44 protein-coding genes (2 of these 44 only partly in view) are annotated in these 57,671 nt (G+C 70.4%); 32 read left to right on the plus strand and 12 right to left on the minus strand.

Features of this window, described 5'->3' with window-relative positions; translation table 11 throughout:
- The 6 genes from ABZT14_RS07935 to ABZT14_RS07960 all read left to right on the plus strand — a co-directional run.
- A protein-coding gene (locus ABZT14_RS07935; protein ID WP_356298409.1) for a cytochrome P450 crosses the window boundary here: on the plus strand, nucleotides 1-152 show its 3' end. It extends 1,321 nt beyond the left edge of the window; only the last 152 of its 1,473 coding nucleotides appear in the window; its start codon lies off the left edge, out of view; its stop codon occupies nucleotides 150-152.
- Nucleotides 137-1,273: a cytochrome P450 gene (locus ABZT14_RS07940; RefSeq protein WP_356298411.1), complete on the plus strand. Its 1,137-nt coding sequence runs from the start codon at nucleotides 137-139 to the stop codon at nucleotides 1,271-1,273. Before ABZT14_RS07935 ends, ABZT14_RS07940 begins: the two co-directional genes overlap by 16 nt.
- 133 nt (nucleotides 1,274-1,406) lie before the next feature.
- Nucleotides 1,407-1,880: a DNA starvation/stationary phase protection protein gene (locus ABZT14_RS07945; protein ID WP_356298412.1), complete on the plus strand. Its 474-nt coding sequence runs from the start codon at nucleotides 1,407-1,409 to the stop codon at nucleotides 1,878-1,880.
- Nucleotides 1,881-2,002: 122 nt separating this feature from the next.
- Nucleotides 2,003-2,632 (plus strand): XRE family transcriptional regulator, encoded by a 630-nt coding sequence (locus tag ABZT14_RS07950; RefSeq protein WP_356298414.1) that lies wholly within the window; start codon nucleotides 2,003-2,005, stop codon nucleotides 2,630-2,632.
- Between the two features lie 3 nt (nucleotides 2,633-2,635).
- Entirely contained in the window at nucleotides 2,636-2,785 is a 150-nt protein-coding gene (locus ABZT14_RS07955) for a DUF6126 family protein (protein WP_356298416.1), read from the plus strand.
- Between the two features lie 97 nt (nucleotides 2,786-2,882).
- Nucleotides 2,883-4,052: a cysteine desulfurase family protein gene (locus tag ABZT14_RS07960; protein WP_356298418.1), complete on the plus strand. Its 1,170-nt coding sequence runs from the start codon at nucleotides 2,883-2,885 to the stop codon at nucleotides 4,050-4,052.
- A gap of 10 nt (nucleotides 4,053-4,062) precedes the next feature.
- Here ABZT14_RS07960 and ABZT14_RS07965 read toward each other — a convergent pair whose 3' ends face one another.
- The gene (locus tag ABZT14_RS07965) at nucleotides 4,063-4,695 is read right to left on the minus strand and encodes an N-acetylmuramoyl-L-alanine amidase (protein ID WP_356298576.1); all 633 of its coding nucleotides are present in this window, start codon (nucleotides 4,693-4,695) and stop codon (nucleotides 4,063-4,065) included.
- A 217-nt stretch (nucleotides 4,696-4,912) separates the two neighbouring features.
- Between ABZT14_RS07965 and mnmA the strand changes: the two genes are divergently transcribed.
- A complete protein-coding gene (mnmA, locus tag ABZT14_RS07970) occupies nucleotides 4,913-6,055 on the plus strand; it encodes a tRNA 2-thiouridine(34) synthase MnmA (protein ID WP_356298420.1) in 1,143 nt (380 codons plus the stop codon).
- Nucleotides 6,056-6,115: 60 nt separating this feature from the next.
- Nucleotides 6,116-7,867, plus strand: coding sequence for a methyltransferase domain-containing protein (locus ABZT14_RS07975; protein WP_356298421.1), 1,752 nt, complete (start codon nucleotides 6,116-6,118; stop codon nucleotides 7,865-7,867).
- A 106-nt stretch (nucleotides 7,868-7,973) separates the two neighbouring features.
- Here the strand turns inward: ABZT14_RS07975 and ABZT14_RS07980 are convergent, their stop codons facing one another.
- Nucleotides 7,974-9,827, minus strand: a complete 1,854-nt coding sequence (locus ABZT14_RS07980; protein WP_356298578.1) for an NAD-binding protein — start codon at nucleotides 9,825-9,827, stop codon at nucleotides 7,974-7,976.
- 301 nt (nucleotides 9,828-10,128) lie between these two features.
- On the opposite strand from ABZT14_RS07980, the gene ABZT14_RS07985 reads away from it, so the two are divergent.
- The 13 genes from ABZT14_RS07985 (at nucleotide 10,129) to ABZT14_RS08045 (ending at nucleotide 27,954) form a co-directional block, all read left to right on the plus strand.
- Entirely contained in the window at nucleotides 10,129-10,665 is a 537-nt protein-coding gene (locus tag ABZT14_RS07985; RefSeq protein ID WP_356298580.1) for a TIGR00730 family Rossman fold protein, read from the plus strand.
- The gene (locus tag ABZT14_RS07990; protein ID WP_356298422.1) at nucleotides 10,662-11,354 is read left to right on the plus strand and encodes an SDR family oxidoreductase; all 693 of its coding nucleotides are present in this window, start codon (nucleotides 10,662-10,664) and stop codon (nucleotides 11,352-11,354) included. The genes ABZT14_RS07985 and ABZT14_RS07990 overlap by 4 nt, the downstream gene beginning before the upstream one ends.
- Before the next feature lie 81 nt (nucleotides 11,355-11,435).
- A complete protein-coding gene (locus tag ABZT14_RS07995) occupies nucleotides 11,436-12,455 on the plus strand; it encodes a methionine synthase (RefSeq protein ID WP_356298423.1) in 1,020 nt (339 codons plus the stop codon).
- A 27-nt stretch (nucleotides 12,456-12,482) separates the two neighbouring features.
- Nucleotides 12,483-14,663, plus strand: a complete 2,181-nt coding sequence (gene ligA / locus ABZT14_RS08000; RefSeq protein ID WP_356298425.1) for an NAD-dependent DNA ligase LigA — start codon at nucleotides 12,483-12,485, stop codon at nucleotides 14,661-14,663.
- Nucleotides 14,664-14,837: 174 nt separating this feature from the next.
- On the plus strand, nucleotides 14,838-17,105 hold the full coding sequence (locus tag ABZT14_RS08005; RefSeq protein WP_356298427.1) for an EAL domain-containing protein: 2,268 nt from the start codon (nucleotides 14,838-14,840) through the stop codon (nucleotides 17,103-17,105).
- A 643-nt stretch (nucleotides 17,106-17,748) separates the two neighbouring features.
- Complete coding sequence (gene gatC, locus ABZT14_RS08010; RefSeq protein ID WP_356298429.1) at nucleotides 17,749-18,045, plus strand: Asp-tRNA(Asn)/Glu-tRNA(Gln) amidotransferase subunit GatC; 297 nt, start codon at nucleotides 17,749-17,751, stop codon at nucleotides 18,043-18,045.
- A 5-nt stretch (nucleotides 18,046-18,050) separates the two neighbouring features.
- The gene (gene gatA, locus ABZT14_RS08015; protein ID WP_356298431.1) at nucleotides 18,051-19,544 is read left to right on the plus strand and encodes an Asp-tRNA(Asn)/Glu-tRNA(Gln) amidotransferase subunit GatA; all 1,494 of its coding nucleotides are present in this window, start codon (nucleotides 18,051-18,053) and stop codon (nucleotides 19,542-19,544) included.
- A complete protein-coding gene (locus ABZT14_RS08020; protein WP_356298433.1) occupies nucleotides 19,541-19,792 on the plus strand; it encodes a hypothetical protein in 252 nt (83 codons plus the stop codon). Before gatA ends, ABZT14_RS08020 begins: the two co-directional genes overlap by 4 nt.
- A 19-nt stretch (nucleotides 19,793-19,811) precedes the next feature.
- Nucleotides 19,812-21,320 (plus strand): Asp-tRNA(Asn)/Glu-tRNA(Gln) amidotransferase subunit GatB, encoded by a 1,509-nt coding sequence (gatB, locus tag ABZT14_RS08025; RefSeq protein ID WP_356298435.1) that lies wholly within the window; start codon nucleotides 19,812-19,814, stop codon nucleotides 21,318-21,320.
- Between the two features lie 1,673 nt (nucleotides 21,321-22,993).
- A complete protein-coding gene (locus tag ABZT14_RS08030; protein ID WP_356298437.1) occupies nucleotides 22,994-23,614 on the plus strand; it encodes a TetR/AcrR family transcriptional regulator in 621 nt (206 codons plus the stop codon).
- A 44-nt stretch (nucleotides 23,615-23,658) separates the two neighbouring features.
- Nucleotides 23,659-24,330, plus strand: coding sequence for an enoyl-CoA hydratase-related protein (locus ABZT14_RS08035; RefSeq protein ID WP_356298440.1), 672 nt, complete (start codon nucleotides 23,659-23,661; stop codon nucleotides 24,328-24,330).
- Nucleotides 24,331-24,652: 322 nt separating this feature from the next.
- The gene (locus tag ABZT14_RS08040) at nucleotides 24,653-24,820 is read left to right on the plus strand and encodes a hypothetical protein (protein ID WP_356298442.1); all 168 of its coding nucleotides are present in this window, start codon (nucleotides 24,653-24,655) and stop codon (nucleotides 24,818-24,820) included.
- 89 nt (nucleotides 24,821-24,909) lie between these two features.
- Nucleotides 24,910-27,954: an AAA family ATPase gene (locus tag ABZT14_RS08045; RefSeq protein WP_356298445.1), complete on the plus strand. Its 3,045-nt coding sequence runs from the start codon at nucleotides 24,910-24,912 to the stop codon at nucleotides 27,952-27,954.
- Nucleotides 27,955-27,971: 17 nt separating this feature from the next.
- On the opposite strand, the gene ABZT14_RS08050 is transcribed toward ABZT14_RS08045, so the two are convergent.
- The 3 genes from ABZT14_RS08050 to ABZT14_RS08060 all read right to left on the minus strand — a co-directional run bounded on the left by ABZT14_RS08050 (nucleotide 27,972) and on the right by ABZT14_RS08060 (nucleotide 30,588).
- A complete protein-coding gene (locus tag ABZT14_RS08050) occupies nucleotides 27,972-28,154 on the minus strand; it encodes a DUF6191 domain-containing protein (protein WP_356298447.1) in 183 nt (60 codons plus the stop codon).
- A gap of 72 nt (nucleotides 28,155-28,226) precedes the next feature.
- Nucleotides 28,227-29,366 carry a PQQ-dependent sugar dehydrogenase gene (locus tag ABZT14_RS08055; RefSeq protein ID WP_356298449.1) on the minus strand — a complete coding sequence of 380 codons (1,140 nt, stop codon included), beginning with the start codon at nucleotides 29,364-29,366 and terminating at the stop codon, nucleotides 28,227-28,229.
- 154 nt (nucleotides 29,367-29,520) lie between these two features.
- Nucleotides 29,521-30,588, minus strand: a complete 1,068-nt coding sequence (locus tag ABZT14_RS08060; protein WP_356298451.1) for an aldo/keto reductase — start codon at nucleotides 30,586-30,588, stop codon at nucleotides 29,521-29,523.
- 74 nt (nucleotides 30,589-30,662) lie between these two features.
- On the opposite strand from ABZT14_RS08060, the gene ABZT14_RS08065 reads away from it, so the two are divergent.
- From ABZT14_RS08065 to ABZT14_RS08100, 8 genes are all read left to right on the plus strand, one after another.
- Entirely contained in the window at nucleotides 30,663-31,652 is a 990-nt protein-coding gene (locus ABZT14_RS08065; RefSeq protein ID WP_356298453.1) for a 2-hydroxyacid dehydrogenase, read from the plus strand.
- Between the two features lie 291 nt (nucleotides 31,653-31,943).
- Nucleotides 31,944-34,853 (plus strand): EAL domain-containing protein, encoded by a 2,910-nt coding sequence (locus ABZT14_RS08070; protein WP_356298455.1) that lies wholly within the window; start codon nucleotides 31,944-31,946, stop codon nucleotides 34,851-34,853.
- Nucleotides 34,854-35,115: 262 nt separating this feature from the next.
- Nucleotides 35,116-36,996 carry an acetolactate synthase large subunit gene (locus ABZT14_RS08075; protein ID WP_356298457.1) on the plus strand — a complete coding sequence of 627 codons (1,881 nt, stop codon included), beginning with the start codon at nucleotides 35,116-35,118 and terminating at the stop codon, nucleotides 36,994-36,996.
- Nucleotides 36,997-37,016: 20 nt separating this feature from the next.
- Nucleotides 37,017-37,541, plus strand: a complete 525-nt coding sequence (ilvN, locus tag ABZT14_RS08080; RefSeq protein WP_356298459.1) for an acetolactate synthase small subunit — start codon at nucleotides 37,017-37,019, stop codon at nucleotides 37,539-37,541.
- A 92-nt stretch (nucleotides 37,542-37,633) separates the two neighbouring features.
- Nucleotides 37,634-38,635 carry a ketol-acid reductoisomerase gene (gene ilvC / locus ABZT14_RS08085; RefSeq protein WP_356298461.1) on the plus strand — a complete coding sequence of 334 codons (1,002 nt, stop codon included), beginning with the start codon at nucleotides 37,634-37,636 and terminating at the stop codon, nucleotides 38,633-38,635.
- A 310-nt stretch (nucleotides 38,636-38,945) separates the two neighbouring features.
- Entirely contained in the window at nucleotides 38,946-40,538 is a 1,593-nt protein-coding gene (gene serA / locus ABZT14_RS08090) for a phosphoglycerate dehydrogenase (protein WP_356298463.1), read from the plus strand.
- A gap of 925 nt (nucleotides 40,539-41,463) precedes the next feature.
- Nucleotides 41,464-42,138, plus strand: coding sequence for a hypothetical protein (locus tag ABZT14_RS08095; protein ID WP_356298464.1), 675 nt, complete (start codon nucleotides 41,464-41,466; stop codon nucleotides 42,136-42,138).
- Entirely contained in the window at nucleotides 42,135-44,222 is a 2,088-nt protein-coding gene (locus ABZT14_RS08100; RefSeq protein WP_356298466.1) for a hypothetical protein, read from the plus strand. The genes ABZT14_RS08095 and ABZT14_RS08100 overlap by 4 nt, the downstream gene beginning before the upstream one ends.
- Nucleotides 44,223-44,327: 105 nt before the next feature.
- Here ABZT14_RS08100 and ABZT14_RS08105 read toward each other — a convergent pair whose 3' ends face one another.
- Nucleotides 44,328-44,942 (minus strand): hypothetical protein, encoded by a 615-nt coding sequence (locus ABZT14_RS08105; RefSeq protein ID WP_356298469.1) that lies wholly within the window; start codon nucleotides 44,940-44,942, stop codon nucleotides 44,328-44,330.
- Between the two features lie 15 nt (nucleotides 44,943-44,957).
- On the opposite strand from ABZT14_RS08105, the gene ABZT14_RS08110 reads away from it, so the two are divergent.
- Entirely contained in the window at nucleotides 44,958-46,322 is a 1,365-nt protein-coding gene (locus ABZT14_RS08110) for a hypothetical protein (protein WP_356298471.1), read from the plus strand.
- 137 nt (nucleotides 46,323-46,459) lie between these two features.
- Complete coding sequence (locus ABZT14_RS08115; RefSeq protein WP_356298473.1) at nucleotides 46,460-47,041, plus strand: DUF4240 domain-containing protein; 582 nt, start codon at nucleotides 46,460-46,462, stop codon at nucleotides 47,039-47,041.
- A 26-nt stretch (nucleotides 47,042-47,067) separates the two neighbouring features.
- Here ABZT14_RS08115 and ABZT14_RS08120 read toward each other — a convergent pair whose 3' ends face one another.
- The 6 genes from ABZT14_RS08120 to ABZT14_RS08145 form a co-directional block, all read right to left on the minus strand.
- Entirely contained in the window at nucleotides 47,068-48,468 is a 1,401-nt protein-coding gene (locus ABZT14_RS08120; protein ID WP_356298475.1) for a CBS domain-containing protein, read from the minus strand.
- Nucleotides 48,469-48,508: 40 nt separating this feature from the next.
- Entirely contained in the window at nucleotides 48,509-51,202 is a 2,694-nt protein-coding gene (locus ABZT14_RS08125) for a TniQ family protein (RefSeq protein ID WP_356298477.1), read from the minus strand.
- The gene (locus tag ABZT14_RS08130) at nucleotides 51,199-52,335 is read right to left on the minus strand and encodes an AAA family ATPase (RefSeq protein WP_356298479.1); all 1,137 of its coding nucleotides are present in this window, start codon (nucleotides 52,333-52,335) and stop codon (nucleotides 51,199-51,201) included. The genes ABZT14_RS08125 and ABZT14_RS08130 overlap by 4 nt, the downstream gene beginning before the upstream one ends.
- Nucleotides 52,332-54,521, minus strand: coding sequence for an integrase (locus tag ABZT14_RS08135; RefSeq protein WP_356298481.1), 2,190 nt, complete (start codon nucleotides 54,519-54,521; stop codon nucleotides 52,332-52,334). Before ABZT14_RS08135 ends, ABZT14_RS08130 begins: the two co-directional genes overlap by 4 nt.
- A complete protein-coding gene (locus tag ABZT14_RS08140) occupies nucleotides 54,518-55,270 on the minus strand; it encodes a TnsA-like heteromeric transposase endonuclease subunit (RefSeq protein WP_356298483.1) in 753 nt (250 codons plus the stop codon). Before ABZT14_RS08140 ends, ABZT14_RS08135 begins: the two co-directional genes overlap by 4 nt.
- 167 nt (nucleotides 55,271-55,437) lie before the next feature.
- The gene (locus ABZT14_RS08145; protein WP_356298485.1) at nucleotides 55,438-56,793 is read right to left on the minus strand and encodes a helix-turn-helix domain-containing protein; all 1,356 of its coding nucleotides are present in this window, start codon (nucleotides 56,791-56,793) and stop codon (nucleotides 55,438-55,440) included.
- Between the two features lie 233 nt (nucleotides 56,794-57,026).
- On the opposite strand from ABZT14_RS08145, the gene ABZT14_RS08150 reads away from it, so the two are divergent.
- Nucleotides 57,027-57,671, plus strand: partial view of a proline dehydrogenase family protein gene (locus tag ABZT14_RS08150; RefSeq protein WP_356298486.1) — the 5' portion only. Its footprint extends 282 nt past the window's final position; 645 of the gene's 927 nt are visible here — the first part of the coding sequence; it begins with the start codon at nucleotides 57,027-57,029; the stop codon falls past the right edge of the window.

A 57,671-nucleotide genomic window follows, 5' to 3' on the forward strand; every position in this document is an offset into this window, starting at 1 on the left:
AAACCAGAGGAGATTCGCGATGGAATCCCGACAGTGCCCCGTACGGCTCGACCCCTCAGGACGTGACATCCACGGTGAGGCCGCCCGACTCCGCGAGCAGGGGCCGGCGACGCTGGTGGAGCTCCCTGGTGGCGTGGTGGCATGGTCAGTGACCCGCTTCGACGAGATCAAGCACCTGCTGAAGTCCCCGCAGGTCTCCCGGGACGCCCGCCGGCACTGGCCCGCCTACCAGCGCGGTGAGATAGGCCCCGACTGGCCGCTGATCAGCTGGGTAGCCGTCAAGAGCGCGTTCACCACCTACGGCGAGGAGCGGGTACGGCTGCGCAACCTGATAGCCAAGGCCTTCACCCCACGTCGTACCGAACGACTGCGCCCGCGCATCGAGGAGATAACCGAGGGGTTACTGGCCGAACTGGAGGCCCGTGACCCCTCCCAACCCGTCGACCTGCGGGCCGACTTCGCCTACCGCATCCCCACCCAGGTGATCTGCGACCTGTTCGGAGTGCCGGACGAGATGCGCGAGCAGACCCTGCGGGTCATCGACGCCGCGCTGGACACCGGGGCCACCCCGGAGCAGGCGCAGGCGCACTTCCAGCAGATGTGGGGCCAGATGGCCACCATCATCGCCTACCGCCGGGAACACCCCGGCGACGACATGACCTCCGAGCTGATCGCCGCCCGCGACGACGAGAGCGGCTCCCGGCTGGACGAGGACGAACTGGTCTCCACCCTGATCCTGATGATCGGCGCCGGGGCCGAGACGGCCGTCAACCTGATCGCCAAGGCCACCGTGGAACTCCTCACCCACCCCGAGCAGCGGGAGCTGATCGACCGGGGCGAGGTCGGCTGGGCCGAGGTGGTCGAGGAGACCCTGCGGCTGGAGGCCCCGATCATGCACATGCCCCTGCGGTACGCCGTGGAGGACATCGAACTCGACGGGGTGCTGATCAAGGCCGGGGACGCCATCCTCCCCGGGTTCGGGGCCGCCGGCCGGGACCGCTGCCGGCACGGGGCGGACGCCGACGTGTTCGACGCCACCCGTTCCGACAAGGAGCACCTCGCCTTCGGGTACGGGGTCCACTTCTGTATCGGTGCCCCCCTGGCCCGGCTGGAGGGCACCATCGCCCTCTCCCGGCTCTTCGACCGCTTCCCCGACCTGCGGCTGGCGGTTCCCGCCGAACGGTTGGAGCCCCAGGCCTCCTTCATCGCCAACGGTCACAGCGCGCTGCCGATCCGGCTCAACGGGGCGCGACCCCAGGCGGAGGCCGCCTGACCGCCGCCTCCCCTCCGACACTGTCGGCACCGCCGAGGGCCGCGAGACGGCCGTTCGGCGGTGCCGCCCGTCCTTGCGTACGCTGGAGGACGCAAGGGCAGAACACAGTGAAACGGAAGAAAGTGGACGGTTGATGTACGCGGTCAAGAGCACTCATCCCGAAGCCGATCTCAAGGTCGTCGCCGAGGCCCTCCAGGGCACCCTCGCCGACCTGTTGGACCTGTCCCTGGTCGCCAAGCAGATCCACTGGAACGTGGTGGGTCCCCGCTTCCGTTCCATCCACCTCCAGCTGGACGAGGTGGTGGACACCGCGCGCAGTTACGCCGACACCGTCGCCGAGCGTTCCTCCGCCCTCGGCCGTTCCCCCGACGGTCGGGTCGCCACCGTGGCCTCGGCCAGTGGCATCGGCCCGGTCAAGGAGGGCTGGCAGCAGGACTCCGACGCCGTACGCACCATGGTGGACGCCTTGGCCGTGGTGATCTCGCGGGCGCGTGAGAACATGAAGGCCGTCGGCCCGGTGGACGCGGTCTCCGAGGACATCTTCATCCAGATCGTCGGTGACCTGGAGAAGCACCACTGGATGTTCCAGGCGGAGGACGCCAGGTAAGGCCTTGATCTCCCTTCGCCCCGGGCCGGGTAGCCCGGGGCGAAGCCCTGTGTACGCCTTGCGGCCTTGCCCCTGAGGCAAGGGATTTGCCTCAGGGGCATCGCGTCTTGCTTCATGGACACATGGTGAAATCCGAGGGCGATAACGAGGACCTGCCCACCGTGGCGCCCCAACTCCGCGCCCGACGGCACGCGATGGGCCTCAGCCTGGAGGTGGCGGCGGCCCGGGCCGACCTGTCGCCGGCCCACCTGTCCCGGCTGGAGACCGGTCAGCGCCAGCCCTCCCTCCCGGTCCTGCTCACCCTCTCCCGCTGCTACGGCACCACCGTCTCCGAGCTGCTGGGCGAGGCGCCGCCCGAGAGCAGCCCGGTGATCCGGGGTGCCGAGGCACCCGCGACCCACGCCAACGGCTGGACGTACCGACCGGCCGGCCAACCCGGTCGGGCCATCCAGGCGCTCCGGGTGGAGGTGCCCCCCGACGCCCAGCGTGACCTGGTGCGCGTCCACCCCGGAGAGGAGTGGATCCACGTGCTCTCGGGAAGTCTTGAGCTGTCCCTCGGGCCGGCCCGGTACGTCCTGGAGCCCGGTGACTCCGCCCACTTCGACTCCCTCACCCCGCACCAGCTCCGCACCCGCGACCCGCACCCGGTCGAACTCCTCTTCCTGCACACCCTGTTGCGCAGTACCGCGGCGGAGATGTGTCTGGGCCCGCCGCGGCCCGAGGGTCACCGCCCCGACGAGGAGGGGAGGTGAACCATGGCTGAGCGCACCCCGGGCTCCTCGGGCCCCGAGGAGCCCAAGGCGCCCCTCGGTCTGATCGTCCGGCTGGTGATCTACCTGGTGGTGGGCCACCTCGTCGCGGGCTTCCTCTGGCTGCTGTTCGAGGCCGGGGCCCGCAGTTCCTGACCCCCTTCCGCCACCGCTCCGCCCGGCGAACCCCCTCGTCGTCCCTCTTCCGGGCGGCGAGGGCGACGGCGGGGCGGGTTTCGTAGAATCGGCCCCCATGGCCTACTTCGATCACGCCGCCACCACTCCGATGTTCCCGGAGGCGGTCCAGTCGATGACCGCCCAGCTCGCCGTCACCGGCAACGCCTCCTCCCTGCACCGGGCCGGACGGCAGGCCCGCCGCACGGTGGAGGAGGCCCGCGAGGCGTTGGCCCAGGCGCTGGGCGCCCGCCCCAGCGAGGTGGTGTTCACCGCCGGCGGCACCGAGGCCGACAACCTGGCCGTCAAGGGCCTGTACTGGTCCCGGCGGGACGAGGACCCCGCCCGCACCCGGATCGTGGCCAGCCCGGTGGAGCACCACGCGGTGCTGGACGCCCTGCACTGGCTGGCCGACCACGAGGGCGCCACCATCGACTGGCTGCCCGTGGACCCGCTGGGCCGGGTCCACCCCGAGCGGCTGCGCAAGATGCTGGCCGAACACCCCGAACAGGTCGCGCTGACCACCGTGATGTGGGCCAACAACGAGACCGGCACCGTGCAGCCGGTACGTGAACTGGCCCAGGTGGCCGCCGAGTTCGAGGTGCCCCTGCACTCGGACGCGGTCCAGGCCGTCGGCCAGGTCCCGGTGCGCTTCGGTGACAGCGGGCTGGACGCCCTGGCGCTGACCGGGCACAAGCTGGGCGGCCCCTACGGTGTGGGCGCCCTGCTGCTGAGCCGTTCCCGTTCCCCGGTACCGCTTTTGCACGGCGGCGGCCAGGAGCGCGAGGTGCGCTCCGGCACCCTGGACGTGCCGGCCATCGCCGCCCTGGGCACCGCCGCCGAACTGGCGGTACGGCACCAGGAGGAGTTCGCCCAGCGGGCCGGCGCCCTGCGCGACCAGTTGGTGGCCGCCGTACTCGACGCCGTCCCCGACGCGGTCCTCAACGGGGACCCGGACGCCTCGGGACGGCTGCCGGCCAACGCCCACTTCTCCTTCCCCGGCTGCGAGGGCGACTCGCTGCTGCTGCTGTTGGACGCCCAGGGCATCCAGTGCTCCACCGGCTCGGCCTGCACTGCCGGGGTGGCCCAGCCCAGCCACGTGCTGCTGGCCTCCGGCGTCGACCCCGAACTGGCACGGGGCACACTGCGGTTCTCCCTCGGCCACACCACCACCCCGGCCGAGGTCGAGGAGGTGGCGAGGGCCATCGGCCCGGCGGTGGAGCGGGCCCGGGCGGCCGGGCTGTCCTGACCGGCGCCGGTCAACTCCTGGGCAGCTTGCGGTACTCCTCGTTCACCATGCGCAGGTACCCCTTCCAGTCCCAGTCCTTCCCGGGGTCCACGTGGTCCTGGTCGGGCACCTCCACGTGGCCGATGATGTGCTCCCGGTCCACCGGTATCCCGTACCGCCGGCACACCCGCGCGGTCAGCCGGGCGGAGGAGCGGTACATCACCTCGGTGAAGCCCTCCGGCCGCTCGATCCACCCCTCGTGCTCGATGCCGACGCTGCGCTGGTTGAAGTCCCGGTGCCCCGCGTGGAAGGCCACGTCCATCTCCCGTACCAGCTGTGTGACCTGGCCGTCCCGCGCCCGCACCAGGTAGTGGGTGGCGGCCTGGTGGGCGGGGTCGCGGAAGACCTTGAGCGTGGTGGCGTGACTGCCCTGGGTGACGTGCAGGATGACCCGGTCGATGGTGAAGTCGTGCGGCCGGTCCGCCATCCGCCAGTTGGCGTCCGCCGCCGGCACCCAGACCGCGCCCCTGTAGTCCACCTCGCCCTCGACCCGGCGACGGCGACGCGGGGAGAAGGGCGAGCCGCCCTCCTCGCGGCCGAAGTACGCCAACGCGCCACCGGCCGCCACCACCCCGCCGGTGACCAGCAGGGTCCGCCGGCTCATCCCGGGTCGCCGAGGCGACCCGGTGCCCCAGGTGTCCTGGGCGCCGGGTTCCCGCTCGCTCGGCGAGGCGCTCGCCGTCTTCTCGTCCTGTGCCACACCCGTCCCGTTGTCTGCTTGGCCGGCTTTGGAAGGATCCTCCGAATCCAACGTGGACACCAGTCGAGGCGTTCCCCCGAGGGAACCAACGGCTCCCCGTGGCCCTTACCCTGAAGGGGCTATGACTGACTCACCGGGAACCTCCCAGCCGGCCCAGCGGCCCCTGCGTGTACTGGCCGCGATGTCCGGCGGGGTCGACTCCGCCGTCGCCGCCGCCCGAGCCGTCGAGGCCGGGCACGACGTCACCGGCGTACACCTCGCCCTCTCCGCCAACCCCCAGTCCTTCCGCACCGGTGCCCGAGGCTGCTGCACCCTGGAGGACTCGCGGGACGCCCGCCGTGCGGCGGACGTGATCGGCATCCCCTTCTACGTCTGGGACCTCGCCGAACGCTTCCGGCAGGACGTGGTGGAAGACTTCGTCGCCGAGTACGAGGCGGGGCGCACCCCCAACCCCTGCCTGCGCTGCAACGAGAAGATCAAGTTCGCGGCGCTGCTGGACAAGGCCCTCGCCCTCGGCTTCGACGCGGTCTGCACCGGCCACTACGCCACCGTGGTGACCCGGCCGGACGGCTCCCGCGAACTGCACCGCGCCTCGGACGCCGCCAAGGACCAGTCCTACGTCCTCGGCGTACTCGACGAGCGCCAGCTCGCCCACGCCCTGTTCCCGCTCGGCGACACCCTCACCACCAAGGACGAGATCCGCGCCGAGGCCGAACGCCGGGGCCTGGCCGTCGCCAAGAAGCCCGACAGCCACGACATCTGCTTCATCGCGGACGGCGACACCCAGGGCTTCCTGGCTCAGCGACTCGGCAGCTCCCCGGGCGACATCGTGGACGAGGAAGGCCAGCGGCTGGGCACCCACGAGGGCGCCCACGGCTTCACCGTCGGCCAGCGCAAGGGTCTGCGCATCGGCCACCCGGCCCCCGACGGCAAGCCCCGCTACGTACTCGACATCTCCCCGGTGACCAACACCGTCACCGTGGGGCCGGCCGAGTCCCTGGACGTCACGGCCCTGGTGGCCCTCTCCCCGCGCTGGTGCGGCACCCCGCCGACCGGACCGGGCCGTTACACCGCGCAACTGCGCGCCCACGGAGGGGAGACGGAGGTGACCGCCGAGATGCGTGACGGACAGCTGGAGGTCCGTTTCGCCGAGCCGGTCCGTGGAGTGGCCCCCGGCCAGGCTGTTGTCCTCTACGACGGCACCCGGGTCGTCGGTTCGGCCACCATCTCCCGCACCGAGAGGCGGCTCGCCCCGGCCGGCTGAGGCGGTCCTCCGCTGCCGTGACCGTGGGTGATAGTGCAGCGTACGGGGGATAACAGGCGTGTGAGCAGGGGTAAGGATGCGCGCAAGTACCTGCGTGGTCCGCCCCGTGGTGCGTCAGTCGGGCCGCGCACACCGACCCGTCTCACGCCCCGGGAGGCCGTCATTCGCGCACGACCTGAGCAGGAGTTCGGAGAAAACCCCGTAGCCGTCAGGGAGACCGGCCACTACACCGAGGAGTACATACCGAGTTTCGTCGAGAAGTGGGACTCCCTGATCGACTGGGAGAAACGTTCACAGAGTGAGGGCAACTTCTTCATCGACCTGCTCCGCAGGCGGGGAGTCAGAAGCGTCCTCGACGTCGCCACCGGCACCGGTTTCCACTCGGTACGGCTGCTGGAGGCCGGGTTCGAGACCGTCAGCGCCGACGGCAGCGCCGACATGCTGGCCCAGGCCTTCGACAACGGCATCCGCTACGGCGACCACATCCTGCGCGTGGTCCAGGCCGACTGGCGCTGGCTCAACCGCGACGTCCACGGCGAGTACGACGCCATCGTCTGCCTCGGAAACTCCTTCACCCACCTGTTCGAGGAACGGGACCGCCGCAAGGCGCTCGCCGAGTTCTACGCGATGCTCAAGCACGACGGCATCCTCATCCTCGACCACCGCAACTACGACGCGATCCTCGACCGAGGCTTCTCCAGCAAGCACATCTACTACTACTGCGGCGAGGACGTCGCGGTGGAGCCGGAGTACGTCGACGAGGGCCTAGTGCGGATGCGCTACAACTTCCCCGACGACTCCGTCTACCACCTCAACATGTTTCCGCTGCGCAAGGACTACACGCGACGGCTGATGTCCGACGTCGGCTTCCAACAGATCGAGACCTACGGCGACTTCCAGCACACCTACCGCGAGGAGACGCCCGACTTCTTCGTCCACGTCGCGGAGAAGGAGTACCGCGTGAACGAGGAAGAGAACGGCCCGTACTCGGCCACCGTCAACACCGCGCGCAGCTACTACAACTCCTCGGACGCGGACGCCTTCTACCACTCCGTCTGGGGCGGCGAGGACATCCACATCGGCGTCTACCACGGCCCGGACGAACCCATCGCCGACGCCAGCCAGCGCACCGTCGCCACCATGGCCGACGCGCTGGAACTCGGCCCCCACAGTCACGTGTTGGACCTGGGAGCCGGATACGGCGGCTCCGCCCGCCACCTGGCCACCCGCCACCGGTGCCGGGTCACCGCCCTCAACCTCAGCGAGGTGGAGAACGCCCGCCACCGCGCCGTGAACGAGGAACGCGACCTCACCGACCTGATCGACGTGGTCGACGGGTCCTTCGAGAACATCCCGCTGGACGACGACAGCGTCGACGTCGTCTGGTCCCAGGACGCGTTCCTGCACAGCGGCAACCGGCGGAGGGTCCTGGAGGAGGCCGCCCGGGTGCTCCGCCCCGGAGGCCACCTGATCTTCACCGACCCCATGGCGGCCGACGACTGCCCACGGACCGCGCTCCAGCCCATCCTGGACCGCATCCACCTGGACGACATGGGCTCGCCCGGCTTCTACCGCCGTGAACTCGCCCGGCTGGGCCTCACCCCCGTCGACGGGGGCTACCACGAACTGCGCGAGCACCTCGCCACCCACTACCAGCGGGTGCTGGAGGAGACCGAGCGACAGGAGGAGCAGGGCCTCGCCGACAAGGTCAGCCGCGCCTACCTGGACCGGATGAAACGCGGCCTCACCGACTGGGTCAGGGGAGGCCGAGAGGGCAACCTCACCTGGGGCATCGTCCACTACATCCGCTGACCGACGGCCTGGGCAGGGGCGGGGCCGACCACCCTGTCCAGGCCCGCACTCGGCTCGTTGACCGGATGCCGGCTCTCGGCCAGCCCGGCCGGCTCAGCCACCTCGGCTAGCTTGTCCGAGGAGACAGCCCCGGCAACCCGGGTTGGCCCCCCGCCGACAGCAGTTCGCCCAGGCCACGCCGGGTCGCGGCCACCACCACCCGGTCCTCGGGGCGCAGCACGTACCGGGGGTGCAGGTGCCACTCCAACTCGCTGTTGCTTACCGAGGACACCGAGGACAGGTCACCCCGTTCGCCTTGGCCGCCCCGGCCGCCCAGGTCGAGGGCTATCACCCGCCAGGCCTCGCGCCGGGCCACCTCGTCCACCGTCTGCCCCTCCAACAGGGGGTTGCCGCCCACCTCCACCACCGAGATGACCAGCACCCGTCGTCCCACCGGGATCGCGCCCAGCACCTGACGGCCCATCATCGCCCCCGCGAAGGCCGGGGCGGCCAGCGCGGAAACCGAACGGCTACGGGTCTGGGCGCCCTGGTAGGTGTCCCGCAGGGTGCGGTACACCGTGGAGGCGAACTCGTCGTCGAACAGCCGCATCGCCACCCGTAGCCCGGGCTTCAACTGCCGGGCGTACAGGGCCGTCTCCAGGTTGGTGCCGTCGTCACTGGTGGCCGCCAACAGGGCCCGGGCGCGACCCAGCTTGGCCTCCTCCAGCACCCCCTCCTCGGTGACGTCGGCGAACAGGGTCGGCACCCGCTGGGCCCGGGCCAGGGCCACCCCACGTGCCTCCGGGTCCCGTTCGATGCACACCACCGGTACGTGCAGTTCCAGCAGCCGGCTCAACACCCGGGTCCCCACCTTGCCCAGCCCCAGCAGCACCACGTGGTTGGACAGTCCCCGGGGCGGCCCGGGCAGGGCGGCTGCCCTGCGGAAGGCCCCGTAGCTCTCCAGGACCACGGCGATCAGCAGGGGCAGGATCATCATCCCCGCCAGCGCGGCCAGCAGTTGTAGCACCTGCTGGCTCTCGCCCTCCTCCAGGTTGGGTTCGTTGATGGCGAAGACGTCCAGCAGGGTCACGTAGGCCGCGTGCAGGGGGGACCCCCCGTTCAGCCACCAGTTCACCGTGGCCAGGGCGACCACCAGGGCCGTGACCCCCAGCAGCCCCAACCGCAGCCGGCGGGAGAACAGCTCCTTGAACGGGGTCAGCCGGGGCAGCCGGCCCGGTCCCGCGCCACGGGGGGCGCCGCGCCGGGAGATCGCCTCCAGCACCACCGCCTCCCGGTCCGGGGGCAGCCCGCGCAGGTCGTCCTCCCCGGGCAGGAGGACCGGGCCGCTGGCGGTGTCCGGCTCCCGCTCCTCGTCACCCTCGTCCTCCTCCGAGGACGAGGGCAGCAGCGCCAGGGTGCACAGGGGGTCCTGCCGTTCCGCCTCCGCGAGGGGCCGCTCCTTGGCCCGCAGCAGCAGCCCGTCCGCCTGCACCACCTTGTCCGAGCCCACCACCGCCGCCGCCACCAGGGCCGGGGCGGCGGTGTCCGCGTCCGACAGCACGGTGGTCGTGGCGTCCAGGGCCGCCGCGTCCAGCTCCGGGTGCCGTACCAGCACGGCGCGGTCCAGCAGGTCCTCCAGGTAGCCGCCCAGGGTGTGGTTGAACATGCGGATGACCAGCCGCAGTTCGGGGTTGAGCCGGCGCGCGCGCAGCGCGGTGTGGATGTTCATCTGGTCGTCGCCCCAGGTGAGCGCCAGGGCCGTGGCCCGTTCGACGCCGGCCTCCCGTAGGGCCGCGTCGTCCGGGGCGTCCGCCTCCACCGCCCTCACCCGCGAACCGGGGGCCCTGACCAGCGAGGCGATACGGGGGCCGTGGTCGCCTCCCCGCAGGGACGGCAGCACCACCGTCACCCACTGCCGGTAGACCGTGGACAGCTCCTTGGCCAGACGCATCGCCAGCGCGTTGTCCCCGCACACCACCATGTGGTCGACCGGCTCGTCGGGAGGCAGGAGGGCGTCGTCGGGGGCCGTACGCGGTGCGGAGGGGCCCCTCGGTAAGTCCCCGTCGGGGGAGCCCACGGGGTCCGACGGGTCCAGGGAGCCATCGGTCGGGGACGGGCGGGGCGCGGAACCCCGTCGTGAACCGGGCGCAGGGAAGGGAGTCGCGGCAGGCACGTCAGTAAAGGCGACTGGGAAGCGCGGATGGTTCCCGCTTAGGCTGCCCCACATGGATCACCACCTGGCCAGCACCCCTCCCGGGGAGCAGCCCGCGCCCGGCTCGACCCTGAGGGTGTGCGTCTTCTGCTCCCATGTCGACCTCGGCGACCAGTACACCGTTCCCGCCCGCGAGTTCGCCCAGCTCCTGGGCAAACGGGGTCACACCCTGGTGTGGGGAGGGTCCGACGTCGGCCTGATGAAGGTCATGGCCGACGGCGTCCGGGAGGGCGGCGGGCGGCTCGTCGGGGTCTCCGTGGAGTTCCTGCGCCACTCGGCCCGCGCCGACGCCGACGAGATGGTGGTCACCGCGGACCTCGCCGAACGTAAGGCCCAACTGCTGCTGCGGGCGGACGCCGTGGTGGTGATGGCCGGAGGGATGGGCACTCTCGACGAGGCCACCGAGATCCTCGAACTCAAGAAGCACCGGATGCACACCAAGCCCGTGGTGATCCTCAACACCGCCGGTTTCTACGACGGTCTGCGGGACCAGCTGACCCGGATGGAGGCCGAGGGCTTCCTGCCGCTGCCCCTGACCGAACTGGTCAGCTTCGCCGACACCGGGGCCCAGGCCCTGCGACAACTGGAGGGCAGCCCCCAACCATGAGCACCCACGTGATCACCGGCGCCGGCTCCGGCATCGGCGCCGCCGTCACCCGCGAACTCCTGGCGCGCGGCGACGAGTTGTGGCTGGTCGCCCGGGACGCCGGACGCGCCAGGCAACTGGCCGAGGAGTACCCCGGCGCCCACACCCTGGTCGGGGACCTCGCCGAACCCGCCCGGCTCTCCTGGGCGTTCAGCCACCAGAGCCTGCCCGAGCGGGTCGACTCGCTGCTCCATGTCGCCGGGGTCGTCGACCTGGGTACCGTCGCCGAGCTGACCCCCAAGGTGTGGGACCAGACCCTCGCCGCCAACCTGGTCGCCCCGGCCGAACTGACCCGCCTGCTGCTGCCCCAACTCCGCCTGGCCCGGGGGCACGTGGTGTTCGTCAACTCGGGGGCCGGCCTGCGGGCCAACCCCCAGTGGGCCGCCTACGCCGCCAGCAAGCACGGCCTCAAGGCGCTGGCTGACGCCCTCCGGGCCGAGGAGGGCGAGCACGGGCTGCGTGTCACCTCCGTCTACCCGGGCCGTACCGCCACCCCCATGCAGGCCAAGGTGCACCAGCAGGAGGGCCGGGAGTACGACGCCTCCCGCTGGGTCACCCCCGAGTCCGTCGCCCGGACCGTGCTGACCGCCCTGGACCTGCCGGTGGGCACCGAGATCACCGACCTGTCGGTACGCCCCAGCCCGCGGTGAGCCCCTCCCGCCCCCGGCCCCGTACCGGCCCCGGCAGGGGCTTGTCGGGGTCGTGGGCCGGGCTGGCCGTACCCTGCCCGGGTGAGTGAGAAGAACAGTGAACCGTGGGGCACCGCCGCCGCCACCGGGGTGGGCTCCATGCCGGGCACCGACGCCCGTGAGGCCGCCCGGACCGTACTAGGGACCCTTGACGCCCTGCCCGCCCTGCCGGAACTGCCCGCCCGGGGGCCCGGAGCGGACATGATCGGCCGCACCGTGGGGCTGCTGGCCGAGCTGTACGCGGCCGTGGAACCCAGCGGCTGGCGGGTGACCGACCGTGCCGGCCGGGACACCAGGAGGGCCCGGGCGTGGATGCGGGAGGACCTGGACGCCCTGGAGGAGTTCTCCCAGGACCGTACGGGCGCCCTCAAGGTCTCCGTGGTCGGCCCCTGGACCCTGGCCGCGGCCCTGGAACGGCGCGGTGGCGAGGCGATGCTCGGGGACCCCGGCGCCTGCCGCTACCTGGCCGAGTCGCTCGCCGAGGGGCTCGGGGCACACCTGGCGGAGCTGCGGCGCCGCTTCCCCCGGGCACGACTGGTGGTGCAACTGGACGAGCCCTCCCTGCCCTCGGTGCTGGCCGGCCGGGTGCGGACGGCCAGCAAACTGCGGACCCACGCCCCGGTGGACCGCGCGGTGGTGGAGTCGACGCTGCGGCGACTGCGGGAGGGTTTCCCCGAACCCCTGGTGGTGCACTGCTGCGCGCCCGGAGTGCCGGTCGGGTCGCTGCGGGCCGGTGGGGCGGACGCCGTGTCGCTGGACCTGTCGCTGCTCACTGAGCGTGAGTACGAGGCGGTCGCCGAGGCGATCGACGCGGGCGTCTCGCTGTTCGCCGGTGTGGTGCCGGCGTCCGGCTCGGATCCGGCGGCATTGTCAGACCCGGCGAGTAACGTCGGGGGTGTTCGGTCGCTGTGGCGCAGGTTGGGCTTCTCACCGGGACTCCTCGCGGAGTCGGTGGTGATCACCCCCACCTGCGGCCTGGCGGGTGCCTCCCCGGCCTACGCACGGGCGGCGCTGGCCCACTGCCTCCGGGCGGCGGAATCGCTCGCGGACAACCCTGAGTGACGGTTTACGGGAACGGGAGGACCGACGGTGGCAGGCGAAGAGGAGATGACGGTGCCCTCCGAGGCGCGTGAGGCGCACGCGAGGCTCTCCGAGGAGGTCGAGGAGCACCGCTTCCGCTACTACGTCAAGGACGCCCCCGTGGTCAGCGACGCCGAGTTCGACCGGCTGCTGCGGGAGTTGGAGGCACTGGAGGAGCGCCACCCCGAGCTGCGCACCCCGGACTCGCCGACCCAGAAGGTCGCCGTGGCCTACGAGACCGAGTTCACCGAGGTCGCCCACGCGCAGCGGATGCTCTCCCTGGACAACGCCTTCGACGCCGAGGAGCTGTCCGCCTGGGGCGACCGGATCGCCCGTGAGCTGGAGGGCATCGAGCACCACTTCCTGTGCGAGCTGAAGGTCGACGGCCTCGCGGTCAACCTCACCTACGAGCACGGCCGGCTGGTCCGCGCCGCCACCCGTGGTGACGGGCGTACCGGCGAGGACATCACCCCCAACGTGCGCACCCTGGCGGACGTCCCCGAGCGGCTGCACGGCGAGGAGCTGCCCGGCCTGGTCGAGGTGCGGGGCGAGGTGTTCTTCGCCAGGGAGCGGTTCGAGGAGCTGAACGCCGGACTGGTCGCGGAGGGCAAGCCGCCGTTCGCCAACCCGAGGAACGCGGCGGCCGGTTCGCTGCGCCAGAAGGACCCCCGGGTGACCGCGCGGCGCCCGCTGGGCATGGTGGTGCACGGCATCGGGGCCCTGGAGGGGCTGGAGTTGGAGCGCCTGTCCCAGGCGTACGAGCTGCTGCGCCGGTGGGGCCTGCCCACCTCGCGGCACTACCGGGTGGTCGACTCCCTGGAGGAGGTGCGCGGTTTCATCGAGGAGTTCGGCGACAACCGGCACTCCGTGGAGCACGAGATCGACGGGGTGGTGGTGAAGCTCGACGAGATCCCCCTCCAGGGGCGGCTGGGCTCCACCTCGCGTGCCCCGCGCTGGGCGATCGCCTGGAAGTACCCGCCCGAGGAGGTCAACAGCAAGCTGCTGGACATCCGGGTCGGGGTGGGACGCACCGGCCGGGTCACCCCGTACGCGGTGGTGGAGCCGGTGACGGTGGCCGGTTCCGAGGTCGAGTTCGCCACCCTGCACAACCAGGAGGTGGTCAGGACCAAGGGCGTGCTGATCGGCGACACCGTGGTGCTCCGCAAGGCCGGTGACGTCATCCCGGAGATCATGGGCCCGGTGGTGGACCTGCGGGACGGCTCCGAGCGGGAGTTCGAGATGCCCACGCACTGCCCGGACTGCGGTACCGCCCTGCGGCCGATGAAGGAGGGCGACATCGATGTGCGGTGCCCCAACGCCCGTTCCTGTCCCGCCCAGTTGAGGGAGCGGCTGTACTACCTCGCCGGGCGGAAGGCGCTGGACATCGAGCACTTCGGCTACGTGGCCGCGACCGCCCTCACCCAGCCCCTGGAGCCGGCCCGGCCGCCGCTGTCCGACGAGTCCGGCCTCTTCGACCTGACGATCGAGGAACTGCTGCCCATCAGGTCGTACGTGCTGGACCCCGACTCCGGTCTGCCCAAGCGGGACCCACAGACCGGTGAGCCCAAGGTCGTCTCCTTCTTCGCCAACCAGAAGGGCGAGCCGAAGAAGAACGCGGTGGCCATGCTGGAGCGGATCGAGGAGGCCAAGAAGCGTCCGCTGGCCCGGGTGTTGACCGGACTGTCCATTCGCCACGTGGGGCCGGTCGCGGCCGAGGCGCTGGCCCGGGAGTTCGGTTCCCTGGACCGTATCGCCGAGGCGGCCGAGGAGGAGTTGGCGGCGACCGAGGGGGTCGGTCCGACCATCGCCGCCTCGGTGAAGGACTGGTTCGCCCAGGAATGGCACCAGCGGATCATCGAGCGGTGGCGCGCGGCCGGAGTGCGGATGGTCGACGACCGCGCCGAGGAGTCCGGGCCCAGGCCGTTGGAGGGGCTGACGGTGGTGGTGACCGGCACTCTCGCCTCGTACACCCGGGACGCCGCCAAGGAGGCCCTGCAGAACCTCGGAGCAAAGGTCACCGGATCGGTGTCAAAGAAGACCGGCTTTGTGGTCGCCGGAGAAAACCCCGGATCGAAGTACGACAAAGCCGTTCAGCACAAAGTGCCGATTCTTGACGACGAAGGGCTGTCCATTCTTCTCGCGGAAGGCCCGGACGCGGCTCGGGAGGCAGCGCTCTCACCTGCTGAGTAGACGTCAGCCGACCGTCTTGGCGGTCCCTTTGTCACAAGGGTCGAGAAGGGTTACGGCCCTGTATTTCCGTGCCCGCTTCAGCCGTTCAACGGCCCGGGCCGTTCATGCAACCTACTGTGGAATCGTGTGAGCGTGCCGCCGCGTGGGCACTGAGGGCTTGTGAGAGGGACAAGAATGCGGCACAACCAAAGCGCCGAGGAGCCCTCCCGGCTGCAGAGGATCACCGCACTACGGATACCAGGGCTCTCGGTGGTGGTGGTATCCACCGCCGCTCTCCTCCTGGGCGTCAGTGTGTGGCGCCTGGTGCTGGAGGGGCGTGCCCTCTTCCCCAACGCCACACCCGGCTGGGGCTTCGCTCTCCTCACGGGAATCGTGGTCGGCCACCTGGTGGCCCTGGGGCGCGGCAGATGGTGGGGCGCCACCGGATCGGGTGCCGCCCTCACCACGGCCATCCTCCTGCTGTACGGCTGGGTGCCGGCCTGTCTGGTCAGCCTCGCCGTGGTGCTGTTGGTGGCCGCCGCCCGACGTGAGCCCTGGAGGCAGGCGGTGGTGCACGGCGCCATCGACCTCCTCGGGTTGGGTGCGGCCTCCCTGTCGCTCGCGGCCTGTTCGGTCCACCCCTCCGTGGAGCGGCCCTGGCACACCGGTTCCTGGGACCACCGGGCCGTGCTCGCCGTACTGGTGGCGGTCGGCTGCTACCTGGTGGTCACCCGCCTGCTGTTCTGGTACTGCCTGGTGGTCACCCGGCGGGGGCGGCCCACGCTGACCCGCGCGGCGATAGTGCGTCACGGACTGGTGGGCGGCGCCCTGTTGGGGCTGTCCCCGCTGGTCGTGGCGGTGGCCAGCCATGTGCCGGTGATGCTGCCGCTGTTCGCCGTACCGCTGATCACCCTCGACTCCACCCTGTGGATCGCCCGGGCCCGTGCCGAGGAGCAACTCCGGGACCCCCTGACCGGGTTGCCCAACCGCCAGTGGCTGTTGGAGCGCGCCTGGTCCGCCCTGGACGACGCGGAGCGGGACCGTGGGCGTTCGGCACTGGTACTGATCGACCTGGACCGGTTCCGGTCGGTCAACGACACCCTGGGCCACCTGGCGGGGGACCGGTTGCTGCTCCACATCGCCGAGCGGCTGACCGAGGCGCTGCCCCGGGGCGCCGAGGCGGCCCGGCTGGGCGGCGACGAGTTCGCGGTCCTGCTGCCGGTCACCGGCTCCACCACCAGCGCCCAGCGGGTGGCCCGCGAACTGGTGGCTGCCCTGGGCTCCCCCCTCGACCTGGACGGGCTGACCCTGGTGCTGGAGGCCAGCGCCGGAGTGGCCGTCTACCCCGACCACGCCCGCGAGGCCGAGGGACTGCTGCGTCGGGCCGACGTGGCCATGTACGAGGCGAAGCGGGACCGCACCGGTGTGGAGGTGTACGAGGCCACCCGGGACGTCAACACCCCCGACCGGCTGGGCCTGTTGGCGGACCTGCGCACGGCCCTGGACGCCGGCGAGGTCGAGCTGCACTACCAGCCCAAGGTCGGCTTCGACGGAGTGGTCTCCGGCCTGGAGGCGCTGGTGCGGTGGGTCCACCCCGAACGCGGAAAGGTTCCACCTGACGAGTTCATCGACATCGCGGAGACCTCGGGGCTGATGCCCCGCCTGACCGAGTACGTCCTGGAGACGGCACTGGGCCAGGTCGCCCGCTGGCGTTCCCAGGGGCTGACGGTCCCGGTCGCGGTCAACGTCTCGCCCCGGGACGTCCACAGCCCCGGGTTCGCCGGAGCCGTGGCCGCGCGGCTCGCCCGCCACGGAGTGCCGCCGGCCTCCCTCCAGTTGGAGATCACCGAGCATGTGCTGCTGGAGGACCCCCAGCAGGCCGCCGACACCCTCGCCGGGCTCGCCGGGCACGGGGTGAAGATGTCGCTGGACGACTTCGGCACCGGCTACTCCTCCCTGGTCCACCTCCGCCGACTCCCGGTCAGCGAGTTGAAGATCGACCGCTCCTTCGTGGCCCGGCTGGCGGTGGACGCCGAGGACGCCGAGATCGTGCGCTGCACCGTGGACCTGGCCCACTCCCTCGGGCTGCTGGTGGTCGCGGAGGGAGTGGAGGACGACGAGACCTGGGAACGGCTGCGGGACCTGGGCTGCGACGCGGTGCAGGGCTGGCTGGTGGCGGCGGCCATGCCGCCGGAGGAGACCACCGCCTGGCTCGGAGCCAGGGACAGTTCACCGCTGGGTGGCGGCACCGGAGGGCCCGGGCCCCCGCGCCAGGCGCGGCCGGGCAACGGGGCGGCCCGTTCCGCCGCGGCGGCGGCTCTGCCCCAGGGGCCGCCGACCACTCCCCGAAGCTCCGGTGGCCAGGGGCGCCGACGGGGCAAACGGTCCCGCTCGACCCCGGGCGGGGTCGGCAAGGACACCGACCAGGATGTCGGTCGCCCCTCGGGCCAACCGGTGCAGTAACCACGGCGGGCGCCCACCGGGAGCGCGGGCCAGGTCTCCCCGACGTGCACCAGGCGCCCCCGGGCGTCAACCCGGCCTCCCTCGGGGCGCCGGCCCCCGGCCCTGATTTCCCTGGCCCGCTTGGCCCCAGGCCCCGTTGGTTCCCCGTGCCCCGCTCCGACGGTGCGGCGTACCTCGTGGTCCGGGTTCGGTAGCAGTCCGTACCCCGTCTCCGGTGCCCCGCCCCTCCCGGTGCCCATCCACGAGCCGCGGCTCGTCGCGTGCTCGTCCAGGCGCAGTGGCTCGCCCGAGGGTGGGCCGGCGCCGACGGTGCGCCGTACCCCGTCTCCGGCGCCCCGCTCCGACGGCGCACCGTGGACCGGGTGCCCCGCCCGCCCCACGCCCGCCCGCCCCACGCCCGGTGGCCCCGGGCGAGCGCCGAACCCGCGTGCCGGGCCCACCCCCGCGACGCGGGTCCGTAGCGGCCTTGCCCACCGCGTCGGGCCGGCGCCCCGGGGCCTCCCGTACCGCCCCCGTGACGTGGACCTCCGGCTCCCTCGGAGCGGGGCGCCGGCCGGGTGGGCGGTCGTCCCTGCACGGACCACCCCCCGGGAGCCATAGGATTGGCCGGGACAAGACCATCACCCACCCTGAGGATCGCTGAATGCCTGGCATCACGCGCGAGGAGGTATCCCACCTCGCCCGGCTGGCGCGTCTGGAGCTGTCCGTCGAAGAACTCGATCACTTCGCGGGCCAGTTGGACCAGATCATCGGAGCGGTAGCCGCCGTCTCCGAGGTCGCCGACGAGGACGTACCGCCGACCTCGCACCCCCTGCCGCTGACCAATGTGATGCGCGCGGACGAGGTCCGTCCGTCGCTCACTCCCGAGCAGGCGCTCTCCGGCGCCCCGGCGCAGGAGCAGCAGCGCTTCAAGGTGCCGCAGATCCTGGGGGAGGAGTGACCGACATGAGCGAGCTGACGAAGCGGGACGCCGCGACGACGGCGCGGGCCATCGCGACCGGCGAGGTGAGCGCGGTGGAGGTCACCGAGGCCCACCTGGCGCGGATCGACGCCGTGGACGAGAAGGTGCACGCCTTCCTCCACGTCGACCGTGAGGGGGCGCTGGCCCAGGCGCGGGCGGTGGACGAGAAGCGGGCCCGTGGCGAGGAGTTGGGCCCTCTGGCCGGCGTACCGCTGGCCCTGAAGGACATCTTCACCACCAAGGGGATCCCCACCACCGTGGGGTCGAAGATCCTGGAGGGCTGGATCCCCCCGTACGACGCGACGGTCACCCGCAGGTTGCGGGACGCCGACGTGGTGGTCCTCGGCAAGACCAACATGGACGAGTTCGCCATGGGCTCCTCCACCGAGAACAGCGCCTACGGCCCGACCGGCAACCCGTGGGACCTCACCCGGATCCCGGGCGGCTCGGGTGGCGGCTCGGCCGCCGCGCTGGCCTCCTTCCAGGCGCCGTTGGCGATCGGGACGGACACCGGCGGCTCGATCCGGCAGCCCGCCGCGGTCACCGGCACGGTCGGCGTGAAGCCCACCTACGGCGGTGTCTCGCGGTACGGCATGGTCGCCTTCTCCTCCTCCCTGGACCAGGGCGGACCCTGTGGTCGTACGGTGCTGGACGCCGCGCTGCTGCACTCGGTGATCGCCGGCCACGACCCGATGGACTCCACCTCCATCACCGAGCCGGTGCCGGACGTGGTGAGCGCCGCGCGTCACGGCGACGTGCGCGGCCTGCGGGTGGGCATCGTCAAGGAGTTCGCCGGCGAGGGGTACCAGGACGGCGTGATGCGCCGTTTCGCGGACTCGGTGGAACTGCTGCGGGAGCTGGGCGCCGAGGTCGTGGAGGTCTCCTGCCCGAGCTTCACCAAGGCGCTGCCCGCCTACTACCTCATCGCGCCCAGCGAGTGCTCCTCCAACCTGGCCCGCTTCGACGCCATGCGGTACGGGCTGCGGGTGGGCGACGACGGATCCGCCTCCGCCGAGGAGGTCACCGCCCGCACCCGTGAGGCCGGGTTCGGAGCCGAGGTCAAGCGGCGCGTGATGCTGGGGACCTACGCCCTCAGCTCCGGCTACTACGACGCGTACTACGGTTCGGCCCAGAAGGTGCGGACCCTGATCACCCGCGACTTCGGGCGGGCCTTCGGGGACGTGGACGTGCTGATCTCCCCGACCACCCCGACCACCGCCTTCCCGTTGGGGGAGCGGGCCGACGACCCGATGGCGATGTATCTCGCCGACCTGTGCACCATCCCGTCCAACCTGGCCGGGAACGCCGCCATGTCGCTGCCCTGCGGCCTGGCCGACGAGGACGGACTACCGGTGGGGCTGCAGATCGTCGCCCCCGCCATGGCAGACGACCGGCTCTACCGTGTTGGTGCGGCCGTGGAGGCCGCGTTCCAGGCACGTTGGGGGCACCCGATCCTGGAGGAGGCTCCGTCGTTGTGAGTACGAGCGCGAAGTTGGACAAGGCCAAGGGCTTCTCGAAGAGCAAGCCGGGACTGTACCTGTCGATCGGCACCACGCTGTTCGGCACCATCAGCGTGGTCAAGCAGATGAAGAAGGCCCGCGAGGAGAACGACACGCTGCGCCTGCTGGACAGCGCCATCTCCGCGGCCTCCGTGTTGACCGGGGTCGCCCTGCTGGTGCGTGAGCTGCGGCGGCTGGACGTGGACGACGTCCTCGCCGACGACTGAGGACTGAGGGGCAAGATTCGTGACCGTCACCGAACTGGTTTCGTACGAGGACGCGTTGGCCTCCTACGATCCCGTGATGGGCCTTGAGGTCCATGTCGAACTGGGCACCCGCACCAAGATGTTCTGCGGCTGCTCCACCACCCTGGGAGCCGACGCCAACTCCCAGACCTGCCCCACCTGTCTGGGGCTGCCCGGCGCCCTCCCGGTCGTCAACGAGACCGGCGTGGAGTCAGCCATCAAGATCGGTCTGGCCCTGCACTGCGAGATCGCCGAGTGGTGCCGCTTCGCCCGGAAGAACTACTTCTACCCGGACATGCCGAAGAACTTCCAGACCTCCCAGTACGACGAGCCGATCGCCTTCAACGGCTATCTGGACGTCCAACTGGAGGACGGGGAGGTCTTCCGGGTGGACATCGAGCGGGCCCACATGGAGGAGGACACCGGCAAGTCCACCCACGTCGGTGGGGCGACCGGACGCATCCACGGCGCCTCGCACTCGTTGCTGGACTACAACCGGGCCGGCATTCCGCTGATCGAGATCGTCACCAAGCCCATCGTCGGGGCGGGGGCCCGCGCCCCCGAGGTGGCCAAGGCGTACGTGGCGGAACTCCGCGAGCTGATCAGGGCGTTGGGGGTCTCCGAGGCCCGCATGGAGATGGGCCAGATGCGCTGCGACGTCAACCTGTCGCTGCGCCCCCAGGGGACCGAGCGTTTCGGTACCCGCTCCGAGACCAAGAACGTCAACTCCCTGCGCAGCGTGGAGCGTGCCGCACGCTTCGAGATCCAGCGCCACGCCGCTCTCCTGGACGCCGGCGGGACCGTCGTCCAGGAGACCCGGCACTTCCACGAGGAGAACGGCTCCACCACCTCCGGCCGGGTCAAGGAGGAGGCGGAGGACTACCGCTACTTCCCCGAGCCGGACCTGGTGCCGGTCGCCCCCTCCCGGGAGTGGGTGGAGCAACTCCGCGCGGGACTGCCCGAGTTGCCGATGGTGCGCCGCCACCGGCTCCGTGAGGAGTGGGGCATCTCCCAGCACGAGATGCAGTCGGTGCTCAACGCCGGCGCGGTGGGGCTGATCACGGCGACCATCGACGCCGGGGCGCCCTCGGACCAGGCCCGCAAGTGGTGGATGGGCGAGTTGGCCCGCCGCGCCAACGAGGAGGGCGTGGAGCTGTCCGCGCTCCCCATCACCGCCGAGCAGGTCGCCCGGGTGTGTGAGCTGGTGGCCGAGGGGTCGCTCAACGACAAGCTCGCCCGCCAGACCATCGAGGGCGTACTGGCCGGTGAGGGCACCCCCGACGAGGTCGTGGACAAGCGCGGTCTCAAGGTGGTCTCCGACGACGGCGCGCTGGGCGCGGCCGTGGACGAGGCGATCGAGGGCAACGCCGCCATCGTGGAGAAGATCCGTGGGGGCAAGGTGCAGGCCGCCGGTGCCCTGGTCGGTGCCGTCATGAAGGCCACCCGTGGTCAGGCGGACGCCGCCCGGGTACGTGAGCTGATCCTGGAGAAGCTCGGCGTGGAGGGCTAGGGGCGTCGTTCGGTTCCTGGAGCCGAGTGAGCGCGTTCCGGTGTCGTGGAGCGCGACTCACGACGACAACGTGACCACCGCGACCCACGTGACCCACGTGACCCACGTGACCCACGTGACCCAGCGCGGTACGCGCGGTGACACCGCACACCAGCCTCGTGGGGATCCGAACGGCACACCCTGGGCGTGCCGTTCGGACCCTGTGAGGCCGGCGCTCGTTCCGGCGCCGTCGTCGTGGAGGAACCCGATGCGGAGCATCGGTGACCATCACGCGGTGAGGCACGGCGCCGGGGTACGCGACTTCCCAGCGGTCCCTACCAGGCGCCCTGGTAGGGACCTTCCTCGCAACCGCCGGACCAGCGAGGGGGTCCGGCGCCCCGAGGCGGAGGGGCCAGCCACGCGGCGTCGGCGCGTGAGTCGCTCCGGCTCAAGGGAACACCAGGTGGGGAGGGCGGTCCGGGACCCGGACCGCCCTCCCCACGTTCGTGCGGGGGCACCGTCCCCGGGGCGTGCGGTGCCCCCCGTACGCGTTCACCGAGGTCCTTCGCCGACCGGTGCCCGTACTCGTACGGGCACCCCTGCCGAGGCGGGGTCCGCCTCCGTTGACGGCGGCCGTGGAGCCGGCCCGGACCACCTGCGTACGGCCACCTCTGCCCGAGGTACGGCGGTGGCCGACAGGTCGTTGGCGATGGTCTTGGGCACCCCGACACAGCGCACCCCGTGTTCCTCGACCAGCCGGGCGGCCACCCGGCGGCTGCCCCCCGGTGTGCCCTACGGCGGACCGTGAACGTGCGGGCGTCGACCGACCGTGGCGTACCGGTACGGGTTCGGCACCGCATGGTTGGAGACTGCCGGGGCGGAGGCGAGCTGGTCCGGCCCGCCCCAGCTGGACGTACCCAGCGGCCTCACCGGGCCCCCGGCCCCTGTGGCGACCACCCTCTACGGCCCGGCCAGAGGGGCCGCCTCGCCGGCTGAGGTGGGGCGCCGACGTCGGACCGGACGACACCTCCGGGCTACGGTCCGGTGGCCGGTCGGGCCGCCAACTCCCGTCACCGGCGCGGTGCGTTCGGCGTCGTCTGACGCCTCACCCGCCCACGGAGCGCGGCCGTATCCCCGCCTCCCGCGCTGACGACCTCCCCGCGCCGCGACCGTCCCACCGCCTCGCGCCCCAGCGCCCCGGTCGGCGCACCCGCCGCGTGCCACGGCGCCGTGACCTCGGCGGGGCGTTCCTCGGGTGAGTGCCTCGAGCGGCCTGCCGCCCCTGGACGGGGCGCCGACGGCGCGGGGAGCGGTCACCCCCGAGGAGGTCGACGGGGAGGAGCGGGCGCGCCCTCGTCCGGTGACGCCGGGGTGCTGCTGTCCATGGCGTGGTCGGTGCCCGGTCCCTCGTACCGCTTCGGTGGGCCTGCGCCGCTGAAGTGGGCGCGTGTGGCCGGGAGTTGGAGGGGGAGGTCCGCGTGTACTACGCCACCCCCGAGACGCGTAGTCCACGCGGACCGGCTGTGGAGACCGGGGAGCGTGACCCGATGTCCATGTACTATGCCATAGAACATAATCGCTCACCAGTCGGCTGGTCGGAACGCTGTCCCGACCGCCGCACAGGAGGAGGAACAGGTCATGGTGAACGCCGCACGGGGCCACCGCCCGGGCTCCCGGGTCGACGCGAGGTGGCCATGAGCCCCCGCAAGAGCGACAGTCGGCAACGGATGATCGAGAGCACCGTCGAACTGCTGCGGCGGCACGGCGCCAGCGCCACCAGCGTCGACCGCGTGCTGGCGCACAGCCAGGCGCCCAGGGGCTCCGTCTACCACCACTTCCCCGGAGGGCGGGCGCAGTTGGTCGAGGAGGCCGTACGGCATGTCGGCACCTCGGTCTCCGGGCTGATCGAGGAGGCCGCCAGCCAGGGTGACCCCCGTGGCGCGGTGGACGACTTCCTGGAGATGTGGCGCCAGCGGCTGCTGGGCAGCGACTTCCAGGCGGGCTGCTCGCTGGCCGCCGTCGCGGTGGAGGTCAACGAGGAGGCCCCCCAACTGGCCCGGTCCGCCGGGGAGTTCTTCGCCCTCTGGCGCGAGACCCTGGGGGGCCTCTTCGTACGCCACGGCCTCACCCCGGAGCGGGGGCGCCGGCTGGCCACCCTGGTGGTCACCTCCGTGGAGGGTGCCGTTCTGGTGTGCCGGGCGGAGCGGAGCGTGGCTCCGCTGGACGACACGGCCGCCGAGATCCGCGACCTGCTGGCGAACGCCTTCGCCGAGGTGTCCGGGCCGGCCGACCCGCCGTCGGCGAACCCCCGATGACCTCCTGTGAACCCCCGGCGTCCCGTACCGAAAGGCGGCTGCCCATGCCCGTTCTCGACCGGCACGGTCCGGTGTACGTCCTGCGCCTCGGCGAGGGCGAGAACCGCTTCCACCCGGACTGGCTCGCCACGGTGAACGCGCTGCTCGACGAGGTGGAGGCCGCCGAGGGGCCGCGCGCCCTGGTCACCGCCGCGAGCGGGAAGTTCTTCTCCAACGGGCTGGACCTGGACTGGGTGCTGGCCCACCCGGAACGGCGGGAGGAGTACGTGGCGAGCGTGCAGGCCCTGTTCGCGCGGTTCCTGACGCTCCCGATGGTGAGCGTGGCGGCCCTCCAGGGGCACGCCTTCGCGGCCGGCGCCATGCTCTCGTTGGCGCACGACCTGCGGGTGATGCGGGGCGACCGGGGCTACTGGTGTCTGCCGGAGGCCACCCTCGGCATCCCCTTCACCCCGGGGATGTCCGCCCTCATCCGGTCCCGGCTCGCTCCACGGGTGGCGCACGAGGCGATGGTCACCGCCCGCAGGTACGGCGGTCACCAGGCGTTGGCGGACGGGATCGTCGACCGTACCGCCGAGGAGGGGGCCGTCCTGGAGGTGGCCGTGGAGGTCGCCACCTCGCTGGTCGACCGGGCCGGCCCCACGGTCGGCGCCATCAGGTCCGGTATGTACGGGCCCGTCCTGGAGGCTCTGCGCGCCGGCGAGGGCTCTCCCCGGTGAGCGGGCCACCGTCCGGCGCCCCGGCCCGCTCCGGGGGCTGACGAACAACGGGAAGGGGTGGACCTTGGAAGCCAAGGTGAACTGCGTCATACGCCTTGGGTGCTCGGGTAAGGCCTCGTAAGACGCCTAAGGTATCCGGGCCTTACGAGTAAGGCCCTATGGCCCGGGACGCAGTGACCCGGGCCATAGGACTAAGCCCACCCGGACCGCACAACACGTCAGTCGCCCGATGCCGGGACCCCGCCTCAGCGAGCAGAGTGGAGGTTGTCAAGGGAAGTCGGCAGACAAGCCAATCGGCACACAAGCCAAGGAGAAGCCAACGATGTTCGCGTACGAGTACGCGGGGCACCACATGCAGCAGCTGCGCCGCGAGGCCAGCGAGTACCGCCGCGCCCGGAAGGCCCAGCTGGGCCGCCGCGAGACCCGCGGCACCCAGGAACTCAGCGCCTCGCGCCGCGATCAGCGCGCTCGCTGGGTCCGCGCCGCCTGAGGCGGCCCGAACCGTCGCCTGACCGTGGTCCGAACCGGGCGCCGTCCACCCCTCACCAGACGGCGCCCCGGGGTGACATGCTGGGGCGTGTGTCCAACAGCGTGGTCAACAACCTCATCTCGCCCGTGTTCGTAGGCCGTGCCCGGGAGTTGCGACAGCTCACCGGCGTACTGGAACAGGCCGGAGAGGGCCGGCCCCAGGCGGTGCTGCTCGGCGGTGAGGCCGGAGTGGGGAAGACCCGGCTGCTGGAGGAGTTCCTGACCGCCGCGCGGGCGGCCGGAGCGTTGACCGCCGTCGGCGGTTGTGTCGAACTCGGGGCGGACGGCTTGCCGTTCGCCCCCTTCGCGACCGCGCTGAGGGCCCTGCGCCACGCCCTGACCGTCGAGGAACTCACCGAGGCCCTCGCCGGGCGGGAGACCGAACTGGCCCGGTTGCTGCCCGACCTGGCCATCGGCGAGGACGGGGCGGTGGCCGACCCCTCCGAGGAGGAGGACGGGCGGGCCCGGCTCTTCGAGCTGACCGCCCAGTTGCTGGAGCGTCTGGCCCGGGAACGGACCATCGTGCTGGCCATCGAGGACCTGCACTGGGCGGACCGCTCCACCCGGGAACTGCTCGGGTACCTGAACCGCTCCCTACAGAACGCCCGCATCGTGCTGCTGGGCACCTACCGCAGCGACGACATCCACCGCCGCCACCCCCTGCGCCCCTTCCTCGCGGAGCAGGACCGGCTGCGGGTGGTCCGCCGGATCGAGCTGGGCCGCCTCGCCCGCGAGGAGGTACACGCCCAGGTCGCCGGCATCCAGGGGGTGGCCCGGGCCGAACGGGAGCTGGCCGAACGGGTCTTCGCCCGTTCCGAGGGCAACCCCTTCCTGGTGGAGGAGCTGACCACCAACGGCGGCGACTGCGGCATCAGCGAGTCCCTGCGCGACCTGCTGCTGGTGCGGGTGGAGGCCCTGCCCGAGCCCGCCCAGCGCGTGGTCCAGATCGCCGCCCTGGGCGGCTCCACCGTGGAGTACGGACTGCTGGACGCGGTGTGCGGCCTGCCCCAGGACGAGCGCAGCGCCGCACTCCGCGCCGCCGTCAACGCCCACGTACTGCTGCCCACCGAGGACGGCACCGGCTACCGCTTCCGGCACGCTCTGCTGCGCGAGGCGGTCAGCGAGGACCTGCTGCCCGGTGAGGCGGTACGGCTCAACCGCGCCTACGCCCAGGCCCTGGAGGCCGAACCCGCTCTGGTACGGGGCGAGGAGCGGGCCACCCGCCTCGCCCACTACTGGTACTACGGCCGGGACGCCGCCAAGGCCCTGCCCGCCGTACTCCGCGCGGCTACCCAGGCCCGCCGCCGGCACGCCTTCGCCGAGCAGCACCAACTGCTGGAACGGGCCCTGGACCTGTGGGAGGAGGTGCCCGAGGACGTACGGGTCGACCTCCCGCCCATGGAGCACGAGATCTTCCCGCCGTCGGCGCACGGTGACCGTCCCGACCCGGGCGCGCTGGACGCCGCCGACCTGCTGGCCGAGACCGTGGTCGCCGCCCGTACCAGCGGTGACCTGGAGCGGGCCCTGCTGGTCGCCCGCCGGGCCCTGGACCAGCTGGACGACGCCCGCGAGCCCCTGCGGGCCGCCTGGTTCTGGGTGCAACGCTCCCGGCTCACCGAGGAGTTGGGCAAGGGAGACGGTCGGGAGGAACTACGCCGCGCCGAACGGCTGGTGGCCGGCTGGCCCCCGGCCGCCGTCCACGCCGAAGTGCTCTCCGCCGTCGCCGCCTGGGTGATGCTGCGGCAACCGGGGCCGGAGGCCCTGCGTACCGCCGAACAAGCCGTGGAACTCGCCCAGTTGGTCGACGCCACCACCGTCGAACTCCAGGCCCGCACCACCCTGGGCACCCTGATGCTCCAGTCCGGCGACGTGGACGGCGGCCTGGCCGAGATGGCCAAGTCCCGGGAACGCGCGGAGGAGTGTCGGGCGTACGGGGTGATGGTGCGGGCCGACATCAACATCTCCTCCGGCCTGGAGACCGCCGGGCGCTCCACCGAGGCGGTGGAGGCGGCGGCCCGGGCCGAGCGGGGAGCGGCCGAACACGGCCGGGCCGACTTCCGTGCCTTCGCGCTGGCCAACCAGGCCGAGTCCGAGCTGGCCCGGGGCAACTGGGCGGAATCCGCACGGCTGTTGGACCGCGCCGGCGGCCTGGCACGGTCACCCGCCAGCCGGGGACGGGTACTGATCATCTCCGCCAGCCTGGCCTCCCTGCGCGGTGACCTGGACGCCCTCCAGGCGGCCACTGAGGAGGCCCGCAGGACGTTGGGCAACCGGCTGGGCCCACCGCAGAACGCCATCCCGGTCCGCTACCTCGAACTCTCCCTGGCCGCCGGCCGGAACGAGACCGTGCGGGTACGGGAGTTGCTGGACGCCTGCCTGGACGAGGGTTTCGCCCCCGGCACCTACCCGTACGCCTGGCGCCTGCTCTACAACGCCGCCGCCCACGAGGCCCGGGTACGCGATCTGCCGACCGCCCGCCACGGGCGGGCCGCGATACTGGAACGGCTGGGCACCGCCGCGCGCCGGCTGCCCCACCCGGCGCCGGTCTGGGAGGGGTACTCCCGGCTGGTGCGCGCCGAACTCGACCTGGCCGAGGGCCGGGACAGCGCCGAGGGCTGGGCCTTCGCCGCCGCCGCCTTCGAACCCCTGGAGCGGCCGGTCGAACTGGCGCAGACCCGGGGCCGCTGGGCGCAGTCCCTGCTGACCGGGACGCCGGGCCCCGAGGAACGGGAGAAGGCCGCCGAACTGCTGGTGCGGGCCTGGGAGTGCGCGCGCCGGCTCGGGGCAGACGAACTCCGCGCGGAGATCGAGCGGTTGGCCGAGCGGGCGGGCATCGTGGTGTCCTCCTCCGCGCCGCAGCCCCCGGCTCCGAAGCGCGACCCCTTCGGGCTCACCAGCCGGGAACGGGACGTGCTGCGCCTGGTGGCCGCCGGCCACAGCAACCGCCGGATCGCCCAGGAACTGTTCATCTCACCGAAGACGGCCAGCGTGCACGTCTCCCGCATCCTGGCCAAGCTCGGGGTGTCCGGCCGGGGCGAGGCGGCGGCGATGGCGCACCGGCTGCGGCTGGTGCCCGAGGTGGAACCGGGCCGGTGACCCCGAGGGGCCCGGCCTCAGTCGGCCTCCGCCTGGCGGGGAGCCGGGGGCCGGACCACCACCCGCCCGGACGCCAGGTCTATCGGGCCGCGACCGTCCTGGTTGCTGCCCTCCTCGAACCGGGTGTGCTCCAGCCGGCGCCGTTCGTCGTCGGTGTGGCGCCGACCCGGCTGGAACAGCTGCTCGATGAGGTTGAACACGCGGGGCCCCTTCGCGGGTCGGCGGGCTGGTGGTCCACACGCTAGGCCCGGGAGAGGGGTCGGCGATATCGCTCAGCTCACCTTCAGCCTGAGGACGCGGTCGTCCTTGCGGCCCGGGTCGCCCCGGCCGTCGGTCGCGCTGGTGACCAGCCACAGGTGCCCCTCACCGGCGGAGACCACGGTCCGCAGTCGGCCGTAGTCGCCCTGGAGGAAGTCCTGGGGGTCGGCGGCGCTGGTGCGCCCCTGGAGGGGGATGCGCCACAGCCGTTCACCACGGAGGCCGGCCATCCAGACCGAGCCCTTGTTGACCGCGATACCGCTGGGGGAGGCCTCGGAGGTCTTCCACTGCTCCACCGGCGGGGTCATGCCCTTCTTCTTCTGCCGGCCCTCGACCTCGGGCCAGCCGTAGTTGCGGCCGGGTTCGATGGCGTTGAGCTCGTCCCAGGTGTCCTGGCCGAACTCCGAGGCCCACAGCCGTTTGTCCCGGTCCCAGGCCAGCCCCTGTACGTTGCGGTGGCCCCAGGAGTAGACCACCGAGTCGCTCTCGGGGTTGCCGTGGCCCGGCGGGTCGCCGTCCGGGGTCATCCGCAGGATCTTGCCGGCCAGCGAGTCCTTGTCCTGGGAGAGGTCCTCCTCGCCGCTCTCCCCGGTGCCCGCGTACAGCATCTTGTCCGGCCCGAAGGCGATCCGCCCGCCGTTGTGGATCGACCCCTTGGGGATGCCCCGCAGCACGGTGTCCGGGGCGCCGAGCTGTTCTCCGGCGTCGCGCTTGTCGTTGTAGACCATGCGCGCGATGCGGTTGTCGGAGGCGGTGGTGAAGTACGCGTACACCAGCCGGTCCTTGGCGAAGGTGGGGGAGACCGCCAGACCGAGCAGCCCTCCCTCCCCCTCGGCCTCGACGCCGGGCACCGAGCCGATGGTGGTCTTCTTGCCGCTCTTGGCGTCGATGTGCTGGATACGGCCGGTGTCACGCGAGGACACCAGCAGGTCGCCGTCGGGCAGGGGGGCCAGGCCCCAGGGGGAGTTCAGCCCGGTGGCCACCGTGCGTTCCACCGTGACCTTGCCCTTCGCGGGGGCGGCCGGAAGCTGTGAGCGGCTGGGCGAGGCCGAGTCCCGGGGGGACCGCGAGCCGTCGGAGTCGCCGGGGGAGTCGTCACCGTCGGAGGAGCAGCCGGCCGCGCAGAGCAGAGCCAGGGCTACGGCGGTGGTCACGGCGGGGCGTCGCAAGGTGCAGTCCTCTCGTCGGTGGTGGATGGCCACACACTCGGTCAACGTGGTGCCGTCCGTTTTGGTGCCGTTCTCCCGGGGTGGGCCGCGAGGCGTGGTCCGGGGCGCACACGAGGGGGCCCGCCCCGGGGTACCGGGCTCACTCCCAGGACTCCTGGGGTTCCGGCAGGGAGCGGATCTCGGCGAGGTCCTCGGCGGTGAGCCGCAGTTCGGCGGCCCTGGCGTTCTGGACGGCCCACTCCGCGTGCTTGGTGCCGGGGACCGGTACCACTCCGGGGTGCTGGGCCAGCAGCCAGGCCAGCGCGACCTGGGCGCAGCTGGCCGCGCCGTGGCGGGTGGCCACCCGGCGCAGTCCGGCCACGATGGGCTGGTTGGCGGCCATCATCTCGGCGGTGAACCGGGGGTGCCGGGCGCGTACGTCGTCCTCGGTGAAGCCTCCCCCGACGGTGAGCGTCCCGGTGAGGAAGCCGTGCCCCAGGGGCATCGCGGCCAGCAGGCCCACGCCCCGGGCGGCGCACCAGGGGAGGAGCCCGGTCAGGGCGTCGCGAGCCCACACCGACAGTTCGACCTGTACCGCGCTGACCGGGAACACCTGCTGGACGCGTTCCAGTACGCGCAGGGTGCCCCGGTACGCGCCGTCGCCGCGCGGTGCGCGGTCGGCGTCGCCGCGTGGACGGCGCGGTACGGGGGAGCGGCCGGCCGCCCGGTCGGCGGGGCGGAGGGTGTGCGCGCCGACGGCGGAGAGCCCCAGGGCCCGTACCTTGCCGGCCCCGACCAGTTCCGACATCGCGCCCCAGGTCTCCTCGACGGGGACCTCGGGGTCGACGCGGTGGAGCTGGTAGAGGTCGATGGTGTCGGTGCCCAGACGGCGCAGCGAGGCGTCGCAGGCCCGACGTACGTAGCTGGGGCGGCCGTTGGCGACCACGTGGGACTCCCCGATCAGTAGCCCGCACTTGGTGGAGAGCACGGCGTCCTCGCGGGGGCGCTCCCGCAGCGCCCGGCCGATCAGCAGTTCGTTGGTGAACGGGCCGTAGGCGTCGGCGGTGTCCAGCAGGGTGCTGCCCTGGTCCAGGGCGGCGTGGACGGCGCGGACCGCGCTCTCCCGACCGCGCGGCGCGGTGGTGGGGTAACCACAGCTCAGGGGCATACAGCCCAGGCCGATCGCGCCCACCTCCAGTGCGCCCGCCCCGATTGTCCTGCGCTCCACCGCGTTGCCGCTCCCTCCGCGAACCGCCTCCAACGTAGCGGGTGTTCCGGCCAGGCATCGCATAGCCTCTGGCCATGACCTCCGTATCCGTGTCCGCTGACCTGTCCGCCGCCCCGGACGTCTGGTTGCCGATCCCTCCCGAGGAGATCGAGGAACTCCCGGAGGGGCCCCGCTACCTGTACTGGAACGGCGACGGCTACCCGGACGACCCGGCCCGGTGCGGTTTCTACGTGGTGCCGTACATGAAGGGGCCCGAGGTCGCCGTGCGCCCCCTGGCCGAGATGAGTCGGGTGCGCGTGGTGCAGACCCTGACCGCCGGTGTCGACCACGTGGCCCCGGCGGTCGACCGGTTGCCGTCGGGCACGCTGCTGTGCAACGCCCGTGGGGTGCACGACACCAGTACCTCCGAGCTGGCCCTGACCCTGATCCTCGCCTCGCTGCGGGCGGTACCGGAGTTCGTGCGGGCACAGGAGCGGGAGGTCTGGTTGCCCGACGTGCATCCAGCACTCGCAGACCGGACGGTACTGATCCTGGGGTATGGCGCCATCGGTAGCGCCGTGGAGGACCGTCTCGTTCCGTTTGAGGTCTCCTCGGTGCTACGTGTCGCCCGCAAGGAGCGTTCCAGCCCACGGGGACCGGTCCACGGCCTGGACGCCCTGCCCGGGTTGCTGCCCCGGGCCGACGTGGTGGTGGTCTGCACTCCGCTCACCGAGCAGACCCGGCACCTGGTGGACGCCGACTTCCTGGCCCGGATGAAGGACGGTGCGTTGTTGGTCAACGTGGCGCGTGGCGGGGTCGTCGACACCGAGGCGCTGCTGGCCGAGCAGTCGGGCGACCCCGACCGGTGGCCACGGGGCCGCCTACGTGCGGCGCTGGACGTGACCGACCCGGAGCCGCTCCCGTCCGGGCACCCGCTGTGGCGGGCGCCCGGAGTGTTGATCACGCCCCATGTGGGAGGCCCCAGTTCGGCCTTCCTGCCCCGGGCGCGGCGCATGGTCCGGGCGCAGTTGTGGCGGTGGGTTTCGGGGGAGCCGTTGGAGTACACGGTGGCCCGAGCGGGCTGAGTGGAGCGTCCAGTTGGACCATGGCGATGATCAACTGCCGTGGTTTCTGGGTCCGTTGGGGCCGTTGGGTGCAGAACTCCCTTCCCAGAACGCGCATTCCCCTTGGCTGTCACGGTATGTATTGGAACTATGTCCCTGAGTGACGATCCTGGTGTATGGTCCCGGTGGGGGCGAATCAGGACACGAGGGGGGCGACGGGCGAATGCGTGATCAGTGGACGAACTGCCGTATCTCATACGCGCGACGCGCCGCACCGCCGAACGTCGCGGTGTGGCCAGGGAGGTGTCCCCGATGACCAAGACCGCCCCTGCGTTTCCGCCCCTGCTACTCGCGGCGATCTGCGCCGGATACGCCGCCGGCGCGGCACTGGGCTGGGGGACCCTGCCGGTCGCCCTGCTGGTGAGCGAACTCGCCCCCGGCCTGGCCGCCCTCACCGCCGCGGCCTCCTGCCTGTGCTACGCGCGTACCGACCGCGCCGGCTCCCAGCGGCCGGCCTGGCTGCTCCTCGGCTGGTCCTCGATCCTGGTGGGCCTCGGACAGGCCCTGTGGGGCGCCGGCGAACTCCTCCAGGGCGCCCCCACCGCCCGCCCCCCGCTGGTGGACCTCTGCCTGCTCGCCTCGGTGCCGCCCGCCGTGGTCGGGATGCTGATCCTCGCCAAGAGGCCCACCAGCCGGGCCGGTTGGCTCTGCCTGGGCCTGGACGCCCTGCTGATCGTCGGCTCGCTGGCGTCCCTGACCTGGTCCCTCGCCCGCGCCCACGCCGGCGGATGGAACGGCGACTCGGTCGTGCCGGCCGCCCTCACCCTCGCCTACCCCCTGCTCCAGGTCCTGCTGGTGGCCGTGGTGCTGGGCCTCACCTTCCGGCGGTCCCCGGAGCGCCGGCCCGCCATGGGCCTGGCCCTCGCGACGTTGGCCCTGTCGGTCCTCTGCGACGCCCTGCTCACCTCGCCCCTGCTGCGGGAGCGGTACCACACCGGGCAGTTACTGGACGCCGGCTGGCTCGCCGCGTCCCTGCTGCTGGCCTACGCCCCCTGGGCGGCTGCCGATGACCGGCGTACCGGGACGGTGGACGCGGCCGGGGGAGAGGAGTCCCCGGAGGGAGCCGCCCAGGTGCGTCCGGTCACCGGCTTCCTGTCCGCGCTCACCCCCTATCTGGCCGCCGCCGTCTGCTCGTTGGGCGTGCTGCGCGACGTCTGGTCCGGCCGGCCCGCCGACCCGGTGGTGCTGGCCGTCGGCGGGGTCGTGGTGTTCACCCTGGTGGTGCGGCAGGGCGTCATGCTGCTGGACAACATCACCCTCGCCCAGGAGCTGGCCCAGAAGGAGAACCACTTCCGGTCACTGGTGCAGGGGTCCAGCGACGTCATCATGATCGCCGCCTCCACCGGTGTCCTGCGCTACGTCTCACCGGCTGCCACCGGGGTCTACGGCACCCGGGCCGACGACCTGGTGGGCACCGAACTCGCCTCCCTCATCCACCCCGAGGACCTCGGCAGGGTGTTCCACGAGATCCGCCGGTTCCTCGCCGCCTCCCCCCAGGAGGAGCCCTCCACCCGGATCGAGTGCCGTTTCCGCCGGGGCTCCGGTGGCTGGCTGAACGTCGAGTCCACCATCAACCGCTACCGTGGCGGGCTCATCTTCAACAGCCGTGACGTCACCGAACGGGTGCGCCTCCAGGCCCAGTTGCAGCACAACGCCTCCCACGACCCCCTCACCGACCTCCCCAACCGCGCCCTGTTCACCGAACGGGTCGGCCAGGCCCTCACCGGCCGTCGGGGCGGCGACGGTGAGGCCGCCGTGCTCTACATCGACCTGGACGGCTTCAAGGCCGTCAACGACACCGCCGGACACCAGGCCGGCGACGAACTGCTCATCCAGGCGGCCCGGCGACTGCGGGAGTCGGTGCGCGCCGGGGACACCGCCGCCCGACTCGGAGGTGACGAGTTCGCGGCCCTGATCCAGGGCGACGGCAACCGTGAGGGACCTGACCGGGACCGCCGTATCCGGGAGATCGCGGACCGGCTGCGGGTGCGCCTGTCCGAGCCGTACCAGGTGGACGGCGCCGAACTGCGCGTGGCCGCCTCGATCGGCGTCGCCTTCGCCGAACCCGGCATCACCCCGGCCGCCCTGATGCGTCACGCCGACGTGGCGATGTACCGCGCCAAGGAGTCCGGCAAGGGCTGCGTCAAGCTCTACAGCGCCCAGCTCCGCCAGGAGCCCGCCCCCACCCGCACCCTGCTGATGCCCGCCCTCCAACGGGTGCTGGGCGACGGGGAGTTGGCCCTGCTGCACCAGCCGGTGGTGGAACTGGCCACCGGTCGGGTGACCCACCTGGTGGCGCAGGCGCGGTGGCGCACGCCCCAGGGGTACCTCTTCACGCCCACCGAACTGTTCCGGGGCGACGGCCGCCCGGCCGAGGGCGGGCACCCCGACCACGCCGCGAGGGTCGGACGCTGGTTGCTGGAGGAGGCGGTGGAGCAGGCGGCCGAGCGGTACCGCAAGGGACTGCGCGTCCCGGTCGCGGTACGCATCTCCGCCCGGAGGATCACCGACCGTACGCTGAGCCTGGCCGGGGTGGAGAAGCTGCTGAAACGGCATCGACTCCCCGCCGGGGCACTGATGTTGGAGCTGTCCGACAGTGACCCACGGATACCGCTGGAGGAGTTGGAGGTACGCCTGTCCGCCCTCTGCCGGATGGGGGTGAGCGTCTCCCTGGACGCCTTCGGCAGCGGGTACGCCGCCATCGCCGCGCTGAGGCGGCTCCCCATCGACGTACTCCGGCTGGACCGGGGCCTGGTGGACGGCATCGTGGAGTCCGGGCGGCTGCACAAGATCACCTCGGGCCTGCTGAAGATCTCCACCGACCTGGGGCTCAGCTCCATCGCGGACGGGGTGGACCACCCCGAGCAGGTGGCCACCCTGCGCGCCATGGGCTGCACCCACGGGCAGGGCGTGGCGTTCGCCGGACCCCTGGAGAAGGAGGCGCTCCTCGAAGCCCTGGAGCGGGGTGTCTACCCGGTGCCCTCGGCCGAGCGGGCGCCGCGTTCCCAACCGGTGACGGTGCCGGCGTCCGGCTCCCCGGTGCCCGCGCCGGCACCCGGGCCCTCGCCCTTTCGGCGTCGCCGACTCCCCGGTGGCGGCCCGGCGACCAGTGAACTCCCCCGGCAGCGGCCACATAATGAGACGCCCATCCCACCAACTTGACACCCGGGGTCGGCCGGAGGGAAGGTCTGACCCATGCGCACCCTAGTACTCGTAATTGGTCAGCGCGTCGGTTGATCGGATCCGCACGATCCGCGCACCCCACCGACGCGCTCCCCTCGCTTGCCCACCGGCACGAGGGGTTTTTTGTTGCACCAGCGTCCCCGAGCAAAAGCACCCACGACAGGCGCAAGGCGCGCAAACCGGCGCCATACTGGCCCGACAACACCGAGTGTCAACACCTCACTCCTTGAGAGAGAAGCCGATGACCGAGCAGGCAACCGGGGCCACGCCCCGACCTCAGCCAAGGCCCCGCGGTGGTGTCCACCCCGCGGCGCAGAACGAGCAGATGACGGGCGCCAAGTCCCTCATCCGTTCCCTTGAGGAGGTCGGGGCCGACACCGTATTCGGCATCCCCGGTGGTGCGATCCTCCCCGCCTACGACCCGATGATGGACTCCAGCAAGGTGCGGCACGTGCTGGTGCGACACGAGCAGGGTGCCGGACACGCCGCGACCGGGTACGCACAGGCCACCGGCAGGGTGGGGGTGTGCATGGCCACCTCGGGCCCCGGAGCCACCAACCTGGTCACCCCGATCGCCGACGCCCACATGGACTCCGTGCCCCTGGTGGCGATCACCGGACAGGTCGCGGCCAGCGCCATCGGTACCGACGCCTTCCAGGAAGCCGACATCTGCGGCATCAGTATGCCGGTGACCAAGCACAACTTCCTGGTCACCGACCCGGCCGACATTCCGCGCACCATCGCCGAGGCCTTCCACATCGCCAGCACCGGTCGCCCCGGGCCGGTGCTGGTGGACATCGCCAAGGACGCCCTCCAGCAGCGGACCACGTTCAGCTGGCCGCCCAACGTGGACCTGCCCGGCTACCGGCCTGTCACCAAGCCGCACTCCAAGCAGATCCGGGAGGCCGCCCGGCTGCTGGGCGAGTCCCGCCGGCCGGTGCTGTACGTGGGCGGCGGGGTGCTCAAGGCCGGCGCCACCGCCGAGTTGAGGATCCTCGCCGAGCTGACCGGAGCCCCGGTCACCACCACCTTGATGGCCCTGGGCGCCTTCCCCGACAACCACCCCCAGCACCTGGGGATGCCCGGGATGCACGGCTCCGTCGCCGCGGTCACTTCACTACAGAAGGCCGACCTGATCGTCGCCCTGGGCGCCCGCTTCGACGACCGGGTGACCGGCAAGCTGGAGTCCTTCGCCCCGCTGGCCAAGGTGGTCCACGCCGACATCGACCCCGCCGAGATCGGCAAGAACCGGGCCGCCGACGTGCCGATCGTCGGGGACGCCCGCGAGGTGTTGGCCGACCTGATCGTGGCCGCCCAGGCGGAGTTGGAGTCCGGCCACGCCGGCGAGGCCGCCCAGAGCCGCTACGAGGCCTGGTGGACCCAGCTCAACCGCTGGCGTGACACCTACCCCCTGGGCTACGACCTGCCCGAGGACGGTTCGCTCTCCCCCCAGCAGGTGATCCAACGGATCGGCGAACTGGCCCCGGAGGGGACCATCTACGCGGCCGGGGTCGGGCAGCACCAGATGTGGGCCGCCCACTTCATCGAGTACAACTCCCCGGCCTCCTGGCTGAACTCGGGCGGCCTGGGCACCATGGGGTACGCGGTGCCCGCCGCCCTCGGGGCCAAGGCCGGCCAGCCGGACCGTACGGTGTGGGCCATCGACGGGGACGGCTGCTTCCAGATGACCAACCAGGAACTGGTCACCGCGGCCCTCAACAACATCCCGATCAAGGTCGCCATCATCAACAACGGCGCCCTGGGCATGGTGCGCCAGTGGCAGACGCTGTTCTACAACCAGCGCTACTCCAACACCGTGCTGCACAGCGGCCCCGGCGGCGACGCCGCGGGCTCCGAGGAGCCACCCCGGGGCACCCGCATCCCCGACTTCGTCAAACTGGCGGAGGCCATGGGCTGTGTCGGCATCCGCTGTGAGAGCCCCGAACAGCTCGACTCGGTGATCGAGAAGGCCAACTCCATCAACGACCGGCCCGTGGTGGTGGACTTCATCGTCCACGAGGACGCCATGGTGTGGCCGATGGTCGCGGCAGGCACCTCCAACGACGAGGTCATGGCGGCCCGCGGGGTCCGCCCGGACTTCGGCGACGGCGAAGACGACTGAGAACGGGGCGAGAAACAGCCATGTCCAAGCACACCCTGTCCGTCCTGGTGGAGAACAAGCCCGGCGTCCTGGCACGGATCACCGCCCTGTTCTCCCGGCGCGGCTTCAACATCGACTCCCTCGCCGTGGGGACCACCGAACACCCGGACATCTCCCGGATCACCATCGTGGTGAACGTGGAGGACCTGCCGCTGGAGCAGGTCACCAAGCAGCTCAACAAGCTGGTGAACGTGCTGAAGATCGTGGAGCTGGAACCCCAGTCGGCGATTCAGCGTGAACTGGTGCTGGTGAAGGTCCGCGCGGACAACGAGACGCGCTCCCAGATCGTGGAGATCGTCCAGCTGTTCCGCGCCAAGACGGTCGACGTCTCCCCGGAGGCGGTGACCATCGAGGCCACCGGCGTCAGTGACAAGCTGGAGGCGATGCTCAAGATGCTGGAGCCGTACGGCATCAAGGAGCTGGTGCAGTCCGGCACCATCGCCATAGGGCGGGGAGCGCGGTCCATCACCGACCGTTCGCTGCGCGCCCTGGACCGCAGCGCCTGACCGGCGTCGCGCCCACCCAACGAGACCAACCCCGCTCCAGTCCCGTCCCCCGGTGGACAGGACAGCACGATCCGAACAAGGAGACATCCCCAGTGGCCGAGCTGTACTACGACGCAGACGCCGACCTTTCTCTCATCCAGAACCGCAAGGTGGCGGTCCTGGGCTACGGCAGCCAGGGCCACGCCCACGCGCTGTCGCTCCGCGACTCCGGGGTGGACGTCCGCGTCGGCCTGCACGAGGGCTCCACCTCCCGTACCAAGGCCGAGGAGCAGGGCCTGCGGGTCACCACGCCGGCGGAGGCCTCCGCCGAGGCCGACGTGATCATGATCCTGGTCCCGGACCCCATCCAGGCCCGGGTCTACCAGGAGTCCGTCGCCCCCCACCTCAAGGCCGGGGACGCCCTGTTCTTCGGGCACGGGTTCAACATCCGCTTCGACTTCATCAAGCCCCCGTCCGACGTCGACGTCTGCATGGTCGCCCCCAAGGGGCCCGGCCACCTGGTGCGCCGGCAGTACGAGGAGGGGCGCGGGGTGCCCTGTATCGCCGCGGTCGAGCAGGACGCCACCGGCGGCGCCTTCCCGCTGGCCCTCGCCTACGCCAAGGCCATCGGCGGCACCCGGGCCGGGGTCATCAAGACCACCTTCACCGAGGAGACCGAGACCGACCTCTTCGGTGAGCAGACGGTGCTCTGCGGTGGCGCTTCGGCACTGGTCAAGGCCGGTTTCGAGACGCTGGTGGAAGCCGGCTACCAGCCGGAGATCGCCTACTTCGAGTGCCTTCACGAGCTGAAGCTGATCGTGGACCTGATGTACGAGGGCGGCCTGGGCAAGATGCGCTGGTCGGTCTCCGAGACCGCCGAGTGGGGCGACTACATCACCGGCCCGCGGATCATCAACGACCAGACCAAGGCCGAGATGAAGCGCGTTCTCGCCGAGATCCAGGACGGCTCCTTCGCCCGGAACTGGATGGCGGAGTACGAGGCCGGGCTGCCGAAGTACAACGAGTACAAGAAGACCGACGAGGACAGCCTGCTGGAGACCACCGGCCGCAAGCTGCGCCAGCTGATGAGCTGGGTCGACGAGGACGTCGACTGAGCTGACGGACGCGGCGGCGCCTCGTTCGTGTGACGCCCCGGCCACGGGGAAGGCCGCCTCGTCCACACCGGTTACGGGTGTGGACGAGGCGGCCTGTGGTCTTGGGTCGCCCGGGGGTGTAGCCGTTGGCCGAAGCTCGACTGACCGGCCGACCGCGTGGATACACTGCCAGCGACAAGCGCGTCCAGGCTCACAGCGTCGTGCGTCTGCCCCTGCCCAGCGCAGGGATCGATTTCCTCCACCACCCATCACGGTCGTCGGGACGCGGCCGTGGAGACACTCGGGTAGATCCGCCATTACTGGAGACCACGTGAGCAAGCCCGTAGTACTCATCGCCGAAGAGCTCTCTCCCGCCACCGTGGAGGCCCTCGGCCCGGACTTCGAGATCCGCCACTGCGACGGGGCCGACCGCGCCCAGTTGCTGACCGCCATCGCTGACGTGGACGCCGTACTGGTGCGCAGCGCCACCAAGGTGGACGCCGAGGCGATCGCGGCGGCCGGGAAGCTGAAGGTCGTGGCCCGCGCGGGGGTCGGGCTGGACAACGTCGACGTACCCGCGGCCACCAAGGCCGGGGTGATGGTCGTCAACGCCCCCACCTCCAACATCGTGACCGCCGCCGAACTCGCCTGCGGGCTGCTGGTGGCCACCGCCCGCAACATCCCGCAGGCCAACACCGCGCTGAAGAACGGTGAGTGGAAGCGCAGCAAGTACACCGGTGTGGAGCTGAGTGAGAAGACCCTCGGTGTGGTCGGGCTGGGACGCATCGGCGTGCTGGTCGCCCAGCGGATGGCGGCCTTCGGGATGAAGGTCGTGGCCTACGACCCCTACGTCCAGCCGGCCCGCGCGGCGCAGATGGGCGTCAAGCTGATGACGCTGGACGAACTGCTGGAGACCTCGGACTTCATCACCGTCCACCTGCCGAAGACCCCCGAGACCCTGGGCCTGATCGGCGACGAGGCACTGCACAAGGTCAAGCCCTCGGTGCGCGTCGTCAACGCCGCCCGGGGCGGCATCGTCGACGAGAGCGCCCTGGCCTCCGCCCTCAAGGAGGGACGGGTGGCCGGAGCCGGTCTGGACGTCTACTCCTCCGAGCCCTGCACGGACTCCCCGCTGTTCGAGTTCGACCAGGTGGTGTGCACCCCGCACCTGGGCGCCTCCACCGGGGAGGCCCAGGAGAAGGCCGGCATCTCGGTGGCCAAGTCGGTCCGACTGGCGCTCGCCGGCGAACTGGTGCCGGACGCGGTCAACGTCCAGGGTGGTGTGATCGCCGAGGACGTACGACCGGGGCTGCCCCTGGCCGAGCGGCTGGGACGGATCTTCACCGCCCTGGCCGGCGAGGTCGCCGCCCGTCTGGACGTGGAGGTGTACGGGGAGATCACCCAGCACGACGTCAAGGTGCTCGAACTCTCGGCCCTCAAGGGCGTGTTCGAGGACGTGGTGGACGAGACCGTCTCCTATGTCAACGCCCCGTTGTTCGCCCAGGAGCGCGGCATCGAGGTACGGCTGACCACCAGCTCCGAGTCGCCGGAGCACCGCAACGTGGTGGTGGTGCGCGGCACCCTCACCGGGGGTGAGGAGGTCTCGGTCTCGGGCACCCTCAGCGGGCCCAAGCACCTGCAGAAGATCGTCGCCGTCGGGGAGTACGACGTCGATCTCGCCCTCGCCGAGCACATGGCCTTCCTGCGGTACGAGGACCGGCCCGGTGTGGTGGGTGCCGTGGGACGGATCCTGGGCGAGGCCGGTATCAACATCGCCGGGATGCAGGTCTCCCGTACCACCGTCGGTGGTGAGGCGCTGGTGGCGCTGACCGTGGACGACACCATCCCGTCGTCGGTGCTGTCCGAGATCGCCGGCGAGGTGGGCGCCACCTCCGCCCGCTCGGTCAACCTGGTCGAGTCCTAGACGCTCTCCTCCGGCCGGCCGCCCGCCAGGGCGGACGGTGGCCGAGGTGTACGGGGCCGGGTCGGCGAGTTCCGCTCGCCGACCCGGCCCCTCGCCGTTCCCCGTCGGGTGGACGATGCCTGGCCGCCGGTGTCCGGTGGGCCCGCTCTTCTCCGCCGCTCCGGCCCCCGGAGAGGGCACGGGTGGGCGGGGCGGGACAACGGTCCGTGCCGGTTGTAGGGTCCACGAGATCATTGACACTGGCTCCTGCGGAAACGCCGGAATCCGGGCTTCGCGAGCAGTGACTGCGTCCGTTCGTTATGAGCAATCCGGGCCCGGCTGTCAGATAGGGAAGTTACTCTCCGTTGTGTTGTCCGGCAGCCAACCATGATGGGGTCCCCTGTCCAGACTCGGCAGGGTCGATGGGGCCGACGCGATACTGAAGGGCCCTGCTGTGGTGTAGACGCTGTCCCATACGTTGGTGGGGAAGGTCTGTTCAGGGGGCCATACGAGTGTGTCGCGTGGTGGCCGTAGAGCGATCAAGCCACTGTCGTCGTCGGTAGGCGCGAGAGTGTGGCCATCGGGCAGTCGAGATTGAGGATCTGGAAGCCGAGGCGGAACAAGCGCATGTGGGCGATATGGCCCTCAGGGCTCTCGCGTCCAATCCGATCGCCCGTGCGGTCCGTCCGCCAAGCACCCCGCGAAGACCGTCACCGACCACCTGCGCGTCTTGGCCAGCCACGCCCGGGCGGTGGCGGTGCTGATTGCCCGGAAGTCCGGCGCAGGGGGCGACAAGTAGATTGTGCCCCGGCGGCAGGCGCCATCCGCCGGGGCACCTCGTATGGCGGGACCACGAAATGCCGCGTCGATAGCACTGCCCAGATGCCCTGAGCGGGCCAGTGCAGAGGTATTGATCAACCACATCATGGGTCATTACGCTTTGTGAGTGGATGATGACGAGGGGGATCGCTTCTCCGACGCGATTCGGCTTCTGCTGCTCATCGCGGCGGTGTGCGATCCGTTGAACGAAGCCGAGCAGCAGGCCGCGCCGAAGGATGCGGTGGGTGTGCTGCGCGCTGAGGGCCGGCTGCAGAAGCTGGACTTCTGGCTGCGCAACCCGGATTACCTGGCCGATGAGCTTCTCAACGACTACGAGCGCGAACATGAGTCCATCAACCTGGAGCTGGCCGGCGACATCCTGGATTCGGACGAGCCGGAGATCTGCGCCATCCCGATGCTGCGCTACCTGTTCGGGGCGTTCGAGTACATCGACCTGGCGATGAGCATCCTGGCCGTCCCGCGGCTGGTGGTGGTCGTGCCGCGGCGCACGGTCAAGCGGGTGCTTCAGGACAACTACTACCTCACGGCCAAGGGCCGCGAGCTCGCTGAACGGGCAACGGAGCAGTTCCCGGTTCTGGCCTGGTACACCGAACGCGCCCGCCTCGTTCGGGCGCTGGCCGAGGCCACCGGGCACTCCGCCCTGGCGCTGCGCACGCGGCAGTACCTGCAGCGCGACTACGCCCAGACCCCGTTGAACGAGGTCATCCCATCGATCGCCGACCGGGCCCGCGCGCGCCTGGCCCGGCTGCGCGCCGAAGCAGAGCAGGGGGACGCCGCGTGACCACAGAGCCTTTGCCGGTCCCGTCCGATACTGAGCTGTATGAGCAGATCGCCGCCCGCGTGCCGTCCGCTGACGTGGAGAGGGCCCGCGCCACGCTGTCTGCCCACGGCATCCAGCTGACCAGCCCGCTGCCCGCGCGACGGCAACTGGTCGTGCACCGGCTGTACTGCGAGGGCACCAAGACCGGCACGACCGACAACGATGGCGCCTTCACCTTTGACACGCCACTGGGGCCGGGCCCGTGGGCGATCGCCAGCACCCTGAACAACGTCGGCAAGTCGAGCCTTCTGTGGGCACTGAGCTACGCCCTGCGCGGGGACGGCTTCGACGCCTTCAAACGACCGGAAACGGTGAGCTGGTTCTCCTACGTCCGGGCAGACATCGAGGTCGCCGGCGTCGCCGCCTCCATCCGCCTGACCTTCGACAAGCCCGACCGCCCGAGCTGCCGGCTTTTGAGCGCCGACACCCTCGAGCACCTCGCTGCCCTCGAAGGCTCCCAGGAGACCGGCCCCGGCGTGCGCGTGGCGGCCACCGCGGAACCAGAAGGCGTCAAGGAGCTCATCGACCGTTTCATGCTCGACCGCCTGGGGCTGCGACCTCTGCCCCTGTGGGCGGCCGAGGCTGGCGCTCCGAAGGACGCCGACGGCAACCGCGACAGCGCGGAACAGGTGCACGGCTGGGCCAGCTACTTCTACGCCATCGCGCTGAACTCGGGAAACTCCAGCGTCCTGCTGGGCCCAACGTCCTACAACCAGCTCCCCGTGAAGCTGATGCAGCTCTTCCTCGACGTCCCCTACGCATCCGAGCTCACCCAGATCAACACCGCCCGCAAGAAGGGCACCCAGGAGACCAACCGTGTTCAGCGCCGGGCACGCGAAGATGCCCACGCCCGCGAGCAGCAGACCGAGCCGCTGCGCCAGGCGCTCAGGGCCGCCGAGGAGAAGGTGGTGACCCTGGAAGTGAACCAGCCCGACCTGACGGGCCTGCTCGCCGACGTCGACGCCGCCGCACGTCGGCTCGCCCAGGACCAGGCAGCCCTTCAGGAGGCGGAAGAAGGCCACGCCCTCGCTCACAAGGCGCGCTTGAAGGACGAGAGAGCCGTCCGCCGAGCCCAGCAGAGCAACGCCGCCCGGCTCCTTCTGGGAGCCCTCGACCCGGAGTCCTGCCCGCGCTGCGACCACGAGATCGACGATGCCCGGCGCACCGCAGAAGAGGCCGACCACCGGTGCTCGATCTGCGCAAGCCCTCTGCCGGAGGTCCAGGACGACCCGGACGCGCGGGCCGCACTGCTCAGCAGACTGGAGGACCGGGTGAACGCCTCCCGTACGGCCGAAGACGCAGCCCGGCAGGCTGTCCAGACGACTACCACCGCCTGCGTCAACAGTCGTACTGCGTACGACCTGGCGAACGCCCGGCTTACCGGGGCACGCTCCGGCAGCTGGTACACCCGTCTCGAATCCGCCCGGCAGGACGTCTACCAGCTACGCGGTGCGCTGGCTGTCGCCACCGGCAATGGAATGGGACTGCCGGAGGTGGTCGGTGATTACGTCACCGCAACGACAAGTCCGTCGGACACCGAGGATGACTCCGACGACGGCGATGCCATCTTGGAGGCGGCCGCCGGGGTGTTGTCGAAGGTGGTCGCCGACCACAGTAACGCGCTGTTCGCCGACCTGAACCGCGAGATCGTCGCCATCGCCCACGACCTCGGTGTGGCCAACCTGACCAGCGTCGAACTCAACCTGGCGGGGCACCTCAACGCCCGCAAGACCGGTGCCAAGCACCCCTTCAAGTCGTTCAGCCCCACCGACCGCCTGCGCATGCGCATCGCGGCCATCGTCGGCATGATCAAAGTCGGCCGCAAACGGGGGATCATGTCCCACCCCGGCCTGCTGCTCATCGACGCGCCCACAGCCGAAGAGCTCTCCCACGACAACGCGCGCCAGTGCATCAAGACCCTCTATGACACTGCGGCCAACGACCACGGCATCCAGATGGTGATCACCTCGATCGACGACGCCGTTTGGGAGTTCTTCCCCGAGGACCGTACCGTGACCGGTCCTGACCAGCGTCAGCTTTTCTAGGCCAGGCCACCAGGGGTATCCAGCAACGCGAGGGAGGCGGAAGGCATCGTGCACGTCATCGACGAACGCCTGGCTCAGTGGGCCGCATGCGCCTCCCGGCCCCAACTACGCGCTGGCCCGATGGTGGACGACCTCGGAGGCCTGGACGTGGTCCTCGCCGCCGCAGACCACCTCGGGAAGGGCACCTTCCTCCACCACCTCATCCAGGCGACCGCACACCACCTCGACGCCTTTGGTACCGAAGCGTGCAAGCCGCTGTACGACGCCGTCCTGAGCGGCCTTCGGAGTAACACCAACCACGCTGCCTTCGCCAGCGCCACCGATGCCCTCGCTGGCCGCCCCGCCCTGGCACGTGAACTTGGCACTCCACTGAATCGAACGCTCCTCGCTCGCCTCCAACAAGCCCAAGATGCTGACGACGACCTCGCTGCGGCCCTCATCGGGGTGGAAGCCGCAGACTGTCTCGTCCAACTCACCCTGGCCGGCATCATCAAAAGCGCTGCGCGTCTCCTCGGGGCCATGGACGAAGCAACCGAGGACCCTGCCGCACTTCCTGAGGCCATGGCCACCCGCCTGCCCCGCCTCCTCGGTGTCCTTGACGCCCACCATCCCAGCGCCGGCCTCCGCGACGCCCTCGAACGCTGCCTGATGCTCGATCACACCTGCCGAGACGCGGCATTCGAACTCGCCCTCGGTGACCTGCGCCAGGCTCTGGAACAAGACCAGTACGCGCCCATGGCCAAGCAACTCCGCAAAACCCAGGACCGGCTGGCCGAACTGATCACTCTGGACCCCGACCGTCTGGACGCCCAGCTCTACCACGCCGCCATCGAGGCCGTCCTCGGCCTGTCCGCTCCCGACGCTCCCACACGCGTCCACACGGCCGCTGCCACTCTGCGCGACGCCCTCCACCGCTACCGGGACTATCGCTATCGCGCCCGCACACCGGCCTGGGCACGGCCGCGCCAGAACGATGTGATCGCCTGGTCGGAACTAACCGTCGTGCTGGATGGCGCTGCCGCACACCTTGCTCCCGATGACCCCTGGTACGAGGGCGGCCACGGCATCCTCACAGCCCTGCTTCGCGCGTACACCGCGCACAACACGGTCGCCGTACTCAAGGACACCCCCGCGGCCGCGGCCGCGGAGACCCTGGTGGCGCCTGTCGTCGAAGACGCCTTCCTCCAGCACGAGCACCGGCAGCGCTTCCTCGAGCACGCCTTGGCCCATGACGAGGAACTCCGCGACGATCCTGCGGCCCAGCAACTCCACGCCGCCCTCCTCCACCGCACCAAGACCAGCAAGACCTCCCCCGGTCAGCAGGCGACTGATCAGGGAAAAGCGCGCCGCTGGCAGCGGCTGGCACACCAACTCAAGGACGAATTCGCTGCGTTCGTTGACCAGACGCCGGAGCACGTCCTCGACCGCCTGGAACTTGGCCTGCGCACCCACGAAGACGTCCTCGCTCCCATCGCCGACCCCAAGTACGGCCGCCTCAAGGCGCGACTTCTCAGGCAGCTGGAAAGCTCCAGCGACTGGATTACCGGCATCGCATACGAGTTCACCGCTCTCCTTGAAACCACAATCCGCTATGCCTACCTCTGCTATGACGTCGGCCGAAAGATGGGCGGCTCTTACACCGAGCACCTCCGCAAACGTGACAAAGATGGCAAGAAGCAGAAAGTGGATGAAGCCCTATTCCATCAGCACTACCGGGAAGTGCTGCAGTTCTCAGCGCTCTTCAGCGTCGTTAACTCAGAAGTCATCGACAAGGCAGGCGGAAGAACCGACATCCTTGTCTCCTTCGGCGCCGTGCAATTCAACGTCGAATGCAAGATCGAAGAAGACGACGCCAGCGAAACCGCACTACGTCAATACGTCGCCCAAGCGGCCGAATATCAAAACACCAACGCTGGCTTCGCCATCCTGCTCGCTCTCGATAAAACCGTCGACGCCGAAGGCGCCGTCAACCTCTTCTCCAGTATCTGGATCGAACCCGTCCAGCGTCCCGGCGAATCTGAACCATGCCTCGTCGTCATCATCCGCATTCCAGGAGGACGCGAAAACCCCAACCTGCTGCGCCCTGCCCCCGCCTCGTAGCGGCGACTGCGGCCTGGACGACGACTATCTGGGTAGGCCCGTTGACCTACCGGCAACAGACCTACCCATCTACTTATCAGGGCCTCTGCCGGTCACGGACCGTACGGGATGTCAGCCCGGCCTGCGATCGTGCGGCTGTGGATGACGAGACCTTCTGGAACATGATCGACCGCTGCAGAGAGCAGACCCAGCACCCGAATGAGCGGCTCTCTTGGCTGCGTGGCCACCTGTCAGGACAGCCTGAGGCGGAGATCGTGCAGTTCCAGGTATGCCTGGATCGCGCCCTGGTGCCAACGTTCACCTGGGATCTGTGGGCAGCAGCGGAGCGGATCCTGGGCTGGTGCTCCGACGACACCTTCTTCTACTTCCGGCTCTGGCTGGTCGGGCTGGGCCGCGACATGTTCGAGCGAGTGGCCCGGGATCCCGACGCGCTCGCCAACGCACCGGAGATTCAACGGCTCGCCGGCCGATCTCCAAGAGCCTGGTCGGACGAGGAGTGGCCCGAATGGGAGGAGCTGGACTATGTCGCGGGGCGCGCGTTCGAGGACGCGACGGGTAAGGCAGTCGAAGACTTCCACAAGGCCATGGATGCACTCCACATCGAGGACCTTGAGCCGAGAGAGCCAGTTGGCGAACGGTGGGACGCGAACCGCGACGACGAGACCGCACGTCGTTTGCCACGACTCAGTGCGCTGTTCCCCGCCACTGAAGTGCTGTGACGGGGTCGCATGGTCCGAGTTTTCGGTCAGTCGCCGTACTCTCGCAGTAGCGCGATCATGTAGCGGATCTTATGCACGGCGTCTTCCGGAATGGGATCCGGATTGAAGTGCATCAGGTCGTTACGGATCTCGCGCAGCTCGTCAATCCGCTTCACGAATACCTTCCTGTCGAGGGGCCATCCGAGAGCCTCCCATGCTTCCTTGTTCTGGAGGATGCGCTGGTAGTCCCCGATGGACAGGTCATCGAAGGAACTTATGTCGCGGTCTCCATCTGGCGAACACAGATTTGCGACATACTCAACACTGAAGGCATCGGAGAGGATCCTTCGAAGTCTTTGATCGAGCTCTCCGATGAGGAAGAACGGCGTAGCCATGGTTCCGTATGCCGCAGCAACGTCATTGGCCGTGACAATACCAGCGATGGCGTTCGTTTGATCTCTGACCAGCACAAAGTCAAAGTCTGCGAGCAGAGGGAGGACATCGATCAGATGCTGGTCGTATGTGACGTCGCGCGCTTTGATGATGGCTTTTGAGAAGGGTGCGCTTGGGTCTGCATGCCTCGCGCGAGCGATCGACTCCCATGTAACGGCGCCTCGGAGGTTGCGGGTTCCAGCCAGAACAGCGAGCTGCGAATAGCCATTGACAGCCATTTCCGTAATGGCTTCCTCGAAGGTCGCCGACGGGGAGACCGCCACGACCCCCGAAAGCGCTGAAGGCAAGTTGCCTACCGTCAGGCCGGGAACGTGGGTGTCCTCGCTTTCAGAGGCAGCAGTGGAGCTCACCGTCACGGTGCCCTTCTCGGATTCCTGCTCGCTGTCTGCGTCCGTCGGAGCGATCACCAGTTTGACCTGAACGTCGAGGTTCACCGCCTCGAAGTCGGGCACCGTCGACAAGCTGTGATTGTCCAGTTCGGCGACTACCTGTTGGCTGATCAGGTAGCCTCGCCGCTCGGCACCCCACCAACCGAGGAGGTCTCGAACCGTGAGGGTGAGGGGATTCCCCTGCTCTGCTTCCTCCCTTGCCTTCTTCAGCTTCTCGTGGCGAGCGGTGGAGGGTTGTACAGCAACCTCATTCGATGCCTGCGCGGCAACCGAGTCGAGAAGCTGCTGACGAAGCGCATCCAATGTCGTGCCATCGTCCAGTGCCCAAGCATGCCAACCGTCGAAGGAGCCGCTGCCCACTGCTGCTATCGCTGCACTGGAGGGGGATTTGAATTGCTGTCCGTCGACCAACTCAATCGTGGAATCGTCTGTTACGCGTGCAGCATGTGTTTCACCGATGCGTGGTCGCTCAAAGGTGAGCTGCGCTCCCACCTCAAGAAGTTCGGCCTTCACGAGGTCCGCGATGCTGACGCGCCGCCCCTCGAGCAGGTACGAGGCTCTCGCCTGGGTGCCGCTCGAATCAGCATTGCTTGCCAGATCTGTCATCGCGCTTGTCCCCTCTGCCCCAGCACAACGTCTGCCCCGGTCATCGTAGAGCGTCGGCGGAACCATCAAGGGTGGAACGTTGGCAGCCCGGCTGCTGAGCTCCTCGTGAAGCTTGCGATCGAGGTGTACGGACGGGTTGGGTGCCGTCCGCGGCGTGGAGGATCTCGCGGGCTTCGCGCAGGAACTCGCGTCCGCGTTCGGTGGGCGCGAGGGGCTTGGCGGAGCGGTCGATGATCTGGAACCCGACTGTCTTTTCGATCAGGATCACTCGCTGGCGGAGGGCGCGGTCGCTTCCCGTGGAGTTCCTCCGGGCTGCGGCGGCGAAGCTGGGGTGGCCGGAGACCGAACTGATGGCCCGTAGCCGGTCGATGGCCTGCGGGGTTATGACCACTCTTCGCATGCCTTCCGACAGGGGACGGCGAAGGTCCAGGTGCCCGACAGCGCTGTAACAGTGGCCTCCGGAGGGACGGATCGGGATGCCCCAGGTTCTGGCCATCTTGGTGAGGTGATAGTGGGTGACGCCGCGTTCGCGGGCGAGGTTGGCGATGTCGCGTTGGCGTTCGATGTACTCGTGGTGGAGCCATTCACGGGTGATGTCGGGGCGGTCCGGGAGTCGTCGTGGCCGGGGGCGGAGCGGGATCCCCTCTTGCCGGAGGAGTCGACGAACTGTGTCGGGGCTGCAGGACGCCAGGTTGGCGATGTGCGTGAGTTCCAGTTTCTGGTTCACGTAGAGGTCACGGAGGCACTCCGGGGCAAGAACGCCTTCGCGGATCTTGGCCTTTCGTGCGGTGCGTGTGCTGAGGTGCTTGCCGATCACGTCACTGGGGGTGGCTGCGCCGGTCCTCGTGAGATCGCAGTAGAGGCGGACGTGTTCTGCGGCCAGGGCGAGAGCGTCAGCAGCCTCATGGACGGTGCCGGCCGTTGCCAGCAGATCACGGAACTCGTCCGTGACGATGTCCGTGGGGGAGAGGCCGGGCCATCGGACGCCGGTTACCCATGTCTCGGGTGGTTCCCAGGTAACGGGCTCGATGATTTTGCGGTTGGCGAGGTTGTCTTCGGCCTGCTGGCGGAGGAACGAGCGGAGGGCGCGGGGCGCATGGAACCGGAACTCCGAGCAGTGCCATGCGAATCGGTAGGACGCTCCTTCAGGCGGGGGATGAACCTCGCCGGTCAGCAGCATCAGCAGATACGCACGCATCAGGAGGACGCGATGCTGCTGACCGGGGTTCCAGCCCTGCTGGACGCACAACCGTGCATAGGCGTCGAGATCGAGGGTGACCGTGGTGCTGGTGAAGGTGGCTCGCCGTCTGGCGTAGTCGATGGGAGAGCCGTACTCGTCCAAGGCGCGGGCGAGCTGGGCCAGGGTGGATGCCAGCGGAGTCAGATCATGATCGAGATAGAGGCGTCGTTCGATGCTGTCGCGATCGGTGTTGATCTCCTGGTTGCCCAGGAGCGGGCCGACACGTTCGAAGTTCAGCTGGGGCGGCCCGCCAGGAAGCAGGAGGAAGCTGCTGCAGCCGCGGCGGAACGTGCCAGCGCGGGGGTCTTTGTTGTTTGTGGGGCGCGGGAGCAGGCGCATCGTCCATCCGGGCCAGAGCATGGCAGGGATCCTTGCCGCCCGGCGGGTGATGGCGTCGGCGGGGAGGTCCGGCCAGCGTGGTCGGGGACTGGCGCTGGCGTAACGTAGCCGGGCGTGCAAGGTGGCCTGGGGGTCGAGCTTGGCCAGCACGCGGCCGACCAGCTCGGGACCGCTCCAGGTCCATCGGTCGGCCATCGCGCCGATGTTGTTCTTCGAGGTCTTCAGCAGTGACCGGTCGGCTTCGAGGATCCACTCGAAGAGCGCCTCGTGGTCGGCATGGCCGGGGTGAAGGGCGATGCGGGCCAGAGCGGTGCCGACGGCGGCATTGTGGGCGTCGTGCCCGACGTCCTCCCTGGTCAGCTGTGGTAGACCTCCGCCGCACTCGGTCACCACGGTGTGTACGACCTCCGGTGCCCGGTCCGCGATGGTGTGCAGACCACGCAGAATGCGCCAGGCCAGAGCATAGAGCTGCTTGACCTCGGCCAGCGCGGCCGGCCTTGCGGCCGGTTCGCCGTTCAGCAGGGTGATGATGTGTCGCTGGGCGGCCAGCACGAGTCCTGGGGCGGGCAGAGGGGTGGCCCGGGCCTGCGTGAGGTCGGCTCCGCAGGCTGCCCGTAGGCCGAGACTGCTGTGAGCTCGCGTGCAGGTGCCCGTTGCGCGGGGACCGAGCCGTCTTGCTTTCCAAGGGTGCGGGGGCTGGTGGCAGTCGGGACAGAAGTCCAGCAGCAGTGTGTGGTGGGTGGGACAGGCGAAGGCCCATGGGAGGCGCCAGAAGACCGGCCCGCGGCCGGCGTTATGGCCCAGGCACCCAGGGCAGTAGCGGGCTCGGCTTCCGCTGAACCTCCATGCTGGTGGTCTGGACAGTTTGCGCCGGCCGGGCAGGATCGCCACTGCCAGCCCGTCGTAGGGTTCGAGCGTCATGCTGGTGAGTGCCTGCCGTTCGATGCCGGTGGCCCGCTCCAAGGCGGTCGTTTCCTCAGCGGTGAGCCGAAGCGCGAGGTGTGACGTGCGGGCGCCGGGCAGCCCGACGGCTTCGAGAAAGACACTGTTGGTGACGCGCAGTCGGCGCGCGTAGGCGCCGATCCAGCTTTCCAGGGCCTCGCCCGGGAGAGGTGCCAGCGCGATGGGGATGCGGTCATCGGTCCAAACAGTCACGCCGACTTCCTGCGACGTTGTGGAGACGGCGTCGGTCGGCTGGTCAGCAGGCCGGCGGCGATCTCGGCTTCGAGTTCCTTGCGGGCCGCTTCAGCGGCGGCGTCGTTCTTGACCTGGTCCATCAAGTCCGTGTCGAGGCGCTCATGACCGGAGCGGATCGCGCGCAGGCAGCCGCGGTTGATCAGCGCCATGAGGGAGGCGAAGTGTCCGGTGGAGCGTGCGAAGAGGTAGTCGGACAGGTCCCTGGCGAGCATTCCGGGGTACTTCTCCGCCAGGACGAGTTTCTGCTCGATCGTCTTGAGCAGGGTCTGCCAGTCCTGGCGGCCTTCGTCGTCCTCGATATGGAACGGCGGCAGCGTCAAAGGGGTGGTGCGGCGACCGAACTGGGCGAGCTCGGTCTGCCTGTCGGAGAAGCCCTCGCGTAGGACGCCACGCTGCTGGACGCCGACACCGACGTAGATCAGGGTGACCGGGAAGACGTTCGCCAGATACTTCAACTGGTTCGCCATGCGCACCGAGTTGGAGTTCGACCCGGCGAGAAAATGGATGTCGTCGATGATGATCGCGGCCGTCTTCATGGACAACACGGCATCCACAGCCCGCTCGGCCAGGGTGTCGGCGTTCCCGGAGGTGGGCAGGCCGTAGAAACGGCAGATCGCCGCGTTCAGCCCGCGGATCTGTGTGTTCCCGCTCAGCGCGATGTAGATGACCGGGACGCGGCGGTTGCCGCTTGGTGTCGTCTCTCCGCGCAGGGCAACTTGCTTGCGGAACAGCTTGCGGCCGTAGTCCCGCACTGCTGTGCTCTTGCCGAGCCCGGGATAGGCATCCACCAGGGCCGCGGGCTTCGTCTTATCTCCGTCGTGCCGGTTCGACTCGACGATCTCGGCCAGGGAGTCGTGCAGAGCGAGGAGCTGGGGCGTATCGATCGGGCCGATGTTGGCGTGCCAGACGTCCCGGTTGTCGTTGTGCACCAGCAGATTCCGTGGCGAGAGATCGGCGAGCTGGGCTCGGGTGAGCTGCGGAGGCTGGATGCGGTCTGGGCCGTTGACCTCCTGCAGCCAGCCCGGAAGCCGGGTGGGGGTGTACTGGCGGTCATCGCCCTCGAACGGCTCGATGCCGTCCGCCGTACTCAACGGCTGTTCCAGACGTCGGCGTAGTAATCGTCCTCGTCGGGCGGGGCGACGCTGTCGTCGCCAGGGAAGGCAGCGTCGCACTCCTCATCCTCGTCGTCGTCCCCGCCCAGGTCATCCTCTTGGGGCCCGACGACATGCAGGCTAGGCCCGTCGGCTTCCTCTTCTGGGCCGGCCGCTGTTGAGCTGAGGTCGGCGATGCGCCGGACCGACGGCAGAGTGGCAACCTCAGCCTTCGCGTTCTGCGGTTCGTCGTCCTCGCCCACCAGCCGCAGCCGTTCCTGGGACAACCGCACTGCCATCCGTCGCTCCGTGCGGTCCGCGGCAAGTCCGGCACCCCACCGCTCAAGAAGTTCAATCAGTGCGCGTTTGGTGTCCGGGAATCGGTGGGTCTTCTTGGCGAGGCGGCGGGCGTAGACCAGTGCCTCCCTGCTGAAGGGGCCGTTCAGCATGGCCGCATGCTCCCAATCGAGCACGTGCCACTTCCGCACCTTGGGATCCTGGAAGTACACCTTCCGCATATCGCCGCGGTCCACCGCAATCGGCCATTTGCCCGCATTCACCCCGCGACAAGGACTGGGCTGGTTGCGGTAGTCGTTCAGCGCATCCCCGTTGTAGCGCAGCCCCTCGATCTCGACCCCGTAGTGGTGGATTGGGACGCGTTCCTCCTCGAGGAATTCCAGGGCCAGGTTTGGGCGGGCCGGGATCCGCAGCGGGCCCGCACGGGTGACACCGTGCTCGAACATGTCCAGGGGGCTCAGCTTCAGCCCCGGCACCTCCGGTACGGACAGACCACGGTGGGGCCGCCGGTGATAGATCAGAGTGATCCACTCGCGGATGATCGCTTCGAGTTCGTCGATGAAGAAGAACGCCTCATTCTCGACCTTCTCGCCGCGGCTGTGCACGTCCGAGCCCTTGTAGCCGGGCAGCGCGGCCAGCACTCCCTGGTTGAGGGTGAGGAACCAGCGCTCGATCGGCTTGTCGGTCGGCGTCTTCGGTCGGGCCGGCTGCAGCGAGATGTCCAGCTTCGCGCAGACACTCTGGATGTGGTTCGAGAGGTAGACCTTGCCGTGGTCGTAGATGATCGTCTCGGCCGCGACCGTGGGCAGTAGCGGCTGCCCGCCCCGGTCGACCAGCTTGTCCGCGTCGACCACCACGGTGGACGGCACCCCGCAATACGGCAGCGGCTCACCCCCGTCGTCCGGAACGTCTCTCGGTCGGACCGTCTCGAACAGCACCCCGGCCACGTCCGTCGACTTCGTTGACACCGGAGTCAGCCGCAGCCCGGTGATGCACCGGCTGTAGAGATCCATCGCGACCGTGAGTTCGCACTGCACCCACCGGCAGGTCACCGGCTCCATCGCGAAGACGTCCAGGCAGTTGGTGTCCAGCACCACGTACTCGCCCGGACGCGTCGCCCGCAGCCGGCCATAGGTCCCCGTAGGGGCGTTAGCGATCGACCGCTTGCCCTTCGTGCTGCCGTCGAAGGCGTTCGTGCCCTTGGATAGCGCCCGCAGCAGCTCGTAGCCCGTTGTGCGTGCCGGAATGGAGACCGTTCCCTTCCCGTACTCCTTCCGCAGACGCTCCTCGATCTCCATGAGGACCAGATTCCGCACCGGCCGGGATCTCTTCTCATGACCCTTCAGCACCGCGCGGGCCATATCCAGCCACCGTGAGTCGGCCCGGTCCAGCACACTCGCCTTCGGACGCTCGTGGACCAGCCCTGCCGGGCCCGAGCGCTTCACCTGCCGTACCCAGTTCCGGATCGTGCTTTCGGCGACCCCGAGCTCCACCGCCTTGGCCGCGTACCGATGCATCAGCGGGGTTGTAGGCGCGTAGTCCGGCCGGGGCTCCCCCGGAAGAGCCAGTACCTCGTCGCCGAGCTGGTATCCGGTCATGACCTCCTGAACATGCCGGAACCTCCGCGTCAGGGCGTCATCGCCGTCGTCGTCGAGACTGCCCAGAACGGCCGCTGCCGGCGGTTCGTCCTGCGGCACCGGGACCAGGATCTTGGTGCTGGGATGGGCCAGCAGCACGGAGATGTCGACCTGCCGCCACTTCGGCGTACCGAACACCGCTGTCGCCGGCTCAAGAAGAATCCGGCGGCCCTCGATCTCTGCGACAGTGAACTGCTCTCCGTCGAAACTGAGCGGAAGCCCCGGCCGCAGAGGCGTCGTCCAGGCGCTCATGCGCACCTCCGCAGTACTGACTCACCCGACAACGGACGTGTCAGATCCGTCGTCAGCCGCCCGGACCACAACAAGGCCATCAGCGACGGCCTCGCCTCCTCGGGCGGCCGATCACCCGCCAGCCGGCGCTCGGCCAAAGCCAGCTTCTCACCGTCCTCCACCCGCTCCCACGCCTGCTCCACCTCGGCCTCCGGCACCACACCTGGCCGCCGGTAGGCGGCCAGGAACCGCACGTTCTCCAGTAGCGCCCGATCCGCCCCGGACCAGACCTCGTAGTCCCAACCGTGCTGCCGAATCAGCTCACCCGGCCAGGCCAGGGCTTCCACGATCTTCGGGTCCTGCAGTCGGTCCACCGGTTTGACGTTGACCACCCGCACCGTCGCCGAGCGCATGACCAGCAAAAAGTCCGGAACGTGGTGTCGCACGCGGTCGCCGATCCGAGCTGCCAACCGGCACGGCTGGGCGAAGATCCCCTGCACTGCTGGATCAAAGTCCGCCAGCAAAAGCCGGGCTAGCTCCAGGCGACTCTCATAGACCACATGCCCGCCCGTCGTCGCGGACGCGTACCTGCCCGAGTAGTGGGCCATCCCGTGCACCGACCGGACATCACGCCACGGCCTCGACTCCGCGAAGTCGGCCAACCGCAACTGTTGTACCGGGACTTCGCGTACCGACGCGTCCTCGTACCGGATCGACGCCGTAGGAACCTTGCGCGTACCACGGGCGCCGCCCGAGCTCCGTACCGCCATGCTGGAGACGGTACGAAGCTCAGGCGGCCCCCGGACGGAGAAGACCGAAGACGACCCGTAGAAGATCGCCACTGACCGTAGTCACTGTCAACGGGATCGCGGATTTGCTAATCCACTGCTAACGAACCACCGTCATTGTTAACTAAGTCGCGGATCCTAGAACCGGTTCACAGCCGGGCGGTCTTGAGCACCATGTGCAGCAGCAGGCGGTCCCGGCCGTTCGACAGGTCCAGGCCGGTCAGCGCCTCCACCCGGGACAGCCGGTAGTAGAGGGTCTGGCGGTGGATGCCCAGCGCGGTCGCGGTACGGCCGGCCTGCCCCGCGTGGTCGAGGAACTGCTCGGCGGTGTGGGCGAGTTCGCGGTGGCCGCTCTCCCACAGTGGGCGCAGCAGTTCCTGGCTGACGGGGTCCGGGCGCAGCCCACTCAGCATCCGGTACGGCCCCAGCGCGTCCCACTCGGCGACCGGCCGCAGGGCGGGTTCGGCCCGCGCAGCTCGCATCGCCGTCACCGCCTCGTTCCAGGCCTCGCCCAGTCCGGCCGGTGTGGTGCGGGCACCGCTGATTCCCGCGTACCGTCCCTCCGCCCCCGGGTGTCCGGGGCCGCCCCCGGAGGGCGGTTCCGGCGCCGTCGGCGCAGGCGGCGCCGTACGTGGGCTGAGGGCCCGGACGGCCAGTTGCCGTGCGGCGTCCAGGTGGCCCCCCGGGCCCAGCCGTACCAGGGCGGCCAGTGGCGCACCGGTCGAGGGGGAGTCGGTCCCCGCACCGGGACGGTGCCCCTCGACCGCGCGCCGTTCGGGCGCCGTCGGCGAGGCACAGGCCGCCAGTACGTGGGGCAGGGCCTCCAGTGCGGCCAGCCGCCCGCCCTCGGGGCCGGGCCGCGCCGTCGGCGCCCCGACCTCCGCGCCGTCGCGGCCCGTCGCCGGGGGGTTCCCCGCGCCGTCGTCGCCGGACTTCCCCTCCCACCCCAGGGCGACCAGGGCCACCGGCCCGGTCTCGGTACCGGTTCCGGGGAGGGCCTCGCGAAGTCGCTCCTCGGCCGCCTCCCGCTCCTCAGCGGGCGCCGTCACCACCTGGAGCAGCGCGTCGCCCCGAGTGGGGTGGGCGGTGGACTCGGCGGCGAGCAGTGCCCCGATGCGGCTGGCCCTCGACATGGCCCGGGCCAGCCGGGGGTCGTCCAGGTCCCAGCCGCCGTTGTCCAGCAGCCACACGTAGCCGTGCACCACGCCCTGGTGGCGTGCCGGCAGGCACAGTCGTCCGTGCACCACGCCGGCGGAGGGGTCCGGGGGGATGCGGAGCGGGCGGTCGGCCCGGGTGATGCCGAACCGTTCGAACCAGGCGCGCACCGTGGGGGTGGAGCGGCGGTGCAGGATCGACCGTGCCCTGACCGGGTCAAGGTCCTGTCGCGGGTCCTCGCCCTCGTGTACGCCGAACGCCACCAGCTCGAAGTCACGGTTCTCCAACGTGGCCGGAGCCCCGGTGAGGGCGGAGATCTCGTCGACCAGCCCCTGGTAGTCCTCGCGCATGGAGTGCCCTTGCCGCTCTCGGTTCGCGCGGCGCCGTCGGTCGTGGTGTGCCGCGCTGGATGGACGGTCCCATTGTCTCGTACAGATGTCTGAGAGCCAGGACACGGATGCGTGACAGCTGTCGATGGCCCACCGCGCCGACGGCGCCTAGATTTCGGGTGGGGTCCGGCGCGAGCGGTGTCTGATCCGACGGTCCGGGGCGGCGGCGTCCCAGAACTCTCGTGGAGGTGCTCGTGTTGGGTCCTGTGCTCCTCGCTGCCGCGCGCAGTGACGCTGTGCGCCGGCTGGTCTCCAAGGCACCCGTCACTCGTCCCGTCGTCGACCGTTTCGTCGCCGGTGAGGAACTCGACCAGGCCGTCGACACCGTGCGCTCGCTGACCGGACGTGGCCTGGACGTGACCCTGGACCACCTGGGCGAGGACATCACCGACCGTGCCGAGGCCCTGCGTAACCGGGACGCCTACCTCGCCCTCACCGAACGGCTGGCCACCCTCGGGGTGGGCGACCGCGCGGAGATGTCGGTGAAGCTCTCCGCCTTCGGCCAGGCCCTGCCGGGAGGCCACGACCTGGCCCTGGCCCATGTGCGCCGCGTGGTGGAGGCCGCGGCGGAGGCGGGCACCACGGTGACCCTGGACATGGAGGACCACACCACGGTCGACTCGACCCTGGACATCCTGCGCACCCTGCGCGAGGACCACCCCCGTACCGGCGCGGTAGTGCAGTCGTACCTGTTCCGCACCGAGGGGGACTGCCACGCGCTCGCCGGGGAGGGCTCCCGGGTGCGCCTGGTCAAGGGCGCGTACAAGGAGCCCGCCCAGGTCGCCCATCAGGACAAGAGGGAGGTCGACCGGGCCTACGTGCGGTGCCTCAGGATTCTG

The organism is Streptomyces sp. NPDC005438 (assembly GCF_040606315.1).
Taxonomy (GTDB): Bacteria; Actinomycetota; Actinomycetes; order Streptomycetales; family Streptomycetaceae; genus Streptomyces.

Coding starts and splice junctions, on each gene's coding strand:
- ABZT14_RS07945 (WP_356298412.1), top strand. CDS start 1,407: ATGTACGCGGTCAAGAGCACTCATCCCGAAGCCGATCTCAAGGTCGTC.
- ABZT14_RS07950 (WP_356298414.1), top strand. CDS start 2,003: ATGGTGAAATCCGAGGGCGATAACGAGGACCTGCCCACCGTGGCGCCC.
- ABZT14_RS07955 (WP_356298416.1), top strand. CDS start 2,636: ATGGCTGAGCGCACCCCGGGCTCCTCGGGCCCCGAGGAGCCCAAGGCG.
- ABZT14_RS07960 (WP_356298418.1), top strand. CDS start 2,883: ATGGCCTACTTCGATCACGCCGCCACCACTCCGATGTTCCCGGAGGCG.
- ABZT14_RS07965 (WP_356298576.1), bottom strand. CDS start 4,695: ATGAGCCGGCGGACCCTGCTGGTCACCGGCGGGGTGGTGGCGGCCGGT.
- mnmA (WP_356298420.1), top strand. CDS start 4,913: ATGACTGACTCACCGGGAACCTCCCAGCCGGCCCAGCGGCCCCTGCGT.
- ABZT14_RS07980 (WP_356298578.1), bottom strand. CDS start 9,827: ATGGTGGTGTGCGGGGACAACGCGCTGGCGATGCGTCTGGCCAAGGAG.
- ABZT14_RS07990 (WP_356298422.1), top strand. CDS start 10,662: ATGAGCACCCACGTGATCACCGGCGCCGGCTCCGGCATCGGCGCCGCC.
- ABZT14_RS08005 (WP_356298427.1), top strand. CDS start 14,838: ATGCGGCACAACCAAAGCGCCGAGGAGCCCTCCCGGCTGCAGAGGATC.
- gatC (WP_356298429.1), top strand. CDS start 17,749: ATGCCTGGCATCACGCGCGAGGAGGTATCCCACCTCGCCCGGCTGGCG.
- gatA (WP_356298431.1), top strand. CDS start 18,051: ATGAGCGAGCTGACGAAGCGGGACGCCGCGACGACGGCGCGGGCCATC.
- ABZT14_RS08030 (WP_356298437.1), top strand. CDS start 22,994: ATGAGCCCCCGCAAGAGCGACAGTCGGCAACGGATGATCGAGAGCACC.
- ABZT14_RS08035 (WP_356298440.1), top strand. CDS start 23,659: ATGCCCGTTCTCGACCGGCACGGTCCGGTGTACGTCCTGCGCCTCGGC.
- ABZT14_RS08040 (WP_356298442.1), top strand. CDS start 24,653: ATGTTCGCGTACGAGTACGCGGGGCACCACATGCAGCAGCTGCGCCGC.
- ABZT14_RS08065 (WP_356298453.1), top strand. CDS start 30,663: ATGACCTCCGTATCCGTGTCCGCTGACCTGTCCGCCGCCCCGGACGTC.
- ABZT14_RS08070 (WP_356298455.1), top strand. CDS start 31,944: ATGACCAAGACCGCCCCTGCGTTTCCGCCCCTGCTACTCGCGGCGATC.
- ABZT14_RS08075 (WP_356298457.1), top strand. CDS start 35,116: ATGACCGAGCAGGCAACCGGGGCCACGCCCCGACCTCAGCCAAGGCCC.
- ilvN (WP_356298459.1), top strand. CDS start 37,017: ATGTCCAAGCACACCCTGTCCGTCCTGGTGGAGAACAAGCCCGGCGTC.
- ABZT14_RS08110 (WP_356298471.1), top strand. CDS start 44,958: ATGGCCAAGCAACTCCGCAAAACCCAGGACCGGCTGGCCGAACTGATC.
- ABZT14_RS08120 (WP_356298475.1), bottom strand. CDS start 48,468: ATGACAGATCTGGCAAGCAATGCTGATTCGAGCGGCACCCAGGCGAGA.
- ABZT14_RS08135 (WP_356298481.1), bottom strand. CDS start 54,521: ATGAGCGCCTGGACGACGCCTCTGCGGCCGGGGCTTCCGCTCAGTTTC.
- ABZT14_RS08140 (WP_356298483.1), bottom strand. CDS start 55,270: ATGGCGGTACGGAGCTCGGGCGGCGCCCGTGGTACGCGCAAGGTTCCT.
- ABZT14_RS08145 (WP_356298485.1), bottom strand. CDS start 56,793: ATGCGCGAGGACTACCAGGGGCTGGTCGACGAGATCTCCGCCCTCACC.